General features: G+C 65.3%; 57 protein-coding genes and 1 tRNA gene (2 of these 58 cut by a window edge). 29 read left to right on the plus strand and 29 right to left on the minus strand.

Going from position 1 to position 56,247, the window contains the following annotated elements; genetic code table 11:
- Positions 1–1,642, minus strand: the 5' portion of a protein-coding gene (gene shc, locus ACQY4T_RS23350; RefSeq protein ID WP_428535553.1) for a squalene--hopene cyclase. Its footprint begins 269 nt before the window's first position; 1,642 of the gene's 1,911 nt are visible here — the first part of the coding sequence; the start codon lies at positions 1,640–1,642; the stop codon falls past the left edge of the window.
- Positions 1,643–1,695: 53 nt separating this feature from the next.
- Positions 1,696–2,961, minus strand: a complete 1,266-nt coding sequence (hpnE, locus tag ACQY4T_RS23355) for a hydroxysqualene dehydroxylase HpnE (RefSeq protein ID WP_428535555.1) — start codon at positions 2,959–2,961, stop codon at positions 1,696–1,698.
- Between the two features lie 253 nt (positions 2,962–3,214).
- Between hpnE and ACQY4T_RS23360 the strand changes: the two genes are divergently transcribed.
- Positions 3,215–3,598, plus strand: a complete 384-nt coding sequence (locus ACQY4T_RS23360) for a DUF2934 domain-containing protein (protein WP_428535557.1) — start codon at positions 3,215–3,217, stop codon at positions 3,596–3,598.
- 31 nt (positions 3,599–3,629) lie between these two features.
- Here ACQY4T_RS23360 and ACQY4T_RS23365 read toward each other — a convergent pair whose 3' ends face one another.
- Positions 3,630–4,052, minus strand: coding sequence for a DUF1489 family protein (locus ACQY4T_RS23365; protein ID WP_428535559.1), 423 nt, complete (start codon positions 4,050–4,052; stop codon positions 3,630–3,632).
- 272 nt (positions 4,053–4,324) lie between these two features.
- Between ACQY4T_RS23365 and ACQY4T_RS23370 the strand changes: the two genes are divergently transcribed.
- The 7 genes from ACQY4T_RS23370 (at position 4,325) to ACQY4T_RS23400 (ending at position 14,707) form a co-directional block, all read left to right on the plus strand.
- Positions 4,325–5,704 carry an MFS transporter gene (locus tag ACQY4T_RS23370; protein ID WP_428535561.1) on the plus strand — a complete coding sequence of 460 codons (1,380 nt, stop codon included), beginning with the start codon at positions 4,325–4,327 and terminating at the stop codon, positions 5,702–5,704.
- Positions 5,705–5,762: 58 nt separating this feature from the next.
- Positions 5,763–6,395: a hypothetical protein gene (locus tag ACQY4T_RS23375; protein ID WP_428535563.1), complete on the plus strand. Its 633-nt coding sequence runs from the start codon at positions 5,763–5,765 to the stop codon at positions 6,393–6,395.
- A 363-nt stretch (positions 6,396–6,758) separates the two neighbouring features.
- Entirely contained in the window at positions 6,759–7,511 is a 753-nt protein-coding gene (locus ACQY4T_RS23380; protein ID WP_428535565.1) for an ImuA family protein, read from the plus strand.
- A 202-nt stretch (positions 7,512–7,713) separates the two neighbouring features.
- Complete coding sequence (locus tag ACQY4T_RS23385; protein WP_428535567.1) at positions 7,714–9,111, plus strand: Y-family DNA polymerase; 1,398 nt, start codon at positions 7,714–7,716, stop codon at positions 9,109–9,111.
- Between the two features lie 5 nt (positions 9,112–9,116).
- The gene (locus ACQY4T_RS23390) at positions 9,117–12,392 is read left to right on the plus strand and encodes an error-prone DNA polymerase (RefSeq protein WP_428535569.1); all 3,276 of its coding nucleotides are present in this window, start codon (positions 9,117–9,119) and stop codon (positions 12,390–12,392) included.
- A gap of 377 nt (positions 12,393–12,769) precedes the next feature.
- Complete coding sequence (locus ACQY4T_RS23395) at positions 12,770–13,153, plus strand: hypothetical protein (RefSeq protein WP_428535571.1); 384 nt, start codon at positions 12,770–12,772, stop codon at positions 13,151–13,153.
- 153 nt (positions 13,154–13,306) lie between these two features.
- On the plus strand, positions 13,307–14,707 hold the full coding sequence (locus ACQY4T_RS23400) for a trypsin-like peptidase domain-containing protein (protein WP_428535573.1): 1,401 nt from the start codon (positions 13,307–13,309) through the stop codon (positions 14,705–14,707).
- Positions 14,708–14,730: 23 nt separating this feature from the next.
- Here ACQY4T_RS23400 and ACQY4T_RS23405 read toward each other — a convergent pair whose 3' ends face one another.
- Complete coding sequence (locus ACQY4T_RS23405) at positions 14,731–15,792, minus strand: aldose epimerase family protein (protein WP_428535575.1); 1,062 nt, start codon at positions 15,790–15,792, stop codon at positions 14,731–14,733.
- Between the two features lie 71 nt (positions 15,793–15,863).
- On the minus strand, positions 15,864–16,433 hold the full coding sequence (locus ACQY4T_RS23410; RefSeq protein WP_428535577.1) for a histidine phosphatase family protein: 570 nt from the start codon (positions 16,431–16,433) through the stop codon (positions 15,864–15,866).
- Positions 16,434–16,587: 154 nt separating this feature from the next.
- On the opposite strand from ACQY4T_RS23410, the gene ACQY4T_RS23415 reads away from it, so the two are divergent.
- Both ACQY4T_RS23415 and ACQY4T_RS23420 read left to right on the plus strand, forming a co-directional pair.
- Positions 16,588–17,640: an LLM class flavin-dependent oxidoreductase gene (locus ACQY4T_RS23415; RefSeq protein WP_428535579.1), complete on the plus strand. Its 1,053-nt coding sequence runs from the start codon at positions 16,588–16,590 to the stop codon at positions 17,638–17,640.
- Positions 17,641–17,760: 120 nt separating this feature from the next.
- Positions 17,761–18,579: a hypothetical protein gene (locus ACQY4T_RS23420; RefSeq protein ID WP_428535581.1), complete on the plus strand. Its 819-nt coding sequence runs from the start codon at positions 17,761–17,763 to the stop codon at positions 18,577–18,579.
- A gap of 86 nt (positions 18,580–18,665) precedes the next feature.
- Here ACQY4T_RS23420 and ACQY4T_RS23425 read toward each other — a convergent pair whose 3' ends face one another.
- From ACQY4T_RS23425 to ACQY4T_RS23475, 11 genes are all read right to left on the minus strand, one after another.
- On the minus strand, positions 18,666–19,157 hold the full coding sequence (locus ACQY4T_RS23425) for a flavodoxin family protein (RefSeq protein ID WP_428535583.1): 492 nt from the start codon (positions 19,155–19,157) through the stop codon (positions 18,666–18,668).
- A gap of 114 nt (positions 19,158–19,271) precedes the next feature.
- Positions 19,272–20,423 (minus strand): HD domain-containing phosphohydrolase, encoded by a 1,152-nt coding sequence (locus ACQY4T_RS23430; RefSeq protein ID WP_428535585.1) that lies wholly within the window; start codon positions 20,421–20,423, stop codon positions 19,272–19,274.
- Positions 20,424–20,755: 332 nt separating this feature from the next.
- A tRNA-Arg gene (locus ACQY4T_RS23435) sits at positions 20,756–20,832 on the minus strand.
- 82 nt (positions 20,833–20,914) lie between these two features.
- Entirely contained in the window at positions 20,915–22,027 is a 1,113-nt protein-coding gene (gene leuB / locus ACQY4T_RS23440) for a 3-isopropylmalate dehydrogenase (RefSeq protein ID WP_428535587.1), read from the minus strand.
- A 104-nt stretch (positions 22,028–22,131) separates the two neighbouring features.
- Positions 22,132–22,755 carry a 3-isopropylmalate dehydratase small subunit gene (gene leuD / locus ACQY4T_RS23445; protein ID WP_428535589.1) on the minus strand — a complete coding sequence of 208 codons (624 nt, stop codon included), beginning with the start codon at positions 22,753–22,755 and terminating at the stop codon, positions 22,132–22,134.
- 17 nt (positions 22,756–22,772) lie between these two features.
- Positions 22,773–24,191 carry a 3-isopropylmalate dehydratase large subunit gene (gene leuC, locus ACQY4T_RS23450; RefSeq protein WP_428535591.1) on the minus strand — a complete coding sequence of 473 codons (1,419 nt, stop codon included), beginning with the start codon at positions 24,189–24,191 and terminating at the stop codon, positions 22,773–22,775.
- Between the two features lie 75 nt (positions 24,192–24,266).
- Entirely contained in the window at positions 24,267–25,475 is a 1,209-nt protein-coding gene (locus tag ACQY4T_RS23455) for a TIGR03862 family flavoprotein (RefSeq protein WP_428543046.1), read from the minus strand.
- 83 nt (positions 25,476–25,558) lie between these two features.
- Positions 25,559–26,017, minus strand: a complete 459-nt coding sequence (locus ACQY4T_RS23460; RefSeq protein ID WP_428535593.1) for a winged helix-turn-helix transcriptional regulator — start codon at positions 26,015–26,017, stop codon at positions 25,559–25,561.
- 110 nt (positions 26,018–26,127) lie between these two features.
- Positions 26,128–26,673 carry a sugar O-acetyltransferase gene (locus tag ACQY4T_RS23465; protein WP_428535595.1) on the minus strand — a complete coding sequence of 182 codons (546 nt, stop codon included), beginning with the start codon at positions 26,671–26,673 and terminating at the stop codon, positions 26,128–26,130.
- A gap of 99 nt (positions 26,674–26,772) precedes the next feature.
- Positions 26,773–27,606, minus strand: coding sequence for an alpha/beta hydrolase (locus tag ACQY4T_RS23470; protein WP_428535597.1), 834 nt, complete (start codon positions 27,604–27,606; stop codon positions 26,773–26,775).
- Complete coding sequence (locus tag ACQY4T_RS23475) at positions 27,603–28,487, minus strand: polysaccharide deacetylase family protein (protein WP_428535599.1); 885 nt, start codon at positions 28,485–28,487, stop codon at positions 27,603–27,605. The genes ACQY4T_RS23470 and ACQY4T_RS23475 overlap by 4 nt, the downstream gene beginning before the upstream one ends.
- A 241-nt stretch (positions 28,488–28,728) precedes the next feature.
- Between ACQY4T_RS23475 and ACQY4T_RS23480 the strand changes: the two genes are divergently transcribed.
- Positions 28,729–29,232 (plus strand): VOC family protein, encoded by a 504-nt coding sequence (locus ACQY4T_RS23480; protein WP_428535601.1) that lies wholly within the window; start codon positions 28,729–28,731, stop codon positions 29,230–29,232.
- A 60-nt stretch (positions 29,233–29,292) separates the two neighbouring features.
- Here the strand turns inward: ACQY4T_RS23480 and ltnD are convergent, their stop codons facing one another.
- From ltnD to pip, 3 genes are all read right to left on the minus strand, one after another.
- A complete protein-coding gene (ltnD, locus tag ACQY4T_RS23485) occupies positions 29,293–30,186 on the minus strand; it encodes an L-threonate dehydrogenase (protein ID WP_428535603.1) in 894 nt (297 codons plus the stop codon).
- An 86-nt stretch (positions 30,187–30,272) separates the two neighbouring features.
- A complete protein-coding gene (locus tag ACQY4T_RS23490) occupies positions 30,273–31,481 on the minus strand; it encodes an acyl-CoA dehydrogenase family protein (protein WP_428535605.1) in 1,209 nt (402 codons plus the stop codon).
- A 140-nt stretch (positions 31,482–31,621) separates the two neighbouring features.
- A complete protein-coding gene (gene pip / locus ACQY4T_RS23495; RefSeq protein WP_428535607.1) occupies positions 31,622–32,572 on the minus strand; it encodes a prolyl aminopeptidase in 951 nt (316 codons plus the stop codon).
- 299 nt (positions 32,573–32,871) lie between these two features.
- On the opposite strand from pip, the gene ACQY4T_RS23500 reads away from it, so the two are divergent.
- The 8 genes from ACQY4T_RS23500 to ACQY4T_RS23535 all read left to right on the plus strand — a co-directional run bounded on the left by ACQY4T_RS23500 (position 32,872) and on the right by ACQY4T_RS23535 (position 38,102).
- On the plus strand, positions 32,872–34,428 hold the full coding sequence (locus ACQY4T_RS23500; protein ID WP_428535609.1) for a 4-hydroxyphenylacetate 3-hydroxylase family protein: 1,557 nt from the start codon (positions 32,872–32,874) through the stop codon (positions 34,426–34,428).
- Between the two features lie 70 nt (positions 34,429–34,498).
- Positions 34,499–34,873 (plus strand): nucleotidyltransferase family protein, encoded by a 375-nt coding sequence (locus ACQY4T_RS23505; protein ID WP_428535611.1) that lies wholly within the window; start codon positions 34,499–34,501, stop codon positions 34,871–34,873.
- Positions 34,870–35,103, plus strand: coding sequence for a HEPN domain-containing protein (locus tag ACQY4T_RS23510; protein WP_428535613.1), 234 nt, complete (start codon positions 34,870–34,872; stop codon positions 35,101–35,103). The genes ACQY4T_RS23505 and ACQY4T_RS23510 overlap by 4 nt, the downstream gene beginning before the upstream one ends.
- A 31-nt stretch (positions 35,104–35,134) precedes the next feature.
- Positions 35,135–35,275 (plus strand): hypothetical protein, encoded by a 141-nt coding sequence (locus tag ACQY4T_RS23515; protein WP_428535615.1) that lies wholly within the window; start codon positions 35,135–35,137, stop codon positions 35,273–35,275.
- 89 nt (positions 35,276–35,364) lie between these two features.
- The gene (locus tag ACQY4T_RS23520) at positions 35,365–35,721 is read left to right on the plus strand and encodes a DUF423 domain-containing protein (RefSeq protein WP_428535617.1); all 357 of its coding nucleotides are present in this window, start codon (positions 35,365–35,367) and stop codon (positions 35,719–35,721) included.
- Positions 35,718–36,617 carry an SAM-dependent methyltransferase gene (locus ACQY4T_RS23525; protein ID WP_428535619.1) on the plus strand — a complete coding sequence of 300 codons (900 nt, stop codon included), beginning with the start codon at positions 35,718–35,720 and terminating at the stop codon, positions 36,615–36,617. Before ACQY4T_RS23520 ends, ACQY4T_RS23525 begins: the two co-directional genes overlap by 4 nt.
- 50 nt (positions 36,618–36,667) lie before the next feature.
- Complete coding sequence (locus ACQY4T_RS23530) at positions 36,668–37,375, plus strand: CoA transferase subunit A (RefSeq protein ID WP_428535621.1); 708 nt, start codon at positions 36,668–36,670, stop codon at positions 37,373–37,375.
- A 64-nt stretch (positions 37,376–37,439) separates the two neighbouring features.
- Entirely contained in the window at positions 37,440–38,102 is a 663-nt protein-coding gene (locus tag ACQY4T_RS23535) for a CoA transferase subunit B (RefSeq protein ID WP_428535623.1), read from the plus strand.
- Positions 38,103–38,113: 11 nt separating this feature from the next.
- Here ACQY4T_RS23535 and ACQY4T_RS23540 read toward each other — a convergent pair whose 3' ends face one another.
- The 4 genes from ACQY4T_RS23540 to aroA all read right to left on the minus strand — a co-directional run bounded on the left by ACQY4T_RS23540 (position 38,114) and on the right by aroA (position 43,870).
- Positions 38,114–39,271, minus strand: coding sequence for a hypothetical protein (locus tag ACQY4T_RS23540; protein WP_428535625.1), 1,158 nt, complete (start codon positions 39,269–39,271; stop codon positions 38,114–38,116).
- A gap of 254 nt (positions 39,272–39,525) precedes the next feature.
- On the minus strand, positions 39,526–41,694 hold the full coding sequence (locus ACQY4T_RS23545) for a BTAD domain-containing putative transcriptional regulator (RefSeq protein ID WP_428535627.1): 2,169 nt from the start codon (positions 41,692–41,694) through the stop codon (positions 39,526–39,528).
- A 191-nt stretch (positions 41,695–41,885) separates the two neighbouring features.
- Entirely contained in the window at positions 41,886–42,524 is a 639-nt protein-coding gene (gene cmk, locus ACQY4T_RS23550; RefSeq protein WP_428535629.1) for a (d)CMP kinase, read from the minus strand.
- Positions 42,521–43,870 carry a 3-phosphoshikimate 1-carboxyvinyltransferase gene (gene aroA, locus ACQY4T_RS23555; RefSeq protein WP_428535631.1) on the minus strand — a complete coding sequence of 450 codons (1,350 nt, stop codon included), beginning with the start codon at positions 43,868–43,870 and terminating at the stop codon, positions 42,521–42,523. Before aroA ends, cmk begins: the two co-directional genes overlap by 4 nt.
- Positions 43,871–44,080: 210 nt before the next feature.
- Here aroA and ACQY4T_RS23560 point away from each other — a divergent pair, with 210 nt between their 5' ends.
- The gene (locus ACQY4T_RS23560) at positions 44,081–44,413 is read left to right on the plus strand and encodes a TIGR02300 family protein (protein ID WP_428535633.1); all 333 of its coding nucleotides are present in this window, start codon (positions 44,081–44,083) and stop codon (positions 44,411–44,413) included.
- Between the two features lie 11 nt (positions 44,414–44,424).
- Here the strand turns inward: ACQY4T_RS23560 and ACQY4T_RS23565 are convergent, their stop codons facing one another.
- Entirely contained in the window at positions 44,425–44,958 is a 534-nt protein-coding gene (locus ACQY4T_RS23565) for a YdcF family protein (protein WP_428535635.1), read from the minus strand.
- A 56-nt stretch (positions 44,959–45,014) separates the two neighbouring features.
- On the opposite strand from ACQY4T_RS23565, the gene ACQY4T_RS23570 reads away from it, so the two are divergent.
- The 6 genes from ACQY4T_RS23570 to ACQY4T_RS23595 all read left to right on the plus strand — a co-directional run bounded on the left by ACQY4T_RS23570 (position 45,015) and on the right by ACQY4T_RS23595 (position 49,957).
- Positions 45,015–45,842, plus strand: coding sequence for a phytanoyl-CoA dioxygenase family protein (locus ACQY4T_RS23570; RefSeq protein WP_428535637.1), 828 nt, complete (start codon positions 45,015–45,017; stop codon positions 45,840–45,842).
- A gap of 44 nt (positions 45,843–45,886) precedes the next feature.
- Positions 45,887–46,951: a ketopantoate reductase family protein gene (locus tag ACQY4T_RS23575; RefSeq protein WP_428535639.1), complete on the plus strand. Its 1,065-nt coding sequence runs from the start codon at positions 45,887–45,889 to the stop codon at positions 46,949–46,951.
- A gap of 251 nt (positions 46,952–47,202) precedes the next feature.
- Positions 47,203–47,511: a type II toxin-antitoxin system RelE/ParE family toxin gene (locus ACQY4T_RS23580; protein ID WP_428535641.1), complete on the plus strand. Its 309-nt coding sequence runs from the start codon at positions 47,203–47,205 to the stop codon at positions 47,509–47,511.
- A complete protein-coding gene (locus tag ACQY4T_RS23585; protein ID WP_428535643.1) occupies positions 47,489–47,824 on the plus strand; it encodes a helix-turn-helix domain-containing protein in 336 nt (111 codons plus the stop codon). The genes ACQY4T_RS23580 and ACQY4T_RS23585 overlap by 23 nt, the downstream gene beginning before the upstream one ends.
- 109 nt (positions 47,825–47,933) lie before the next feature.
- The gene (locus ACQY4T_RS23590; RefSeq protein ID WP_428535645.1) at positions 47,934–48,779 is read left to right on the plus strand and encodes an AAA family ATPase; all 846 of its coding nucleotides are present in this window, start codon (positions 47,934–47,936) and stop codon (positions 48,777–48,779) included.
- Complete coding sequence (locus ACQY4T_RS23595; protein WP_428535647.1) at positions 48,779–49,957, plus strand: vWA domain-containing protein; 1,179 nt, start codon at positions 48,779–48,781, stop codon at positions 49,955–49,957. Before ACQY4T_RS23590 ends, ACQY4T_RS23595 begins: the two co-directional genes overlap by 1 nt.
- Here ACQY4T_RS23595 and ACQY4T_RS23600 read toward each other — a convergent pair.
- The 4 genes from ACQY4T_RS23600 to ACQY4T_RS23615 all read right to left on the minus strand — a co-directional run bounded on the left by ACQY4T_RS23600 (position 49,947) and on the right by ACQY4T_RS23615 (position 54,103).
- Positions 49,947–50,789 carry an ABC transporter permease gene (locus tag ACQY4T_RS23600; protein WP_428535649.1) on the minus strand — a complete coding sequence of 281 codons (843 nt, stop codon included), beginning with the start codon at positions 50,787–50,789 and terminating at the stop codon, positions 49,947–49,949. The genes ACQY4T_RS23595 and ACQY4T_RS23600 overlap by 11 nt on opposite strands.
- Complete coding sequence (locus ACQY4T_RS23605; protein ID WP_428535651.1) at positions 50,786–51,841, minus strand: ABC transporter ATP-binding protein; 1,056 nt, start codon at positions 51,839–51,841, stop codon at positions 50,786–50,788. The genes ACQY4T_RS23600 and ACQY4T_RS23605 overlap by 4 nt, the downstream gene beginning before the upstream one ends.
- Positions 51,842–51,865: 24 nt before the next feature.
- Complete coding sequence (locus ACQY4T_RS23610; protein ID WP_428535653.1) at positions 51,866–52,978, minus strand: extracellular solute-binding protein; 1,113 nt, start codon at positions 52,976–52,978, stop codon at positions 51,866–51,868.
- A 63-nt stretch (positions 52,979–53,041) separates the two neighbouring features.
- Positions 53,042–54,103 (minus strand): molybdopterin-dependent oxidoreductase, encoded by a 1,062-nt coding sequence (locus ACQY4T_RS23615; RefSeq protein WP_428535655.1) that lies wholly within the window; start codon positions 54,101–54,103, stop codon positions 53,042–53,044.
- A 163-nt stretch (positions 54,104–54,266) separates the two neighbouring features.
- Between ACQY4T_RS23615 and ACQY4T_RS23620 the strand changes: the two genes are divergently transcribed.
- Positions 54,267–54,464 (plus strand): hypothetical protein, encoded by a 198-nt coding sequence (locus tag ACQY4T_RS23620; RefSeq protein ID WP_428535657.1) that lies wholly within the window; start codon positions 54,267–54,269, stop codon positions 54,462–54,464.
- Here ACQY4T_RS23620 and gluQRS read toward each other — a convergent pair whose 3' ends face one another.
- On the minus strand, positions 54,465–55,307 hold the full coding sequence (gene gluQRS / locus ACQY4T_RS23625) for a tRNA glutamyl-Q(34) synthetase GluQRS (RefSeq protein WP_428535659.1): 843 nt from the start codon (positions 55,305–55,307) through the stop codon (positions 54,465–54,467).
- Positions 55,308–55,351: 44 nt separating this feature from the next.
- On the opposite strand from gluQRS, the gene ACQY4T_RS23630 reads away from it, so the two are divergent.
- Together ACQY4T_RS23630 and ACQY4T_RS23635 are read left to right on the plus strand one after the other, a co-directional pair.
- On the plus strand, positions 55,352–55,999 hold the full coding sequence (locus ACQY4T_RS23630; protein ID WP_428535661.1) for an alpha/beta hydrolase: 648 nt from the start codon (positions 55,352–55,354) through the stop codon (positions 55,997–55,999).
- A gap of 239 nt (positions 56,000–56,238) precedes the next feature.
- Positions 56,239–56,247 carry the start of an HNH endonuclease gene (locus tag ACQY4T_RS23635; protein WP_428535663.1) on the plus strand. 549 nt of this gene lie beyond the right edge of the window, so 9 of the gene's 558 nt are visible here — the first part of the coding sequence; it begins with the start codon at positions 56,239–56,241; the stop codon falls past the right edge of the window.

Below are 56,247 nucleotides of genomic sequence, written 5' to 3' on the forward strand. Positions count from 1 at the left end.
TGGTCTTGTAGCGGCCGTGCGGCGCGTCGCCATAACTCTCTTCGTCTTCACCCCAGCCACCGTCGTCGCGCTGCACCGAGACCAGCCACTCGACCGCCTGGGTAATCGTCGGATCGCTGTGCGCCAGGCCGGCGGCGTTCAGTGCGCAGAGCACCGACCATGTGCCGTAGATGTAGTTGGTGCCCCAGCGGCCGAACCAACTGCCATCCGCTTCCTGCTCGCGCCGAAGGTAGGACACCGCGCGGTGCATCACCGGGTCGTCGGCCGCCATGCCGATCTGCGCAAGAAACGACACGCAGCGCGCGCTGACGTCCGCGGTCGGCGGGTCAAGTAGCGCGCCATGATCAGCGAACGGGATGTGATTCAGGTAATGGTGGGTGTTTTCCGGCTCGAACGCGCCCCAGCCGCCGTCGGAGGACTGCATGCCGATAATCCATTCGCGGGCACGCTCGATCGCCCCGATATGGGCGGGGTGGCCGTTGCGGTGCAGCAGCAGGCCGACCACGGCGGTGTCATCGACGTCCGGATAGTGCGGATTATTGTATTGGAACGCCCAGCCGCCAGGCCGCAGGTCGGGCCGGCGCACCGCCCAATCGCCCACCACGTCGGTGATCTGCAGCGGACGCAGCCAGTCGCAGGCGGCGTCGGTGGCGACACCCGCCTCGGCCAGGGCGTGGCCGGCGAGGCTGGTGTCCCACACCGGCGACAGGCAGGGCTGGCAGTAGGCGCGATCGGGCTCGATCACCAGCAGCCTGCGCACCGATTGCCAGGCGATCGCGGCGTCGGGGTGATCGGCGGGATAGCCCAGCGTGTCGAACATCATCACGGTGTTGGCCATCGCCGGGTAAATCGCGCCCAGCCCGTCCTCGCCGTTCAACCGTTCCGTTACGAAGGCGACCGCCTTGTCGATCGCGGCGCGGCTGGACGCCTTTGGAAACAGCGGTTCGGCCGCGCGCAGGGCCGCATCCACACCCTTGAAGAAGCGGCCCCACGCCGATCGATAGGGACCCCGGATCCAGTCAGTCACCTGATCCGGGGGCGTGCGAAACAACTCGGGAATGCCGATCCCGCGTGGATTGCGCGCCTTCGGCCGCAGCGCCATCAGCACCAGCAGCGGCACCATCACGGTGCGCGACCAGTAGGATACTTTTGACAGGTGAAATGGAAACCACAGCGGTAGATGCATGATCTCCAGTGGCATTACCGGCACCGCCCGCCACGGCACCGCCTGGAACAACGCAAGTTGGGCGCGGGTGAACACGTTGGTCCGCTCCGCGCCACCGGCGGCCAGGATAGCGTTGCGCGCGCGGCGCATATGCGGGGCGTCCGGATCGTCGCCGATCGCCTTCAGCGCGAAATAGGCCTTCACGCTGGCCGACACGTTGAACCCGCCGTCATGGAACAGTGGCCAACCGCCATGCTCGCCCTGGATACCGCGCAGATAGACCCCGATGCGCGCCTCCAGCTCCGCATCGATGCGATCCAGAAAGTGCTCCAGCAGCACGTACTCGGCCGGGATCGTCGCATCCGCCTCCAGCTCGAAGACGAAATGCCCGTCCGGCCTCTGATGCCGCATCAGCGCATCCGTCGCCCGGGAGATGGCATCGAGCAACGCGGGGTCGTCGACAACCGGGGCGGTCATCGTATCGAGGTCCATGGCTTCCCCGTGTGACTTTCCTGTGGGCTTCCTTGCAATCAGAGCGTGCGCAGAGCTTCCGCGGCGGAGCGGCCGGACCTTATGGCGCCCTCGATGGTGGCGGGCAAGCCGGTGTCTGTCCAGTCACCCGCCAGCGCGAGGTTGCGGGCCAGTGCGGTTCGCGGCTTCGGCCGCCTGACCTCTTGCGCGGCGGTGGCGGCGAAGGTGGCGCGCTTTTCCTTGACCACGCGATAGCGCGGCAGCGTCCGTTTCATGTCTTGGGGCAGTCCAAGCGCGTCCACTACATTGGGCCAGACCAGGGCCGCGATCGCGCTGGCCGGGTGATCGACCATGCGGTTGGCGGCACTGATGGTGACCGAGACGTGCCCGGGCTTGATGAACAGCCACTCCGCGGTTCCCGATGTCAGGCCGATGAAGCCGGCCTCGGCTAGCGGCCCGGATGGGTCGGCCGCGTGCAGGAAATGGATGTTCAAGATTGCCTCGAACGCGTCGGGGCCGACCAGTCCCGGCACCAGTTCCACCGCGACCCAGGGCGGCACGGCGAGCACGACCGCATCGTCGACACCTAGAACGATTGGGCCGGCGGGGCCGCGCAGCGCGGTAATCGTGCGGTTCTCGATGGTCAGGCCGGCGATCCGGCGGTTGAACCCGATCTCGGCGCCGCGTGCCCGCAAGGTGGCGGTGGCCGGATCGACCAGCGCCTCGGACAACCCGGCCCTGGGCAGCATCGCCCGGCACGCGGCCCCGCCGCGCAGCAGCGTTTCGCGCATCACTGCGGCGAGCAGGCGTGCCAGCCCCTCGCGCGGGGGGGTGTTAAGGGCGGCGATGGCGATCGGTTCCAGGAGTTGCCGGTACAGCCGGCCGGGACGCATGCTTTCGGCGACCGAGGCGTCGTCACGGATGCGGGCGATACGGGCCATTTGCATATAGTCCGACGCGCGGGTTGCCGGGACGCGGCGGCTGGCAGTGAAGATCCACCAGGGGATCCGACCCTGGTTGGGACGCACCGACCAGCGTTCGCTGGTTGCCAGATCCATGAACGGAAAGCTTGCTTCGCCTGCGACGCTGAACGCACCCGTCGCGGCGATCTCGGCGATGTAGCTGTTGGCCGCCGAATTGCCCGACAGCAGCAGATGATTGCCGTTGTCGATACGCAGGCCGAGTTCCTTGTCAAAGTAGGATCGGCAGCGCCCGCCGGCGGCCGGGCCAGCCTCGTGAACGGTTACCGAGCGACCAAGGGCGGTCAGTGCCAACGCTGCGGAGAGGCCGGCGAGCCCAGCCCCGATCACGTGAACGTGCGTCATTCTGTTGGTCTTTGCGCCTCCGCCTGGGGCTCCGCAACCCAGCAGCTACAGTTCTCTGACGATGGCTGTCGCGGGTGGACGAGCAGCGCCAGCACCAGCACCGCCATGATCCGCGCATCCGCCTGGTCGTGCAAAATGAGCGAGCTTGTTTCAATGGGTTTCGTCGCCCAGGATTTAGCTTGCAAACAAGCAACGTTGTGGTTCAAGAGACTCATATTAACTGGGCGTCGTAACGACAAGAGAGATTTGACCGATGCAAGAGCGTCTCGTGGATATTCTGAATGACAAGAACAACGTATTGCACGTTTTTCCGGTGCAGATCGAAGCGGACGTCACAGCTCTAAGAGAGGCCGATTTCGAACAGAAGGCTTTGGAGGCTGCCGCCGCGGCAGAGATAGTTCCGCATCACGAAGAGGAAAAACTGAAAGCCAGACTACACGTCAGTCGGGGCGGGCCATTGATGCCTTATGGTGATTCCCTTCAAACGAAAACCGAACATAAGATCAGGCTCGAGGAGCAGATCCGCGAGCGCGCCTACTTCCTGTGGCGGGAAGCCGGATGTCCCGACAACCAGGCAGATGGGATTTGGCAGCACGCGTGCGAAATCCAATGTGCGTCCACGGATCAGACGGATTAGGTCTTGCCCGGACGCGACCTGCGGGCTTGGGTCAGAGCAGGCACAGCGCGCGCAGTTCATGGCGCAGCGCCGCCGGCAGGCTGTCGAGGCCGAGGATCGCGCCGATCGCCGGCAGATCGAGCGGCGCGCCATCGGGATCGAGATAGCGCCAGCCCTGAAACGGCCGGGTTGGGCGCCCGGCCAGCGCAACGATTTCGGGATCAAGGATAAAACTGGCGCAGGCGGTCTGGTCGTCGCGTTGGTCCTCGATGATGTCCAGTATCCGCTGGCGAGCCAGCATGGTGCCGGCGATGACCCAATACATCGAGCCGCCGTCGATCACCTCGGACCGCCGCCTGGGGAAGTTGCGCGTGCGGTGACGCAACGGCGGATGATCCCGCATCCTCGTGGCCTGCATTCGGCGCAGATGGTCGGTGTCACGCACTCCGACGGCCAGTTTGGTCACGTGCAACATGGTTGGCGACTCGGTTCCAGCGATTTCGACATGCCAGTGTAGGCGCAAAAATCGGAACGCATCACCGGGTTGAGAAGCCGTCGCGCGGCCCCGGTCGATGCCACTGCCGAGATTACCCGGTTCTTCTGGCTGGAACAGGATCGCACGCGGCGGAACCTCCATCCCGGGTCTGGCTTCCACCCGCGAATTTCAGCCACATAGTAGTCAGGGTCTGGACTGATCCGAATTCCGCGGGCCTACTGCCCGGCAGGGAGACACGGAGCACCAAGATCATGAGTGCCGTCGCAGGCGCCGAAATCCTCACGCCCGAGGCTGGTTCGCTTGAAGAACGATATCGCGAGTCCGCCGCATTCCGTGCCGCCTCGGAGCAGACCAGGATCACGCCCACGCATATCCATATCGCGGTCGCCAACGGCCTGGGCTGGGGATTCGACGGCATGGACGGGGTGATCTTCGCGCTCGCCTCGCCATTGCTGATCAAGGATTTCGCACTTACCATCCCCGAGTATCGTTCGGGGTTGCAGATCGCGCTGCTGGTCGGCATCGCCGGCATGTTCGTCTGGCCGTGGCTGGCGGATCGCTACGGACGCCGGTCGCTGCTGGCGATCAACATCGCGCTGTTCTCGCTGATGATGCCGGTGCTGGCGATCTGCACCACCTGGACCGCGTTCGTCGCGGTCCGCTGCGTGGTGAATTTCGCACTGAACGGCGAGTGGTCGCTGGGATCGATGCTGGTGGCGGAGACCTGGCCGGCGCGGCTGCGCGGGCGGGTCATCGGCATCAGCCGAGGCACCTGGTGCTTCGGCGCCGCCCTGGCGGGCGCGATCGCCACCTACATCATCGCTGATTTCGGCTGGCGCTTCGCATTCGCGGTGCCCGCGGTGGTGGCACTGATCGCGGTCTATGTGCGGGCGAAGTGTCCGGAGTCGCCATACTGGGTGCGTATGCAGGATCGCAAGGCCCGCATTGCCCGAGCCGAGGCGCGCGGCGCGCCGCTGTCGGCCGACGACCGGGAGTGGGTCAGCAAGGCAAAACGAATCCCCTTGCGGCAACTGTTCCTGCCGGACATGCGGCGCAACACCGGGGTGGCAACCTTCATCGCCTGCTGCTCGACCACGATCTATGGCACGGTCGGGGGCTGGATGCCGCTGTATCTGGCGCAAGAGCGGCACTGGTCCACCGCGATGTATGGGCAGTTCTACATCTGGTGGGGGCTGGTGGGATTCCTCGGCCTGCTCGCCTCGGGCTGGATTTCCGACCGTTTCGGGCGGCGCCCCGCGTTCTACGTGATGCTGGCGGAGGGGGCAGTGTTCATCACGCTTTGGGTATTTGCCAAGACCGACACCGAATTGTGGATCTACGGGCTGCTGTGGAGCATCGGCTTCCTGGGTTTCTGGGGACCCAGCATGATCCTGACCGCGGAGGTCTATCCGACCCGCATCCGTGGCATCGGCAATGGGTTTTCCTGGTCGGTCGCCTGGCTGTTCGGCTTCGTGCTGTGGCCATTCCTGGCGGTCGGGCTGCAGCAGCGCACCGGGTCGTTCGCCGCGGCGTTCCTGCTGATCCCGGCGGCGATGGCCTGCATGGCTCTGGGGGTCTGGTGGTTCACGCCGGATCATGCCGGACGGGAACTGGATCAGATCGCGACCTGAGCACGATCGCGCCGGGCTCTGGCGCGGCGAGCGTCCAACCAACTGAGGAGGCGTAGCGATGGCCAAGGGTATCCTTCTGGTGGCGTTCGATTTCAGCAACGCGCATCAGGATGAGTTTCACGACTGGTACGACCTGGAGCACCTGCCGGAACGTCAGCGCGTGCCCGGATTTGGGCTGTGCGAGCGCTGGATCGGCGTCGCCAATCCGAAACAGGCGGTCGCCGGCTACAACCTTGAAAGCCTGGCGGTGCTGTCGAGCGGGCCGTACTTGAACATCGCCCACGACAACCTGTCGCCGTGGTCGAAACGGGTCGGCCCGATGTGTACTCGGCTGATCCGCTTCGACGGCGAGCAGACCTTGCCCGGTGAGGCCGACAGTCCGGCCGGGGCTGGCGGTCTGCTGGTGAATGCGATGAACGTGGTCGCCGAACACGAGGCCGAGTTCAACGAATGGTATGACCACGAGCACATCCCTGCCCTGGCCGCCGTCCCTGGCGTGCTGTCGGCGCGGCGATTTCGCGACCCGAAGGGCACCCATCGCTATCTGGCGCTGTATCACCTGGCCTCGCCCGAGGTGAGCACCGGCGCGGACTGGAAGAACGCGGCCGCAACGCCCTGGACGGAACGGCTGCGGCCGCATTTCCGCGATCATTTGCGGATCCTGTCGCGGCGTTATGTTCGCGGCGGTTAGTCTCGCGGTCGGTTGGATGACCGGGTTGGGCCCGATCGCCGGCGGCTTGTTCGAATAACCGGGAATGAACCGCTCTTGGGACACAAGTTGGGGGCGCTGTGGCGCGTCCGGCGGCCTTAATTTTCGCTCAGCCAAGCGGTAGGCGCGGCTCGCCTTGCAACGGGTCAATCGTATGAGGGCCGACTGGCAATAAGATGCGACTCGACTCGCGCTGGGTCGGCGCGTTATGTTCTTTCTATGTTCTCAAACTTCGCTATCCCCGCCAGACCAAACCGACCAACTGAATCAACCGCCAAAACGCAGGCTGTTGCCGGAGTTTCGTCTGCCGGAGTTTCGTCTGCCGGAGTTTCGTCTGCCGGGGTTTTGCCGTCGCGTCCGCCGTCACCGGCGATCAGCCTGCTGCGGCAGCGGATCGCTCGGATCGAACGTCGTCACGTCCGCGGGCTAGCGGAACGGTCGCTTCCCTTGGGCATCGAGGCGATCGATCAAGTGTTGCCCACCGGCGGCATTCGCCTGGGCGCGCTGCATGACGCCGCCTCGGCCGGACCCGATACCGAACATGCCGCCGCCGCCAGCCTGTTCACCGCTGGCATCCTGGCGCGGCTCGATGGTCCCATCCTGTGGGTGCTGCGACAGGCCGACCTGTTCGCCCCTGGCCTTGCCGGTGCCGGGCTGCAGCCGGACCGGGTGGTATTCGCCGAAGCCGGCAAGGCCGTGCTGGCGGTGATGGAAGAAGGCCTGCGCCATCGCGGTCTCGCCGCCGTGGTGGCCGAACACACCGGGCGGCTGACCCTGGTCGCCTCGCGCCGGCTGCAACTGGCGGCGGAGCAGGCCGGCATCCTGGCGATCCTGATCCGCCGCAGCCCAAGCTTCGACGATCCGGTGCTGAACCAACCCAGCGCCGCTGTCACAAGCTGGCGGATCACCGCGTTGGCCTCGCCACCCGCCCTGCCGCACGCCCCGGATACGCCGGGCCTGGGACGCGCCCGCTGGCGGCTGGATCTGACCCGATGCCGCGGCGGTGAGCCGGGGTCCTGGATAGTGGAGGCTTGCGATGCGACGGGTCGTCTCGGTCTGGTTTCCGAGCTTTCCGACCGATCGTCTCGGGCGGCTTGAGGGAAGGCAAGGCCAGGGCGCTGCCCTGGACCCGCAAAGGGGGCGTGCCCCCTTTGATCCCGATCATTTAAGGGGGGATGAGAGGGGGGCAACACGGACAGGGCTACCGTCTCGGTCGCCCCCCTCTCATCTCCCCTTAAGTCATGGTTCCAAGGGCCACGGCCCTTGGCGGGGTTCGGGGCAGCGCCCCGACCTTCTTCCTGTGATCACCGCCATCGGCCGGATAGTGACGGCAGTGGATGCCTCGGCGGCGAAGCTAGGGCTGCGGGTGGGAATAAAGCTGGCCCAAGCGCAGGCCTTGGTTCCGGGGCTTTTGGTGCATGACGCCGACCCGGCAGGCGATGCAGCGGAATTGCAGCGACTGGCGGCGGAGTGCCTGCGCTATGCACCGCTGACCGCGGCCGATCCACCCGACGGGCTGTGGATCGACGTCACCGGCAGCGCGCATCTGCATGGCGGGGAAACCTGGCTACTGCGTGATCTGTTGCACCGGTTCCGCGACCAAGGCTGGACCGCCCATGCCGCCGTCGCCGATACCCCCGCCGTTGCGCACGCCGTCGCTCGATTTGGCGGCGGCGGCGTGGTGCCCCCGGATGCGGATGTCATGGCAAAGCTGCCGATCGAGGCCTTGCGATTGCCGCCCGATGTGCTGGCCGATCTGCGGCTGATGGGGTTCGAGCGGGTTGGCGCCTTGGCCGCCGCCGCCCGAGCACCTCTGGTCCGACGCTTCGGGACGATAGTGGCATCGAGGCTGGACCAGGCGGCGGGGCGGTTGTTCGAACCGATCGTGCCGGTCGTGCCACCAGCGTTGATCCAGGCCAGGCTGGGGTTTGTCGAGCCGCTGCTAACGGCGGAAGCCTTCCGTTGCGTCATCGCTCGGCTGCTCGACATGGTCTGTGGCGATCTGGAACGCGCCGGGCTGGGTGCGCGCCGGTTGGACCTGCTGTTCGAACGCCTGGATGGATCGATGCAGGCCATCCGCATCGGCCTGGCTCGTCCCGGCCGCGATGCGGGTCATCTCGGGCGCATGCTGAATGAACGGCTGGAACAAATCGATCCCGGATTGGGGGTGGAGGCGATGCGGCTGGTGGTCGCCAATGCCGATGCTCTGGGGTTTGTGCAGACCGCATCGTCCCTGGTCGCGGAACCGACCCCTGACCTCGCGCCGCTGCTGGACCGGCTGACCAACCGCTTGGGAGAGGCCAAGGTCTACCGCGTCGCCGCGGTGCAAAGCGACGTGCCGGAACGATCGGTGCGCCGGGTGCCGGCGTTGTCGCGCCTCAACGGCGGCTGGCCGGCGGACCTGCCCCGGCCGGTGCGGCTGTTGCACCCGCCACAGCCGGTGGAGGCAATGGCGCTGCTGCCGGATCACCCGCCGGTCGCGTTCACCTGGCGGCGGGTGCGCCATCGCGTGCGTCACGCCGATGGCCCGGAACGGATTGCCGGGGAATGGTGGAAGCGCGACCGCGAATGGGCCTCGGTGCGCGACTATTTCCGGGTCGAGGACGAGGACGGCCGCCGCTTCTGGCTGTTCCGGCGCGGCAATGGCAGCGATCCCGACAGCGGCGATATGCGCTGGTTCCTGCACGGGGTTTTTTGAACCCGATGTATACCGAACTCCAGGTCACCACGAACTATAGCTTTCTGCGTGGTGCCTCGCATATCGAGGAACTGATCGCCAGAGCGGCTGTGCTTGGCATGAAGTCGCTCGCCGTCACCGACCGCAACTCGCTCGCCGGCATCGTGCGGGCGCATCAGCGGGCGCGCGAGGCCGGGATCAGGCTGATCGTCGGATGCCGGCTGGATCTGGCCGATGGACCCTCGGTGCTGGTGTATCCGACCGATCGGGCGGCGTATTCCCGGCTGACCCGGCTGCTGTCGGTCGGCAAGGGACGCGCCGGCAAGGGCAAATGCGAACTATACTGGCCTGATCTGGCGGCAGCCGCCGAGGGGCTGGTCGCGATCCTCTGCACCGATCCGACCGAGGCCAACATCCGCCGCCTGAAGGCCGACTTCGGCGACCGGGGATATGTGGCGCTGACCTTGATGCACCGGCCCAACGACGCGGTGCGGCTGCGTAGCATCGCCGATCAGGCGGGGTCGCTGGGCGTGCCCACCGTCGCCACCAACGACGTGCTATATCATGCCGCCGGCCGACGCATCCTGCAGGACGTGCTGAGCTGTATCCGCGAGGGCTGCGGCATCGATGAGCTGGGGCACCGCCGGGAATGGTCGGCGGTGCGGCAGCTTCAGTCGCCGGAAGAAATGGTTCGACTGTTTACTCGCCATCCCGACGCCATCGCCCACACCCAGCAGATTGCGCAACGCTGCCGTTTCAGCCTCGATGAGCTGCGTTACCAGTATCCGCACGAAGTCCACATCGCCGGCCTGACGGCGCAGCAGACCCTGGAGCAGCGCACCTGGGAAGGCGCCGCGGCGCGATATCCGGACGGGCTGCCCGACAAGGTCCGCAAGCAGCTTCGTCATGAACTCGACCTGATCGACGGGCTGCAATACGCACCGTATTTCCTCACCGTGGACAGCATCGTGCGGTTCGCGCGGTCACAGGACATCCTGTGCCAGGGGCGCGGATCGGCGGCCAATTCGGCGGTGTGTTTCGTGCTGGGCATCACCTCGATCGACCCGACCCGCAGTGACCTGCTGTTCGAGCGTTTCGTCAGTGCCGAACGCCGCGAGCCGCCCGATATCGACGTGGATTTCGAGCATGAGCGGCGTGAGGAAGTGATCCAGTGGATCTACGAAACCTACGGCCGCCACCGTTCGGCGTTGTGCGCGACGATCATCCGCTATCGCGGCCGCGGCGCGGTGCGCGATGTCGGCAAGGCGCTGGGGCTGACCGAGGACGTGACCGGCGCACTGGCGTCCCAGGTGTGGAGCTGGAGCGAGGAAGGCGTCGCCGAGGAACACGCCGCGGCACTGAATTTCAACTTGGCCGACCGCCGGCTGCGCCTGACCCTTGACCTGGCTCGGGAGCTGATCGGTTTTCCCCGGCACATGTCGCAGCATCCTGGCGGTTTTGTTCTGACAGAAGATCGTCTGGACGACCTAGTGCCCATCGAGCCGGCCAGCATGGTCAACCGCCAGGTGATCGAGTGGGACAAGGACGATATCGACGTTCTGCGCTTCATGAAGGTCGACGTGCTGGGCCTGGGCATGCTGGGTTGCATGCGCCGTGCATTCGATCTTCTAGCGGAACATAAACGCCAACGGCTGAACCTGGCGACGATCCCGGCGGAAGATCCCGCGACCTACGCCATGATCCGCAAGGCCGACACGCTGGGTACCTTCCAGATCGAATCCCGGGCGCAGATGTCGATGCTGCCGAGGCTGAAGCCGAGCACGTTCTATGATATCGTCATTCAAGTGGCGATCGTGCGCCCGGGGCCGATCCAGGGCGACATGGTGCATCCGTATCTGCGCCGCCGCGATGGGCTAGAGCAGGTGGTTTATCCGACCCCGGAACTGCGCCGGGTGCTGGAAAAAACCCTGGGCGTGCCGCTGTTCCAGGAACAGGCGATGCAGGTGGCGATCGTCTGTGCCGGCTTCACGCCCACCGAAGCCGATGCACTGCGGCGCAGCATGGCGACGTTCAAGTTCACCGGCGGCGTCTCGCATTTCAAACAGAAGCTGATCGCCGGCATGGTCGAGCGTGGCTACTCCGCGGACTTCGCCGACCGGACGTTCTCCCAGATCGAGGGTTTCGGCAGTTACGGCTTTCCGGAAAGCCACGCCGCGAGTTTCGCGTTGATCGCCTACGCCTCGGCCTGGATGAAATGCCACCACCCGGATGTGTTCTGCTGCGCGCTGCTGAATGCGCAGCCGATGGGGTTCTATGCCACCGCGCAGATCGTGCGCGATGCGCGACTGCATGGTGTGGAGGTGCGGCCGGTCTCGGTGAACCAATCAGTGTGGGACTGCACGTTGGAAAGCCGCCGCAAGTCGGGGGAAGTCCGTCATCGGGCTGGCAACGGCCACTCCGCCGAAGCAATCGAGCAACAGTATGCCGTGCGTCTCGGCTTGCGCATGGTGAAGGGCCTTGCCGCGGCTCAGGCTGACGAAATGATCAGCCATCGGGGGGCCGGGTACCGCTCGATCGAGGATATGTGGCGTCGGCTGAGAGTACCGGTCGCGGCGCTCGAGCGGATGGCGGAGGCCGACGCATTCCAGACCCTGGGGCGCGATCGACGCCAGGCGCTGTGGACGATCCGCGGGCTTTCGGACACGCGGCTGCCATTGTTCGACGGCATACCGGCGGAACCAGACGCCGAACCGGCGGTGACGCTGGCGGCGATGACGGCCGGGCGCCAGGTGGTGGAGGATTATCGCAGCACCGGCCTGAGTCTGCGCCGCCATCCGGTGAGTTTTTTGCGCGCCGATCTGGCGGCGCGGCGCATCGTCCGCTGTGCCGATCTGGCGACGATCCGCGACGGCAAGCGGGTGGAGGTTGCCGGCATCATCCTGGTCCGGCAGCGCCCAGGCAGCGCGCGAGGCGTGCTGTTCGTCACCATCGAGGACGAGACCGGCCACGCCAACCTGATCCTCTGGCCGTCGGTTTTCGAGGCGCAACGCCGTCTGGTGCTGTCGGCCAGCATGCTCGCCTGCCGCGGCAAGCTGCAGCGCGAAGGCGAGGTCATTCACGTGATCGCTGAGCACTTGACCGATCTGTCAGGACTGCTGCGCGGGGTGGGCGAACGCGATGAGGCGTTTCCGCTGCCGGCTGGTCGCGGCGACGAAGCCCGGCGCGATAGCACGCCGGATCCACGCGGCAGAAAAATCGTCGGCAGCCGAGATATCTACGTGCCGGACTTACGGATTGCCGCAGGCAACGGCATCAAGGTGCCGACGCGAGACTTTCGATAATGCATACCCCTGAAGACACGGCAAACCTGTCAAGACCAGTGATGTAAAATTAAAGTCAATTTATCCAGAGCGCAGTCATCGTCGTTATACGCGGCCCGTTACAGGCTCTGCGCAAACGAAACGTGATGCCGGGATTATGTGGCCTTATCAACTGCGTATCAAGGCGAACTCAACTCACCTCCGGGGTCTTCGTCGCGCCGCGGCAAGTCGAAGCGCACGCATCCCCTGGCCGCATGCCGTCCATCCGAAAATCACATGACGCACGTCTGATTGATAAATGCCCGAAAATGTATATGTTGGCGGCAGATGCGCAGGAAATGGCATCCTGATACGATTTACCTTGCCTCGCAATTCCCTTGCATCCTCAGGAGCATGTTATGAAAACACTCAGTCTTTCCGCGATGGCTATTGGCGCCGGCTTGCTGATTGCCGCCCCGGCCTTCGCCCAAGCGACCAAACAGAAGACTCAGGACGGCAACAGCCCGACCACGGTCGGACCCGCCAGTGGCGCCTACAAGCAGAAGACCCAGGACGGCAACAGCCCGACCACGGTCGGACCCGCCAGTGGCGCCTACAAGCAGAAGACCCAGGACGGCAACAGCCCGACCATGGTCGGACCCGCCAGCGGCGCCTACAAGCAGAAGACCCAGGACGGCAACAGCCCGACCATGGTCGGACCCGCCAGCGGCGCCTACAAGCAGCAGACTCAGAGCACCTTGTCGCACGGCCAGTCCCCAATGGGCGTGGCAAAGCAACAGTAGCATTGTCGTTCTTTCAGTCCGGGTCCAAATCAAGGACCCGGGCTGATCGGCACTGTTCATGACTTGCGCAGTCGATCACTGCGTAATCAACAACCGAGTGAAGGCGGATGTTTCCGGTGGCGCCGCGTGGTGCCTGACATGGAATTCTCAATCATGAGACCGACCCGCCGCTCGCTTGCAACTTTCATCCTTTTGATCGCGATCGTGTTCAGCCCGGGGATCTCGCTCGCGGACTCGGCTGGCATCATCGCCGCGGTAGCGGCTAACGCAGGCAGTGATCCGATCGCCGCCGTAGTGGCCAAGGTGTCTCCGGCCGTGGTTCGGATCATCACCGTTCGTATCGCGAAACCCGAGGAAGCCAAGTCTGGATCTCAGGTGGCCAAGGCTACGAGCACGGATCAGACAGCCTCGGATCAGATCACAGCCACCGGTTCGGGGTTCATCATCGAACCGACCGGCTTCATCGCCACCAACAGGCACGTGGTCGAGGATGCAGCCGCGCTGTTCGTCGAGACCTCAGACGGGGAACGTTACAAAGCCTCGGTCGTCGGCATGCCCGGGAAGGCAGACATGGCCTTGATCCGGATTAAGGCTCCACACAGTCTGCCGTATGTACCTTTCGGCGATAGCGACAAGGTGCGGGTCGGCGACACGGTGATAGCTATCGGCAGTCCGTTCGGATTCGACAACAGTGTCACCGCTGGCATCATCAGTGCGGTCAACCGCGACATCATGGAAAGCCCGTTCGACGACTATCTGCAGACTGACGCGGCGATCAATCATGGCAACTCGGGTGGCCCGCTGTTCAACACCGCGGGCGAGGTCATCGGCATGAACAGCGTGATCTTCGCGCCGGGCACCGGATCGGTCGGACTGGGTTTCGCGATTCCGTCGAACGATCTGCATTTCGTGTTCGAGCGTCTGATGCGGACCGGTGAAATCAGCGCAGGGATGCTGCCGATCTATACGCAGCAGGTGAGCTGGATGCTGAAGCAGGCGCTGAATGCCCCTGACCTGCAAGGCGCGCTGGTGTCCTCGGTTCACGATGACGACGGCAAGATGATGCATGATAAGATCAAGCCCGGCGACATCATCCTTTCGTTCAATGGGGAAAAGGTCTCTGACCCTCGGGACCTGGCTCGGAAGGCGGCGAAGGCTCCGATCGGCAGCGACGTCGCCCTGGAGATCTGTCAAGATGGCATCCACGAAACCGTGCATGTGAAGATCCACGAATGGCCGCAATCCAAGCCGGTGGTTCTGCACGATCCGGCCAACCGCAAACTGGGGCTGCAACTCGCCTCGGCTCCTGGTGACAAAGGCACATCGCTGGTGACAGTCGCCGCGATCGACCCGATGGGAACCGCCGCGAATAGCGGCATCCAGAAAGGCGACGTAATCCTCGAAGTGCAGCAGACGCCGGTCTCCAAACCCGAGCAGGCGATGCGGCTGTTCGAAGATCAATCCGAGACACGGCACCATTACGCGGCCGTCCTGGTGCGGCATGACAAAAAATTGTCCTGGATGCCGCTCGAGGTCCCCTATCAGCCTGAATAGCGCGGCGCACCGCGGGATCATCGTTATCCGACGGTGAACCGATAACGGATGATCCGACGGTAGGTGTCGTTCGGTTCAAGGCTGGTGGACGGAAAGTTCGGGTGGTGCGGCGCGTCGGGGAAGTCCTGGGCCTCCAACGCCAAGCCCGCTGACTGGCGATAGACCACTCCGCCATGTCCGGCAAACGCACCGGTGAGTTTGTTGCCCGTATAGACTTGTAGGCCAACCTGATCAGTGTCGATCTCCAGCACCCGACCGGTCACCGGATCTCGTAGCCGCGCCGCTCGTTTCAACGTGCGTGCACCATGGGTGTTCAAAGCGAAGCAATGATCGTAGCCCAGGCCATGAAATAGCTGCGGGTCGGGATGTCTGATCCGACTGCCTAACTGCGCCGGATGGCGGAAGTCGAACGGCGTGCCGGCGACCGGGTGGATTTCCCCGGTCGGGATTTGTGCCGCGTCGGTCGGCAGGAAGGCGTCGGCGGCAATGCTCAGTTCGTGGCCAAGCACGTCACCGACGGAGGGGCTGGCCAAATTGAAATACGGATGCGCGCTAAGGTTGATGACGGTCGGCTTCGTCGTCCGTGCCTCAAGGGTCAGCGCCAGTGTATCCGCTTCGAGTTCATAGGTCGCCCGCGCGGTTACCTCACCGGGAAAGCCCTGATCGCCGTCCGGGCTGACATGGGTCAGCACCAGCTTGGGGACCGGTTCGGCTTGCGCTGTCAGCACCGACCAAACCACCCGGTTGAAGCCGATCGCCCCGCCATGCAGCATGTCGGCGCCGCTATTGTTGGATAGGTCGTAGGTCTTGCCATCCAAGCTGATCACTGCACCGGCAATGCGGTTGGCATAACGCCCGAGCAGGGTGCCGAATGAGCCGCCGTATTGGAGATAGGCGGCGACGTTGTCGAACCCCAGCAGGACATGGCCGCGCCGTCCGTCGCGGTCGGGCGCCTCGATGCTGACCATGCGGCCGCCGTAGTCGGTGATCCGTACGCGCAAAACGGCGCTTTCAAGGGTGAATAGCGTGGCCGCACCACGGTCGGGCAGTTGGCCGAACGGTTCGGAGGCCAGAGGTGTCGTCATCGGTGCATCTGTCCTGCGGCTTGGTTGATTCAGGTCATTCTATCACACCTTGGGCGCATCCCGCGCCGGCGCTATTTCGTCGATCGGTTGCCAGCCATGACCCGGCGATCGGGTCGATGCATCGAACGTGAAATAGTTTCCGCCCCTTCCCCTGGCTGGTCGTCCGCTCGGTTGATAGGGCACGTCTTGAGTTTGCACAGAAACAGCGTGCCGACGCCCCCGTGCGATACCAGAGCGATGTCCCGATCCTCGGCCGATTGTTTGGTTACCGCGCTGACCGCGGCGACGATCCGGGCCTGGGCATAGGCGGCTGTCTCCCAACCCCGGACACTTGGGTTCGGGGTGACGAAAAAAGCGTCGGCGGTCGCTGCGAATTCGGCTTTGGGCAGGTAGCCGGTGGATGCTCGGTCGTTCTCGCCCAGGTCGGGCAACTGGCGGGGCGGGATGCCGATCGCATCGCCAGTCATCCCGGCCGCCTCGATCGCCTTGCGTTCGTCGCTGCGCCCGATGTTCCGCATCCAGGGCTGACCCAGCAGATTATGCATCCGCGCTCGTCCATACAGTGACAGGTTCCACTGAGTAACCGGAACAGCGGGGTCGATCATGACCTCCGGATGGGTGATGAAATAGACCCAGGTCATTGCAAGTGCGCGATCAACATGTTGGTCCAGGTTCTGCCGTGCCATTTAGCCTAGAAACGCGGCAAACGTCCGGGCAAGCGGGCAACGCCGCTTCGCCTCTTGCAGGATGCATCGAACCAGCCGACGCTGGTTCCGAACAGGGAGATCACGAGCCATGGAATTCGGCATGTTTCACGAATTTCAGCGTCGCCCCGGGCAGTCCGAAACCGACGCCTTCACCGAGGCATTCCAGCAGGTCGATGAAGCCGAGGCCGCCGGGTTGGACGTCATGTGGCTCGCCGAACTGCACAATGCGCCGGAACGGTCCGTGCTGGCCGCCCCACTCAACATCGCCAGCGCCATCGCCATGCGCACCAAACGCATGCAGATCGGCATTGCGGTGCAGGTCTTGCCGTTGTGTCACCCGCTGCGCATCGCCGAAGAAGCCACCACGGTCGACCACATCAGCCACGGCAGGCTGATTTTCGGGATCGGCCGAAGCGGCTTTCCGCGCACCTATCAGGCCTATGGAATCTCCTACGCCGAAAGCCGCGAACGTTTTGCCGAGGTGCTGGAAATCCTGCGGCGCGCGTGGACGCAGGAGACGTTCTCGTTTCATGGTCAGTTCTATCATTTCGACGACATCTGCCTGGTGCCGAAGCCATACCGGGCGCCATATCCGGAACTGCGGATCGCGGTTAACAGCCCGGACACCTTTCAGCAGAGCGGTGAGGCCGGCATGCCGATCTTCGTCGCCACGCGGCTCGGCGACCTAGACGAGCTGGTGCCCAACCTGCTTGTCTATCGCGAGGCGTGGTCGGCCGCCGGCCATCCGGGCGACGGGAAAGTCTATCTCCGCGTTCCGGTCTATATCGCCCCGACCGAGCGCCAAGCGCGTGAAGAACCGCATGAAAGCATCATGTTCTTTTACAAATACCTCGGCGAAAGGATTGAAGCCTCGGCCACTCAGGAAGGCGCGCGAGCGATCGAAAACCGCGCCGAACGTGGTCAGCGGCTGATGACCATCGATTACGAGGAAGCGCTCAGAAGCAAGATCGTGGTCGGCACGCCGGCCATGGTCACCGATCGGCTGGCGACGTTGAAGCAGACACTTGGCCTGTCGGGCATCCTGGCGGAGATGAACTGCGGCATGAGGATCCCAAACGACCAGGTGGTAACTTCGCTGCGCCTGATGTGCAGCGAGGTGATGCCACATCTACGTGATTGAGCATCAAAACCTTGCCTCTCCCCGGTTTGTCAACTGTATTCAACAGCGTAATCGTTATCATCTCGTGCTAATACCGGTGCGCCTCCACACTGGTCCGCCTCCGGGGAGACCCCGCCGCCAATGTTGTCACTGCCTGCTCAGCCGGCGTCGGACATCCGCGCCCTCCGACACTGGAAGACCGCCCAGCCGGCGGACGCGGCCGGCTCGATCCGCGCCGGTGCCACCATCGCGGTCGGCTGGCTCAGCGATAGTCTGGCAGCGGCACTGGCTGGGTCGTTCGCGGCAAGCGGCCAACCAAGCGGGCTCACCTTGGTGTATGCGGCGCCTAAACGGGACGGCCGCACCCATGGCCTGAACATTCTGGCCCATGCCGGTCTGGTGCGCCGCGTGGTTGGTGGCCAATGGCATCCGGTGCCCGGTCTGCAGGCGTTGGCGGCGGCCAACCGGATCGAGGCCTATAGCCTGCCGGTCGGCGTCATCAACCGGCTATTTCGCGACATCGCCGCCGGCCTGCCCGGCCACCTCAGCCGCAGCGGTCTGGGCACCTTTACCGATCCGCGCAACGGCGGCGGGCGGCTCAATCCGCGCACGCGGGAACAACTGGTGCGCCTGGTCCGCCCCGCCGGCGACGAGGCGCTGCTGTATCAGGCCTTCCCGATCGACGTCGCGGTGATCGGCGTGGCGTTCATGGAAGGCACCGCCGCGATCGCGATGACCCGGGATTCCATGACCCTGGCGCGGGCGGCGCAAAAAAGCGGCGGCATCGTCATCGCCCAGATGGACCGGATTGGAACGCTGGACAAATTGCCACCCGGCCAAGTCGAAGTGCCGGACAAATTGGTCGATATCCTGATTGCGACCGACCCGCGCGAGCGCGGCTGGGAGACATTCTCCTGCGCCACGGTTCGACCGGTTGGTCAGCGGCGGCTGTCGCACTAAACCCGACGCCAAAGCAGCGATCGGGGCGCCGGCCTCATGGGCTGATCGGCCCACACCGCCGCTACGGATCACCCGCTGGGCGCGGGTCAGAAGATGCCGGCCGCCAGACCACCGGCCAGCGCGGCGCCCAGGTCTCGGCAGCGCTGCAGCTCGGCAGGGGGAATAGTCTTCGCCGCCAGGATGGTCTCAGCGGTCTGCGCGTTGATACGAACGATCAGAGTGTCCGCGACCTGGCGCAGGCGCCAGCCGGTGGCGATCCGAGCGATCTGGCGGCCGGCGTTCTCGCCGTCGCTGCCGGCGCAGATCAGTGCGGCGTAAGGCCGGCCATTGATGCGGTCGATGACCGGATAGTAGGTGCGATCGAAGAAGTCTTTCATCCGGCCGGCCATGGCGGCCAGATTCTCCGGCGTCGCAAAAATGAAGCCGTCAGCGGCCAGGACGTCGACTGGCTGTGCCTCGGTCGCAGTCAGCAGACGCACGTTGATCTCGGTTTCGTCCGCCGCGCTCGCCGCCGCTGCTTCAGCCATCTGCCGGGTTCCCCCGGTCAGCGAATGAAACACAACCAGCAGAGTCTTCATGCGACCATCCCGAACCGGCCGCACAAGGATAGGCTCAGGCGGCAGTACAGGTGAAGATCGCTGGTCGGCGGCCAATGGGGCGGTGCGTCTCGGCGCCGCTCGCCCTCGGTGCGTTCAGGCGGAACGCTCCATCTGTCGGTGGATGTCGCCCGAAGCGTCGAGCAGCATCTGACGAAACAGGCCGAGCAACTTTGCGTCGAGTTGCGAGTCCATTTCGTCGACCATGAACTTGAGCGCGGCCTCGGCCTCGATTGGCGGTTTGTAAACGCGTCGATCGGTCAGCGCGGTAAATACGTCGACGATGCAGGCGATGCGCGCCAGCCGGTTCAGTTTGCTGCCTGCAAGGCCTCGCGGATAGCCGGTTCCATCGACCTTTTCGTGATGTTGCGCGGCGATGGTGATGATGCCCTTGGGCAGATCCTGGCAATGCTCCAGGTAGGCGACCGAGGCGGTAACATGTCCCTCCATAACCGCGCGTTCGGCTTCGTTCAGCCGGCCCGGCTTGTTCAGCACCTGGTGCGGGATCGACATCTTGCCAATGTCGTGCAGCAGTCCGCCGCTGGCCAACAAGATCTGCTCTTCCTTCGGCAGACGCAGGTTGCAGCCGAACAGGGAGAGGTAGGTCGCCACCCGCATCGAATGCGCAAAGGAGTAGTTGTCGTGGTCCTTCACGCCGTCCAGCATCTCCTTGAAGTCGTCGTTGGCGACAGCTTCGACAAGCGGCTGGCAGGCGTCGCTGACGCCCTGGTACGGGATCGGTTTGCCTTCGCTGATGACATTCGAGATTCCGTTGAACAGCAACAAGGTGTCGGACAATGCCTGGCGCTGCAGCGGGCGCAGGGTTTTCCACTTGCGCTCCACGCCACGATTGAGCAGGCCCGATACGGCCGTGACCAGCGCACTGCGGGAGAATGGCTCTACCAGCAGACTGTCGGCGCCGCATTGCAGCGCACCATCGCGGGTCACCTTGTCGTCCTTGCCGGCCAGCACCACGATGGGGATGGATGCCAGGCCGGGATCTAGACGGAACCTGCGAACCAGATCGAACCCGCCGCCCGGCGGCAACTGCTCACTGACCAAAGCCAGCAGCGGCACATGCGTTCGGCAGCCGGCAACCGCCTGCGCGACATCGGGATACTCCGCGAATTGATAGAACGACGTCAGGCAACGGGCTAATATCGATCGCTGCCTCGCGTTGCCCGCGACGATGGCGATGTATGGTTTGCCCCGCCCGGGGTCGGGAACATCCACCGTATTCACCTGCACACTGTCCCCACTGGGACAGGGCCCCGCTTCGGCCCGCGTCGCCAGTCATCGCAAAGCCGCGCAAGGGCGGGGAAGCGATCCACCGAAGGCCGCCGGTTCGCCGCGACGTTGGGGTGCTGCTGTTGCACGGCTTTCCTGATCCCGAGCGGCATGAAGATCCACGTCTGGATCGCGAGGACGCAACTTGGGGCAAGGGCGCTAACAAATCGTTAACAGCGGCCAGACTGCACAGCGGCAGCGCCTTGGCCGATGATCCGAGGGCCGATCACGCCCGCTGGCGCCCCGATCAGCCGTATGTCATGGAAATCGCGCCACCTTTCCGCCACTTGGTGTGGCGCGCCCGGAAGGACTCGAACCTCCAACCCCCAGATTCGTAGTCTGGTGCTCTATCCAATTGAGCTACGGGCGCAAGCAGGCGGCGCGGTGTAGCCGAACCTCCGCATCCTATCAACCCCTGGAACACGGCCACGGCGTCGGCGGAAGCTTCCCCGCTAGGCGGCCAACTTATCCAGTTCGCGCAGGATCGACTCGCCCATCACCCCGGTGCCGACCCGAGCGCTGCCCGGAGCCATGATATCGGCGGTACGAAGACCATTCTTCAGCACGTTGACGCACGCCTTTTCGATCAGCCCGGCGTCTTCCTCCATGCCAAACGAATAGCGCAGCAACATGGCGAAGCTAAGCAACTGGCCCAGCGGGTTGGCAACGCCCTTGCCGGCGATGTCGGGGGCACTGCCGTGGATCGGCTCATACAGGGCATACCGCTTGCCGGACGGCTGCACGACGCCCAGCGTGGCGGACGGCAGCATACCGAGGCTTCCGGTCAGCATCGAGGCCAGGTCCGACAGCAGGTCACCGAACAGGTTGGAGGTGACGATCACGTCGAACTGGCGCGGGTTTCGCACCAACTGCATGGCGCAGTTGTCGGCATACATGTGCGTTAGTTCGACGTCGGCAAACTCCCGCTCGCGCAGCTCGGTCACCGTTTGGCGCCAGAACATGCCGGATTGCATGACATTAGCCTTCTCCACGCTGCACACCCGGCTGTGCCGCCTGCGGGCGAGCTCGAAACCGACGCGGCAGACCCGCTCGATTTCCCCGGTGGTGTAGCTTTCGGTGTCGAAGCCGCGTTTCTGTCCGTCGGGCAACGTCTCGATACCGCGCGGTTCGCCGAAATACACGCCCCCGGTGCTCTCGCGCACGATCATCAGATCCAGACCGCGCACCACGTCGGCCTTGAGAGTGGACGCCTCGACCAGCGGGTCCAGCACAATGGCCGGCCGCAGATTGGCGAACAGGTCCAGCTCCTTGCGCAGGCGCAGGATCGCCAGTTCGGGACGCAGATCGAACCCCAGCCGGTCCCATTTTGGGCCGCCAACCGATCCGAACAGAATAGCATCGGCGGCTTTGGCCTTCTCCATCGTCGCATCGGTGATCGGCGCGCCATAGGTATCGATGGCCGACCCGCCGACATGATCGTCGGATACGTCGAAGCTCACCATGCGGCGGCGACCCATCCAGTCGATGACCCGTCGGACTTCGCGCATGACCTCGGGGCCGATGCCGTCGCCGGGTAGAATGAGCAGTTTCTTGTTGGCGGTCATCCGGCGGTCCTTCGGTTGCAGCGGTTGCTCAAGCGGCGCACCGGAGCACAGCGCGCAATCGATGCCGCCCGGTCACACACCCCCAGCCGCGGCCAGAAGGCCACCTAGGCGGCCGTGGTCGAGGGCAACCAGGGCTGGCTCTGCCGCCGCCTGGTTTCGAAGTCGTCGATCCGCGCGCCGTGCTGCAAGGTCTGGCCAATATCGTCCAGGCCGTTCAGCAGCGAATGCTTGCGAAACGGGTCGATCTCGAAACCGATCTCCTCGCCGTTCGGGCGGATCACCACCTGGCGGGCAAGATCGATGCTCACCCGGGCATTGCCGCCCATCCTGGTATCGTCGATCAACTGGTCGCACACCGCGCGCGGCAGCCGGATCGGCAGGATGCCGTTCTTGAAGCTGTTGTTGTAGAAGATGTCTGCGAAATCGGGCGCGATGATGCAGCGGATGCCGAAATCCAGCAGCGCCCACGGCGCGTGCTCGCGCGACGATCCGCAGCCGAAGTTCTCATGCGCGATGATCACCTGGGCGTGGCGGAACGGCTCCTGGTTCAGCACGAACTCGGGCTTCTCCTTGCCGTCCTTGTCGAAACGCAGCGGGTCGAACAGATGCACCCCAAGCCCGGAGCGCTTGATGGTCTTCAGAAAGCGCGCCGGAATGATCTTGTCGGTATCGATGTTCTGCATCGGCATCGGCGCCGCGACGGCGCTGAGCGTGGTGAATGGTTCCATGACTGCGCTCCTGCCGCCTAGACCAATTGCCGCACGTCGGTCAGCCGCCCGGTGACCGCCGCCGCCGCCGCCATCGCCGGCGACAGCAGGTGGGTGCGCCCGCTGGGTCCCTGGCGACCCTCGAAGTTGCGGTTCGACGTGCTGGCGCACCGCTGACCCGGCGTCAGCTTGTCGGGGTTCATGCCCAGGCACATCGAGCAACAAGGGTCCCGCCACTCGAACCCGGCTTCCAGCAACACCCGGTCCAGGCCTTCCTGCTCGGCCTGTCGCTTCACCAGGCCGGAGCCGGGCACCACCAGCGCCTGCACCCCATCGGCCACCTTGCGGCCCTTGGCGATCGTCGCGGCGGCACGGATGTCCTCGATCCGCCCGTTGGTGCAGGACCCGATGAACACCACATCGATCGGCAGGTCCTGCATCGCCTGGCCCGGCGTCAGCGCCATGTATTCCAGCATCCGTCGCAACTGCGACCGCTTGCCCTCATCGGCTTCGTCGGACGGGTTGGGCACCACACCGGTCACCGGGACCACAGCACCAGGGGTGGTGCCCCAGGTGACCATCGGCGCGATCTCCGCCGTGGTCAGCTTCACCACGGTGTCGAAGTGCGCGCCGGGATCGCTGGGCAGCGTCTTCCAGTACGCGACCGCCTGGTCGAACGCCTCGCCCTTGGGCGCGAAATCGCGGTCCTTGACGTACTCGAACGTGGTCTGGTCCGGAGCGATCAGGCCGGCCCGCGCACCCGCCTCGATCGACATGTTGCTGACCGTGCAGCGCCCGGCCATGTCCAGCGCGCGAATCGCGTCACCGGTGTATTCGATGACATGGCCATTGCCGCCGGCGGTGGTGATCTTGCCGATGATCGCCAGCACGATGTCCTTGGCCGAACAACCGAAGCCCAGCGTGCCGGAGACGTCGATCCGCATGTTCTTGGCCGGGTTCTGCAGCAGCGTCTGCGTCGCCATCACATGCTCGACCTCGGACGTGCCGATGCCGAACGCCAGAGCGCCGAGCGCACCATGCGTCGAGGTATGGCTGTCGCCGCAGACGATCGTCGTGCCGGGCAGCGACAGCCCGAGTTCCGGTCCGATGATGTGCACGATGCCCTGGCGCACATCCAGGATCGGGATGTAGGGCACGTCAAATTCAGCGACGTTCTCCTCCAACGTCTGCACCTGGATCCGGCTGTCGGCTTCCTTGATGTCGGTCGGAATGCGCGACCCGACGGTCGGGATATTGTGGTCGGCGACCGCGATGGTCAGGTCCGGCCGACGCAGCTTGCGGCCGGCCTGGCGCAGACCCTCGAAGGCCTGGGGACTGGTGACCTCGTGCAAGAGATGCCGATCGATATAAAGGATGCAGGTCCCGTCAGGGAGTTTCTCGACGACGTGGCTGTCCCAGATCTTGTCGAACAGGGTGCGAGGCCGGCTGGCGGACATATTTACTCCCGATTGTCGCGCGTTTCAGAGGGAAGATTTGGACGAACGCCTGGTTTTGTGCAACCCGTCCGAGCTTCAGCCCTGGCGGTGCAGCCATGCAAGCGCGCCGTCGGCAGCCGCCACCGCGGTGCTGCAGCAGGCCTGCAGCAGGTAACCACCGGTGGGCGCTTCCCAATCCAGCATCTCGCCGGCGGCGAACACGCCGGGGCGCTGGCGCAGCATCAGCGATTCGTCCAGAGCGTCCGCCCGCAGCCCGCCAGCGCAGGAGATCGCCCGCTCGATCGCAAACGGCGCCAGCAACCGGATCGGCAGCGCCTTGATCAGCACGGCAAGGCTTTGATCCGTCGCGCCATGGTGCAGCGCCTCTTGCACCAGTCCGATGGCTTCCGGGGCCAGCCCGGCCTGCTTGCGCAGCGTGTTGGCCAGAGACTGGCCACGGCGCGGACCTTGGAGGCGCCCACCCAGCTCGGTCAGGGTCAAATCGGGCCGCAAATCGAGTTCGATCGTCGCGCGACCTTGCGCCAGGATCGCATCGCGCAACCGCGCCGACAGCGCATAGATGACGCCGCCTTCCAGTCCGCTTGCGGCGATCATTGCCTCGCCGCGGACGGTATCGGAGCCAAAGCGCAGTGCCAGCCGCTTCAGCGGCCGACCGGCGAAACGGCTGCGGAAATGCTGCGTCCAGTCCACCTGGAAGCCGCAATTGGTCGGTCTGAAAGCGGTCACCGAGTCCGCAAGATACGCCACCCAGCCAGCGTCGGACCCCAGGCGCGGCCAGGAGGCCCCGCCGGTCGCCAGGACGGTGACGATTGGGGTGACGCGGATCTCGCCGTTCGCGGTGCGAAAGCGCAGGCTGCCGTTGGGGTCCCAGCCGGCCCAGCGGTGGCGGGTGCGCATCTCCACGCCCTGGTCGCCGAGCCGTCGAAGCCAGGCCCGCAACAGCGGCGAGGCCTTCATCGCGCGCGGGAAAATCCGGGCACTGGACCCGGTAAAGGTCGGCTGGCCGAGGTCGTTGCACCACGCGATCAAGGCCTCGGGCGGATAGGCCGAGACGATCGGTTCAAGCCAGGGCCGGGCTGGCCCGTAGCGCGCGATCAAGCGCGGCAGCGGTTCGGCATGGGTCAGGTTGAGGCCGCCCTGGCCGGCCATCAGCAACTTGCGGCCGACCGCTGGCATCTGGTCATACACGGTGACCCGGACCGCTGCCCGCGACAGCACCTCGGCCGCCATCAGGCCGGCCGGACCGCCGCCAATGACGGCTGCCGTCGGGATCCAAGCGTTCAGGCCGGCGGACCCGACATCACGCGGGGATGGCGCGGGCGGCCGAGGTCGGTTTTGGGTCGGCCCGGGTGATCACCACCGGCGGATCACGCGGCGGCGTCTTGTGTCATCGTGGTGACGACCTGGTAACCCGGACCATCGACCCGGCGGCCGGTGGACGGATCGACCAGCAGCGGGTCCACCGGCTGCCCGGTTTCGGTGTTGACGATCCGCACGGTCCGGTCGTCGGGGGGAAAATGCTTGTTACCGAACGCCAGCATGGCCAGCAGCACCGGGCGGAAATCCTTGCCGCGCGGCGTCAGCAGGTATTCGTCGCGCGGCGGCCGGTCGTTGTAACGCCGGCGCGCGAGCAGACCGGCCTCGACCAGGGCATTCAGCCGCCGGGTCAGCATGTTCGGCGCGATGCCGAGGTTTTCGCTGAACTCGTCGAAGCGGGTGATGCCGCGAAACGCATCGCGCAGGATAAGGATGCTCCACCACTCGCCGACATGTTCCAGGCCGCGGGCGATCGGGCACGGCATGGTGCTGAAACTCTTGCGCTGCATGGTGTCCGCACCCGCTGTGAAACTACGATGTTGATAGTTGGTCGGTAACGAGAACCACGTCAATGCCAAATCGGCCCTGCTCCGCCGCCGGGCCTTGGATAACGTTCGTGTCAGCGGCGCGGGCGTGCCGGATTGCCCAACACTGTGACCCCGGCCGGGACATCGCGGGTGACCACACCGCCGGCGCCGATCACTGCGTCATCACCGACCGATACGCCCGGCAGGATGATTGCCCCGCCGCCGATCCAGACGTTGCGCCCGATCCGGATCGGGCGGCCGAATTCGAGCCCGGAGGCACGCCCCGCCGCATCGCGCGGATGGTCGGCGGTCAGGATCTGCACCCCTGGCCCGATCTGCGTCCGATCGCCGATCACCACTGGCACAACATCGAGGATCACGCAGTTGAAATTCACGAACACGCCGGCGCCGAGGCTGATGTTGAAGCCATAATCACAATGAAACGGCGAGCGGACCACGGCGTCCCTGCCGACCACGGCAAACCGTTCCACCAGCAGTCGGTGCCGCTCCGCCGCGTCGAGCGCGGCGTTGTAGCGCGCCATCCATTGCTGTGCCGCGGCCAGGTCCGCCTGGAGGTCCGGCGCGGTGGCGTCATAAAGCTCCCCGGCGAGCATTTTGTCTTTCTCGGAACGCGCCATGTCGTCTTCTTCCCCAGCTCCCCGCCTGGATCACCCCCCGCCTGGATCACCCCGCCTGGATCAAACGATGATCGCGCCGGGGACAATCCGCCGCCCGGGCTAAGTCTCCGTCAGCAGTAACGGCAAATGCCGCGTCAGCAAGCCATCCGCATCGCGCAATTCGTGTACGATGGTAAAATGGTTGGCTCGGGGCACCGGGATCAATGCACCGGGGAGATGTGCCGCCGACCGCAGCGCATGCAAATCCCGGCTGCCCGACACCAGCGGCGGCAGTTCAGCGGTGCCATATGCCAACGCCAGCGGCTTGTTCACCGGTTGCAATCGCATCGGCGACAGCGTGGCGATCTCCTGCTCGGTCAGCCGCAGTTTTTCGTTCAGGTAGGTATCCCGCAGCGGTCCCAGCTCGAAGATGCCGGAGATCGCCAGGCCCGCCTTGACCAGCGGATGGCCCAGGCAGGCCGCCGTCAGATGACCGCCGGCCGACCAGCCGGACAGCACGATCGGGCCATTGATCCCGTGCGCCGGTCCGTGCGCCGCCAGCCAATCCAGCGCCGCGTTTATCTCGCCCACGATCTCTGTCAGTGACGCATCCGGCGCCAGCGTGTATCCTGGCAGCGCCGCCGCCCAGCCTCGGGCGTGCGGGCCGGCGATCAGGTTGGCGAACTGGTCCTTGCTGTTGCGCTGCCAGTAGCCGCCGTGGATGAACACGATGCACGGCGCGTCCGGATCGGCCAGCGGAAACAGGTCCCATGTGTTGCGTTCCCGCGGGCCGTAGCGCAGATCCAGGTGCAGCGAGTTGGTGGTGCGAAACACCGTCGAGGCCACCTCCCGAGCGGCGTTCAGCACTGGACTGTCGGTGACTGCGGCCGGGTTGTTGTAGGCCGCGTCTCGTTCGGCCTGGGTCAGCTCGCCCCATCTCGCCAGCGGGTTCACGCGGTGGCTCGCTGATACCAGTCCATGATCTGGCGGCCCTGCCAGAACAGCGCGCCTGGGCGGCTGGCGATGTGGGTCAAAGCGCGTTCGAACCAGCCGATGCGGTGCGGCACGCCGCTGATAAAGGGATGCACCGCCAGCCCCATCACCTTGGCCCCCTGGTCGCCGGCTTCCTCATACAGGCGCTCGAACTGGGCGACGGTGCGGTCGTAGAGTTCCTCGGCGCGATGATGCTGGATCATCATGATCGGGATGTCGTTCAGTTCGACGCTGTACGGCATGGTCAGCATCGGGCCGTGCGCGGTGCGCAGCGTGGCCGGCAGATCGTCCACCACCCAATCGGCGCAGTACTTGATCCCGGCCTCGGCCAGCAGATCCGGGGTATCCAGCGTCTGGGTCAGGCCGGGCGCGAGCCAGCCCACAGGGTCGTGGCCGCCGGCCTGTCGCAGCGTGGCGATGGCGTCGCGGATCATCGCCCGCTGGTCGGCCACCAGGTGGGTGGCGATCTGGTGGTAGCCGTGCACCATGAACTCCCACCCCGCATCGCGGCAGGCTTGGGTGACCCGTGGGTAGGCGGACGGCACCGCGCCGTTGATCGCCAGCGTGGGCGCGATGCCGTGCAGGTCGAGCGCTGCCTTCAGCCGCCAGAACCCGACCCGCATGCCGTACTCGTGCCATGCCCAGTTCGGCAGGTCGGGGATTACCGAGGCACCCTGTGGCGCGCTGAGCACCTGGCGCGGCATGGCGCGGTCAATGTCCCAGCGCTCTATGTTGACCACCAGGAACACGGCGACGCGTTTGCCGCTGGGCAGCGCCAGCTTCGGGCGGTCGATGGCGGCCTGGTAATCCAGGCGTTGATGGGGTTTTTGCGGGTCGGTCATGGCGGGGATGATGACCGGTCCGTGAGGCCGGTTCAAGGCGGCGCGTGGCCGCTGTCAATTCGCTTAGGCCGGCGCCATGGACTCTGATCGTTGGCTTGGTCTGCCTTGACTTACTTTGTCTTTGACCACTAAATCTAAACAACTTACCCGCGCGACGACACTGCTTCCGCGACTCAGGTTCGACAGGCCATCGGCAGCCGAACAGCCGGCGACGCGTGAAATCCAAAACAAGGAGGCAACAATGCTCAAGAAACTTCATCACGTCGCCTATCGCTGCAAGGACGCAACCCAGACAGTCGATTTCTATACCAACGTGCTCGGGCTGAAATTCTCCCACGCCATCGCCCAGGATCGCGTTCCCTCCACCCAGGCATGGAATCCGCATCTGCACGTGTTCTTCGAGATGGAGGACGCATCGAGCATCGCATTCTTTGAATTGCCGGAACTACCCGCCATGCAGCCCGATCCCAACACACCCAACTGGGTGCAACATCTCGCGCTGGAGGTGAAGGATATCGCGACCATGCAGGAAGGCGTCCGACGCCTGCGCGACCGCGGCGTGGAAGTGATCGGCCCAATCGACCATCACTTCTGCCAGTCGGTTTACTTCTTCTATCCGAGTGGACACCGCCTGGAAATGACCGTGCGGACCGAGACCAAGGATGACGCGGATCGTTTCGCCAAGCAGGCCCAAGTGACGCTGGCCGACTGGCAGGCGCGCAAGGCAGCCGCCGCGGCCGGATAACGCCGCGACCAGGCCGGTTACTCGACGACCTGCGGCGCTGGCCTGGTCATCAATCAACCCCTACTTCTTCCCCGGCAACTCGATCCCGGCCAACTGCTGCCACACCCGGATGACGAACGAATCATCCTTCAACCCCTGCCCGTTCGCCGCCGCCGCCAGGAACAACTGATGTGCCGCCGCCGCCATCGGCAGCGGGAACGTCAGCGCCCTGGCCTGATCCAACACAATACCCAAATCCTTGACGAAGATGTTCACCGCTGACGACGGCGTGTCGTCCCCCGCAAGGATATGTGGCACCCGGTTCTGCCACATCCAGGAACTGCCGGCGGATTCCGAGATCACCTTGAACAACGTCTCCGGGTCGGCTCCTGCTCGAATACCCAGGGCCAGCGCCTCGGCCGCGGTGGCGATGTGCACCCCGGCCAGCAACTGGTTGACCATCTTGACCGTGCTGCCGACACCGATCGCCTCGCCCAGCCGCCACACCTTGGTCGACATCGCCTCCAGCACCGGGCCGGCCTTGGCGAACGCGGCACCCGACCCCGACCCCATCACCGTCATGGTCCCCGCCCTGGCCCCGGCCGACCCGCCGGAGACCGGGCTGTCCAGCATCAGGAAGCCGGCGTCCTCGATCCGCTTGCCCAGCGCCATCGCCGCCTCGGGCGCCACCGTGGCGCAACACAGGATCACGCCCCCGCGCGGCAGCCGCGCCAGGCAGCCCTTCTCGCCGAACAGCACCTGCTCGGTTTGCGCCGCGTTGATGACAAACACCACCACCGCTTCCACATCGGCCGGCAAGGCGTCGGCCGAGACCACCACCTTGCCGCCCTCGGCGGCAAACGCCGCGCGGGCCTCCTCGCGCGGTTCGCACCCGGTGACATCATGTCCCTTGCGCAGCAAGTTCAGCGCGGCGCCCATGCCCATATTGCCCAGCCCAATGACGCCTACTTTCATGATTGTCGGTTCCCGCGCATCGAATATGAAGAATTGCCAGGCATCACCCACAGCGGTCGCGGGGCGGCGTCGGGCGCCGCATCCGCTCAGACGTGACGAACCGCCGGATCCAGCCCGAGAAAATACTGGCCGCAGGTTTCGATGTGGCCGGTCCGCGCCTGCACCTGCTGGGCCGAGGCGTGGATATCGCGCATTTTCCGCTCGAACGTGTTGCTGGTGAAGATCGCCGTCGCGCCGGCCTCGTGGTAGGCGAACTCGGCCACCTCCTTGGCGCGCCGGATCGTGGTGGTGGTCGCCAGCCGCATCATCACCCGGTTTTCCAAATCCAGCGCCCCGGTGCGCCGAATGCAGTCCTCGCCGTCGCGGATCGTCTCCAGCACGAAGGCCCGAGCCGAACGCAGCTTGGCCTCGTTTTCGGCGACCAGGTGGTGCATCACCGGGCTGTCGCGCAGGGTGCGCGAGGCGTGCGACGGTTTCTTGGTCCGCGCCAGGCTTCGCAACTCGTCCAGCATGCCGCGGGCGATGCCGATGGAGACCGCCGCGAAGCCGCAAGCATAGGCGCTGGTGGTGGTGAATCGGAAAAACGGCTGATCGATCCGGCGTTCCGCGTCGATGTCGCGCCGCACGCTGTAGGCTTCCGGCACGAACACGTCGTCCAGAGTGTAGCTGTCGCTGCCGGTGCCGCGCAGCCCGACCACGTCCCAGTTGCTGATCCAGTTCAACTGATCCTGCCGCAGCAGCATGGTGCGCTCGATCGGATTGCCGCCGGGGTCGCGCAGCAGCGACCCGTCCGGCAGTTCGACGTGGCAGTGCGCGCCCATCCAGCTTGCGTGGTGGCCACCGCTGCCAAAACCCCACTTGCCGGTTACCCTGTAGCCACCCGGCACGACCTTGGCGCGGGCTTCCATCTGGAAGCCCCAGGCCAGCACGCCGCGCGGATCGTCGCCCCAGATTTTGCGCGCCACCGCGGGTTCGACATAGGCCGCCGCCATCGAACAACCGCTGGCCTGACCGACGCACCAGGCAGTGGAGGCATCCGCCGCGGCCAGGATCTCCATCACCTTGACGAAGCCCTCCAGCCCGAGACCATGGCCGTTCAAAGACCGCGGCAGCAGCGTGCGGTAAAGCCCGTGCGCATGCAGCGCGTCCACCACCACATCGGTCAGCCGGCGCAACGCCTCGATCCCGGGTCCCTCGGCGCGCGGCAAAGGCGCGATGTCACGCGCCTGAACAACCGGATCCGGCGGCAAGTTGAAGGCCTCCGCGCTGGTGTTCAGGTCGACCGCAACATCCATCATCGTTCTCCGTAACCGTTTGCCCCCGACGGCAATCGTCGCTCCGCCGACGCATCACCCTGGTCAGGGCGGCTGTCAATCATCCGCCTCGCTGGCCCACAACAGCATACCAGGAATCCGCTGCCAACGCGCCGGCCGGGTTACCGCCCGCCACGAAAGCGCTCGACCGCGGCCACCAGGGCGCGGCGTATCCCGGGTTCCAGCGCCGAGTGCCCGGCATCCGGCACGATGGTCATTCGCGCATTCCGCCAGGCGCCGGCAAGATCGAAGGCGGTGACCGCCGGGCAGATCATGTCGTAGCGGCCCTGCACGATCTCGGCCGGAATATGGCTGATCCGGCCCATGTGTCCCAGCAGCCCCTCGGGCGGCAGGAACAAACCGTTCGCGAAGTAGAACGCCTCGATCCGGGCCAGCCCCAGCGCCGTGCGATCCTGTGAGAATCCGCTGACCGTCTCGGGGCTAGGCAGCAAGGTGCTGCAAGTGCCTTCGTAGATCGACCAGGCGCGGGCTGCCGGCAGGTGGACCTGGGCGTCGGGGTCGGTCAACCGGCGCAGGTAGGCCGCCAGCAGATTGGGTCGTTCAGCATCGGGCAGGAACCCGGCGAAAGCGGCATGGGCCTCGGGAAACACCGAACGCATGCCGTGCAGGAACCAGGCAACCTCCTCGGGCCGCCCCAGGAATACGCCGCGCAGCACGGCGGCCGAGACCCGCTGTGGGTGAGCCTGGGCGTACGCCAGCGCCAGCGTCGAGCCCCAGGACCCGCCGAACAGCAGGAAGCGATCCACCGCCAAGTGGCGGCGCAGGATTTCGATGTCGGCGACCAGGTCGGGTGTGGTGTTGTGATCCAATCCGCCCAGCGGCCGCGAACGACCGGCGCCGCGCTGGTCGAAGATGACGATGCGCCAATAGTGCGGGTCGAAGAAGCGGCGATGCACTGCGCCGGCCCCGGCGCCCGGGCCGCCGTGCAGGAACAGCACCGGGCGCCCGTTCGGGTTGCCCGCCTGCTCCCAATACATCACGTGACCGCCGGACAGCGGCAGGTAGCCGCTCTCGTACGGGCCGATATCGGGGAACAGGTCGCCGCGTGGCATGACCACACGATGCTATAGGCACCTGGGCCTGCAGGAAACACGAGATTTGCCGACCGCGCCGGTGTCGTTCGGATCGCCGGCCCCGCTCACCCCGCGCGGTCAGCGACGGTGCCGATCCCGCCCTTGGGGGCGCCCCCATCGGCTTCCTTGATCTCTGCTTTGTCATCTCGGGGTCCGCCCCAGCGGTTGGTTGCGAAGCCCACCGCATCTGCCCGATAGTGCCCGCCAAGCCATAACGGAGGATCGCACCATGTCGCCCGGGACGACGCAAACGGACGCGGCGCGCACCCAGGACAGAGATGGCCGATACACCGATGACGGGCGCCGAGTATCTCGCCTCCCTGGACGATGGGCGCGAGGTCTACGTTTACGGCGAGCGGGTCGCCAAGGTCACCGAACATCCGGCGTTCCGCAACACCGCGCGGATGATCGCCCGTCTGTATGACGCGATGCACGACGACGCACGCCGGCCGCGGCTGATGGTGCCGACCGACACCGGCAACGGCGGCCTGACGCACGCCTTCTTCAAAGCGCCAGAAACCGCCCAGGACCTGATTGCCGGGCGCGACGCCATCGCCGAGTGGGCTCGGATCACCTACGGCTGGGTCGGCCGATCGCCGGACTACAAGGCGGCGTTCCTCGCCACGCTGGGTGCCAACGCGGAGTTTTACCACCCGTATCAGGACAACGCCCGACGCTGGTACAAATTCAGCCAGGAGCGGGTGCCGTTCATCAACCACGCCATCATCCATCCCCCGGTCGACCGCGACCGCGCGCCCGACCAGGCGAGCCCGGATCAGGCCGCCAGCGTATGCTGCCACGTGGTGCGGGAAACCGATGCCGGCATCGTGGTGTCGGGTGCCAAGGTGGTCGCCACCGGATCGGTGCTGACCAACTATACCTTCGTCGCCCATCACGGACTGATCCCGCTGCAGGACAAATCCTATGCCGCGGTGTTCATTGTCCCGACCAACGCACCCGGCATCAAGTTCATCTGCCGAGCATCGTACGAGATGACCGCGACCGTCATGGGAAGCCCGTTCGACTATCCGCTGTCCAGCCGGATGGACGAGAACGACGCCATCTTCATCATGGACGAGGTCCTGGTGCCGTGGGAGAACGTGTTCGTTTACGGCGACGTCGAAAAAGCCAACAACTTCTTTCCCCGCACCGGGTTCCTGCCGCGCTTCGGCGTGCATGGCTGCACCCGATTGGCGGTGAAACTTGATTTCATCTCCGGCCTGCTTTTGAAGGCGGTCGAGGCGTCGGGCACCAAGGACTATCGCGGCGTCCAGGCCAACGTCGGCGAAGTGATCGCCTGGCGCAATCTGTTTTGGGGCCTGTCGGACGCCATGGTGCACGATCCGAAACCCTGGGTTGGCGACTACGTGCAGCCCAACATGGACCGGGTCAACGCCTATATGGTTGTCGCCACGATCGCCTATACAAAAATCAAATATGTAATCGAACAGACCGTGGCATCCGGGCTAATATACCTGAACAGCCACGCGCGCGATTTCCAAAGTCCGGAGATCCGACCTTATCTCGACAAGTACCTGCGCGGGTCGAACGGCTACAGCGCGGAGCAGCGGGTGAAATTGATGAAGCTGCTATGGGACAGCATCGCCTCCGAATTCGGCGGCCGCCACGAACTGTATGAGATCAATTACGCCGGCTCGACCGAGGAAATCCGCCGCTATGCCCTGTTCGGGGCGGAGGCGTCGGGCAATGCGGCGGCGTTCAAGGGCCTGGCCGAACAATGCATGGCGGAATACGACCTGAACGGCTGGACGCTGCCGGACCTGAGCGACCCGGGCGAGCTGAGCTTCCATGCGACCAAGGGGCTGCAGGGCTAGTGGGACATGATTCCGCCCTCCAAGGAATTGACCTCGGCGACACGCCTCGAATGGCATGCTAAAAAGTCGCATGATCCACTCAACATACAAGTGGGCGATGAAGACGTCGGACAATATCCTGCCCGCCAACGCGGCTTCGCGTCTCGCCGACTATAAGCGCGCTGTGATGCACGCGCTACCCGGCGTGGAGAAGCTGATCCTGTTCGGTTCCCGAGCTCGCGGCGAAGCGCTCCCAGACAGTGACTATGACGTCGCCGTCCTGGTCCATGATCTTTGGGATAGCCCCCATATCAGGCGGGTCCTGTCCGACCTGGCCTACGACGACATCCTAAGTGGCTTCGTGATTCGGCCGATCCCGCTGCCGGCCGACTATCTGACGCCGCCAGCGCGACGGACCACGGAATTGGCGGATGACATCATCCGCGACGGCGTCGAACTGACGTGATCGCCGACCCTGACAGAGCAGCGGTTTCATGGCAAAAGGCTGAGGCCCATCTGGGGGAGGCGATCGCGCAGGATGTGGACACCTCGCCCATGGCGGTAATCCACTCCAGCTACTATGCGATGTTTCATGCGGCCCGCGCGGTCCTCTTCGAGGCGACCGGAAGCGCGGCGAAGCGGCATGACGCGGTGATTCAAACAATTCGGTCTCCTGGCGCGGACCCTCGACGATAGATTTCGGGCGGCCGGTAAAGCACTCAACGGGTTGAAGGATGAGCGCACCGCCGTCGACTACGACGAGACGATCGTGCCGTCTCCGGAACAGGCGCGCGAGGCCTTGCACGTGGCGGTCGGGTTCGTGGCTATCTGCGGTCAGCATTTCGGGTTCCGGCCGTCGTTGCCATGACCCTTCGGCACCCGCGGCGATCTTTTTGCCATTGCCCCGCCGTGTAGAGGTCGCCGTGTCGCCACCCCCAAAGCGAGCTTGAGCCAAACTTGCAACGTCTCTGCATCATCATAGGCTCGCTTGCCGGCTTCGGCGCGGTGGCGATGGCAGCCTTCGCGGCGCACGGCATCGGCGATCCCGCCGCCCTGCGCATCGTCGAAAGCGGCGTGCGCATGCAAGGCTGGCACGCGCTCGCGCTACTTGGGGTCGCGCTTTGGCTGCCTCGGGGCGGCCGCCTGGCGCAAGCCGCCGGCGCCGCCTTCACCGCCGGCATCGTGCTGTTCTGCGGCGCGGTCTACTCTCTAGCGCTGGCCGGAATCTCTTGGGGTGTTCTGGCACCAACCGGCGGCATCCTGCTGATGCTCGGCTGGCTGCTGCTGGCAGCCTCCGCCTGGCGCGCCCGATGATCGCCGCCGCCTACCTGGCGGCCGAGGGTTTTGAAACCATCCTGGCCGAGGAACTGAGCCGGCGCGGCGTCGCTATCAGCCTTTGGCACGGCCGACTGGCGCTGTCGCCGGATCCGCCGGTGCAGGCTGCGTGGGCGCTCGACACCTGGGCCGAACCACGAGAGATCGAAGCGCCAACCGTGAAGTCCGCCGCCGATGCGCTGCGGGCGATGCAGCGCAACTGGGCGGCATACGGCGCCGGCCATCACCGCCGCATGGCGCTGATCGGCGAACGGCTGCCGCCGGTGAAAGCGCCGCCGCTGACCTTCCCCTGCGCCGCCCCCAGCTCGCATCTGGGCGGATGGACGCTGCTGGCGCCCGACCGGCTGCTGGCCAGCCCGGTCAAGTCCAGCCCGTTCGTCAACGGCGAATGCCAGTTCGTCCAGGATCATACCCGGCCGCCAAGCCGAGCATACTTGAAGCTGTGGGAGGCATTGGTGCGGTTCGGTCGCTGGCCGCTGGCGGGCGAGCGATGCATCGACCTCGGCGCCGCGCCGGGCGGATGGACCTGGGTCCTGGCGGCGCTAGGGGCCAACGTCACCGCGGTGGACAAGGCACAACTGGATCCAAGGGTGGCGGCGATGCCCGGCATTAGGCAGCATCTGAACAGCGCCTTCGCCGTGACGCCCGAACCGGTGGACTGGCTGTTCAGCGACGTGATCGCCTATCCGGATCGGCTGCTCGTCCTGGTGCAACGCTGGATCGCCGCGGCCGCCCGCCATGTCGTCTGCACAATCAAGTTCCAGGGGCCCACCGACCACGACGCGGCCGACGCCTTCGCCGCCATTCCGGGTGGGCGGATCGTGCACCTGTTCCACAACAGGCACGAACTGACCTTCCTATGGCAAGCTTGCTGACCCGTCGTCGCTTCGGCTAGATGCGGGCAACGGTGAACCCGGGGGCGTGTATGGCGGTAAACAAGGTCTTTCCTGATGCAAAAGCGGCCCTTGACGGCCTGCTGCACGACGGCATGACCATCATGTCGGGCGGGTTCGGGCTGTGCGGCATCCCCTCGGCGCTGATCGAGGCGATCCGCGACAGCGGCGTCAAGGACCTGACCATCATCTCCAACAACGCCGGGATCGACGATGTCGGCCTCGGTCTGTTGCTGCAAACCCGGCAGGTCAAGAAGATGATCAGTTCCTACGTCGGGGAAAACGCCACCTTCGCCAAGCAATTCCTCGCTGGGGAGCTGCAGATCGAGTTCAATCCGCAAGGCACCCTGGCCGAACGCATCCGCGCCGGGGGCGCCGGCATCCCGGCGTTCTTCACCGCCACCGGCGCCGGCACGCAGATCGCCGAGGGTAAGCCGCAGCAGGAATTCGACGGACGGATGTATGTGCAGGAGCGCGGATTGCGTGCCGATCTGTCCATCATCCATGCCGCGACCGCCGATACCGAAGGCAATCTGGTCTACCGAAAGACCGCGCGGAATTTCAACCCGATCATGGCCACCGCCGGTGAAGCGGTGGTGGTGCAGGTCGAGCATCTTGTCGAGCCCGGCGAGATCGACCCTGATCACATCATTACCCCCGGCATCTTCGTCAATCGCATCGTCAAACTGGATACGATCAACAAACGGATCGAGCAGCGCACCGTGCGCAAGCGCGCCTAGAACATCCCGCGAAAGCGCGTCTAGATTATCCCGCGCAAGCTCATCTAGACCAGAGGAAGCAAGCATGCCCTGGACCCGTGATCAGATGGCCGCCCAAGCAGCCAAGCAACTTGAGGATGGTTTCTACGTAAACCTGGGGATCGGCATTCCGACCCTGGTCGCCAACCACATTCCCGACGGGATGTCGATCCAGTTGCACTCGGAAAACGGCATGCTGGGAATGGGTGCCTTCCCGTTCGAGGGCGAGGAGGACCCCGACCTGATCAACGCCGGCAAGCAGACCGTGACTGAACTGCCGACCACCAGCTTCTTCGACAGCGCCGCCAGCTTCGCGATGGTGCGCGGCGGGCACATCGATATCTCGATCCTGGGCGCCTTGCAGGTGGCGGAGAACGGCGACCTCGCGAACTGGATGATCCCGGGCAAGATGGTCAAGGGGATGGGCGGCGCGATGGACCTGGTCGCCGGCGTGCGCCGGGTCGTGGTGCTGATGGAGCACACCGCCGGCGGCAAGCCCAAGCTGCTGAAGCGCTGCGACCTGCCGCTGACCGGGGCAGCGGTGGTCGATCTGGTCATCACCGATCTAGGGGTGTTCCAGGTAACCGCGAAGGGTCTCGACGACGGGCTGGTCCTCGTCGACATCGCACCGGGCGTGACCCTGGCCGAACTGCACGAAAAGACCGAGGCCCCCTTCACCCTGGCCGAACACTTGAAAGCCAACGTCTGAAACCGGGCGGCCTAGGCAATCAGGCTGGCGATATTCTTCTCGGTCTCGGCCGAGCGCTGAGCCAGCGCGGCGATCGCCGCGGCGGTGGCACGCGCCCCGATCTCGCCGAGGAACAGGAAATGCGTGCCGGCAACCTGGATGGTCAACCGCTGCACCGCGCCGTTGAAGATCGCCTGCAAAGCATCCCACCGTTGGGCGGCAAGCGCCGGGATGCGATCACGATGCGGATAGACCTGACGGCGGTACAGACCCTGGCCCAGACACAGCGCCCAATTGCCGCGGCACAGCAGAACGTTCGGATAATCCGCGGCACCATTACTGACGATCAGTGCGATCGGTGGATATTGGCCATAATCCGTGCCGCCACCGTCCTGCATTGCCGCCGCCACGTCCTGGACGATACGGCCGTCGCGGTATCGGGCCGCTTCGCCTTGCAGGTCGAGCGGCGGGTTGCCGGTGAAAAGCTGGCGCAGATCGGCCGCCGACATGATCGGATGACCGTTGATCCTGCCCTGTAACTCAACCATCGAGTCGAACCACGGCAGCAGCGACGTCGACTGGTCCACCAGTCCGTTCGGTGCAAGCTTGAATTGTTCAGCGTTGCCGGGAAACAGATTAAGGCCCGGCGGCAGTGCATCCAGGGCAACGAACAGCGTCAGATCGAGCCCCGCGGTGCGCGCGGCTTGCGCCACTTTCTCCACGATCTTGCCGCCCATGCTCCAACCGACGACGATGATCTTGTTGCCCAGCCGGTTCGCATCGATCGTGCGACGCGCCGCCCCGGCCACCTGCTGCGCCCAATCGGTAATGGTGAACGCCGGATACCTCACCGCATAGACCGGGTTGTCCAGCGGGTAAGAGGTGCCGAGGAACGGGAACCCCGCCTCGACCAGCCAATGGCTGAGGAAATCGGTGCTTCGACCACCCGGATAGCCATAGGCAATGCGGGCCAGGAAGGAGGTTCCCGGGACGAACACCACCAGCGGACCGACCCCGGAGGATGGCTGGAAGCGGATCAGCGAGGGATACCCGTTCACATGTATGACTTCCTCACCGGGAAACAGGTGCGCGGTTTTGTTCGTCGCGGTGTCGCTGGTGGCGGCGATTGCCGCCGGGATCGAAGTGACAGAGGCAGCAAGACCGATCGCGCCCCGTCGCGTCATCGGCATCGGCTCAACCTTCCCTGGATGCAACCAGGCGCCGGAACGCGCTGGCCGACCCCGAATTCACTTCCGGGCATGGCCCCGTACGCCGCATCCGGCTGACGTTTGTCGGGCGGCGGGGCGTTACAGACGGCCGGGCGGAAGCTCAAGCCACACCCTGCATTGCGTTGCCACCCACCAGCGGTGGCAGCATGGTGGCGCTCTCTGTTTGTCCGGTCGGATTATGCATGCGCCGCGGATATCGGCGGGGCCAACATGCCTCAACTCAATCCCGGCCGAAGAATGATGGGCGCGTTGGCGACCGGCGGGTCGCGTTCGCGGATACCACCCAGCCGCAGGCCCTCCGCGTAGTGCATCTTGTCGCTCTCGCTTTCCATCGGATTGGTTTGCAGGAACCGCTCGATGGTGAAGTCGGGCTCCAGGGTCAGCAGCCGGCGGCGGACGGTGGCAGCCTCCTGATCGCGACGCAGGTGGCCCAGCGCCGCGAGATACGGCTTGTAGGTGGCGGTGAACGACGGATTGAGCTGACTGACCGTCCTGCCGGCTTCCACCGCCGCCTCGTAATCGCGCTTCATCATGTGGATCAGCACGAAGAATGCGTCGAAGAAGAACGCATGCGGGTCCAGCGGTGACAGCCTCTTGTAGCGGTTGTTGCGGCGCTCCGCCTCTTCCGGATCGCCGGCATAGGCGTGGGTGACCGCCGACAGCGCCCAGGCCATCGCCAGGTTCGGATTCAGCGACAGCGCCCGCTCGTGCAACACCATCGCCTCGCGCAGCCGCCGGTGCAGGAACGCCCGGACATGGCCGCTGATCGCCAGGCCACGGGCGTCGAACGGGTCCAGCACGATGGCGCGTTCGGCCAGTTCCCCGGCCTTCTCCATCATCGCCATCGGATGGTCCGCCCAGTCCTGCCCGACCAGGAAGATGTGCCAGTAGGCGTACCAGGCGTAGGCGGCGGCATAATCCGGTTCCAGCGCGATTGCGTCGATCAGATGCTGCCCGGCCTGCATGAACGGCTCGTGCTCCATCCGGCCCATCAGCGCAATCGAGCGCAGCATCAGATCATACGCGGTGGCATCGATCTGACTGCGGCCCTTGCTGCGTTTGGCCTCGATCAGCAGGATTTCCGGATCGATCTGGGCGACGACCTCGGCGGCGACCTCGTCTTGCAGCGACAGCAGGTCGCTGGCCTCGCGATCGAACCGTCGCGCCCAGACGATCTGGTTGTTCGCCCGCAGATCCAGCAAGCGCAAGCTGATGCGGATCTTGTTGCCGGCGCGCTGCACCGACCCGTCGAGCAGGAAATCCAACCCGAATTCCCGCCGGATCGCCGCTTCATCGCGATTTTCGGCAGCGAAACGGCCCAAAGAATTCGATGACACGATGAACATCCAGCGGAACCGCGACAGCGCATTGGTAATTTCATCCGCCAGGCCCGGCGCCAGATGTGCGTCCTCGTCCGGAATGCCGACCAGACGGAACGGCATCACGCCGATATGGGCACCACCCCGAGCCGCCGCCGGTTCCCGCTTGCGGGCGCTCGGCTGGGCCTCGGCGAAGGTCGGCGCCGACGCGGTGGCCATACCTGCGTCGGTTTCGTCCGCTGCTTGTGTCGGCGGCGCGGCCGGTTCCACCGGCTGCGGCGGGCGCAACGGCAGGCGACTGTGTGACGGGCCGCGGATTTCGTTCAACAGCTTTTGGGTCTCGACCGAGGGGGCGGCGTCCAGCATGTCCGCCAACACCGCCCGACAACGGTCGTAGGCCTGCACCGCCAGGCCGCGTTCGCCCCGTTGCGCGTGCGCTTTCATCAGCGACCGCCAGGCGCCCTCGTGCGAGCGGTCGATCGTCAGCAATCGTTGCGCCGCTCCAATGGCGGCGTCGGGCTCGAGGTCGTCGGTCAGCATCGTCTCGGCAACGCCGCGGGCACGGTCGCGCAGGCGTTCGCGTTCCGTAATCAGCCAGGCGTCAAAATTAGGGTCGATCCCGTCCAGATCCTCCAGCAGGTCGCCGTCGAGCAGTGCCAGCGGCGCCGGCTCGGCCGTCGTCGCTTTCATAACCTCCTCGACGTCGATCCAGACCGCGCCGGGTCGCAACGTGAGATGATCCCGGGTGATGATCAGAATGTCGGCCTCGGCCGGCGAAAGTGCATCGAGCAACCGATGGATTTCCTGCCGCAGCGACGCCCGAGCCTGCTCTTCCGGGCGGCGACTCCAGAGTTGTTCCGCGAGACGGCCGCGCAACACCGGCCGTGGCGCGGCCAACGCGACGCTGGCCAACAATGCCCGGGTCTTGCGCCCGGCGGGCAGCACGCTCTCGCTGCGCACCGTCCAGGCTTCCATCTGGCCGATCAGCCGCAGCCGCACGATGACGTGGTCGAGTGCGCCGGTCGCTGGCGACGTAGCGGAGAGCCTGCTGGTGGAGTCTGCCATCATTCCCTCGCGGACATCACGCAAATGTAACGCATACCTTCGTCGGACGCCATACCCATTACCTGATGTCATGCCTCCTGGATCCGCCACGCCGGGCGGTGGACGAACGGCTCAGCAGGCCGCTGAAACAAACTTTTGTCGCAACACCGCGAAGCGCTCGCGCGTAAGAACCCTCGACACTACAGCCCCAATCAGCGACGCCCGGCAAGGCGGCTCCGTACGAAGCTCAGCGCCGACTGGAATGCGGCCTCGGCATCCATTTCGCTGGTATCGAGCCGAAAGCAGTCGTCCGCCTCCCGCAACGGCGCGGCGGCACGCGCAGAATCGCCGTCGTCGCGCTGTTTCATGTCCGCCTCGACAGTGGCGATATCGGTATCCAGGCCTTGCGTCCCCAGTTCCAGCCAACGCCGGCGCGCACGCTCACGCAGACTGGCGGTCACAAAAAGTTTTGCGATGGCGTCAGGGAAAATCACCGTCCCGATATCGCGACCATCGAGCACGGCGCCGTCCCGACTGGCGAATTCCCGCTGGAACGCGAGCAAGCCGGTTCGGACCCCGGGAATCGCCGCGACCGCGGCCGCCGCGGCATCCGCAAGCGGGCCACGCAGATCGGAACGATCCAGGTCCGTTGGTCGTAACGATACCATCGCCGCCCCGGCCGCGAGCGGATCGGTCGGGTCACCGCCCGCATCCAGCACCAATCGCCCGACAGCGCGATACAGCAGGCCGGTGTCCAGATACGGCAGTCCAAGGCTCGCGGCCAGGCAGCGCGCCAGGGTGCCTTTGCCCGCCCCGGCGGGGCCGTCGATCGCGATGATGACGGGCGTCATGCCGCCGGCACCGTTCGGATCGAGCCGCCCAGACCGTTCATCAGTGCGACGAAACCGGGAAAGCTGGTGTCGATGAAGCCCGCATCGTCGGCGGTCACCGGGGAAGCCGCGACCAGGCCCAGCACCAGGGCGGACATGGCGATACGATGGTCCATATGGGTTTCGACCACCCCGCCGCCCGCCGGTGGAACGCCTGTGCCGTGAATGATCATGTCGTCTCCAACGACCTCGATCTTGGCGCCGTTGACGCTCAGCATCGCCGCGGTGGCGGTCAGCCGATCGCTCTCCTTGACCCGCAGTTCCTGCAATCCGCGCAACCGGGTGGTGCCGGCAGCGCAGGCGGCGGCCACCGCCAGGATCGGATATTCGTCGATCATGCTGGGCGCTCGTTCGGGCGGAATGTCGGCCGCCCGCAGCGTGCCGCCGGTGATATCGAGGTCGCCGACTGGCTCGCCGCCCTCGGTGCGACTGTTCCGCACCACGATGTCGGCGCCCATTTCCCGCAGACAGACCAGCAGGCCGGTGCGCAGCGGGTTCAGGCCGATCGCCGGGATGGTGACCTTGCTGCCGGCGACCAGCAGCGCGGCGACCAGCGGGAATGCCGCCGACGATGGATCGCCCGGCACCACCACATCGGCGGCCCGCAGTTCCGGTTGCCCTGCCAGTTCGATGACGCGGCCGGCGCCGGCCACCTCGACATTCACGTCCGCGCCGAAATGGCGCAGCATGTTCTCGCTATGATCACGCGTTGCCTGCGGTTCATCCACCCGAGTGATGCCGGGCGCGTTCAGCCCGGCAAGCAGCACCGCCGACTTGACCTGGGCCGAGGCCACCGGGACCCGGTAGTCCAGCGGCAGGGCATCCCGAGCGCCTTCGATCGCCAATGGCAGGCGGCCGCCTTCGCGGGCGCTGAAGCGGGCGCCGGTCGCGATCAGCGGATCGATCACCCGGCGCATCGGACGTCGCCGCAGGCTGGCGTCCCCGGTCATCACCGCGAACAGGGGATGGCTGGCCAGGATGCCGCAGAGCAGCCGTGCGGCAGTACCGGAATTGCCCATGTTGAGGATATCGGCCGGTTCGATCAGGCCGCCGATGCCACGCCCGGCAACTCGCCAGCCGCCGTCCGGATCGCGGCTGACCTCGGCGCCCAGGGCGCGCATCGCGGCGGCGGTGCGCAACACGTCCTCACCGGTGAGCAGGCCGGTGATGCGGGTCTCGCCAACCGCCAACGCGCCGAACATCAGGGCGCGATGACTGATCGACTTGTCGCCCGGGACGGCGATCCGGCCGTGCAACGGCCCGGAAGGCCTGCCGGAGATCAGCGGGCGGGGAGCGGCTTCATCCATCACTCGGGTCCAGTTACTGGTTGGGCGGTGGGACAGGGCGGTGGCTGTCGTGTCGAGGCGGCTTGATATCGGCTTTCGAGCGCAGCGGATACCGCATCTGCCGCCGACAAGGCATTTGACACGCCGCCGCCGTGATGGCATGGGCGCCCGCTCTTGTTCGTTGGCCCATGAAGCGGGCAACAACGCTGTCATGAAGGGCCCTAGATACTTATGGTCAAGCCCGAACTCGGCACCAAACGGGTCTGCGTCGCCTGTAGCACGCGGTTCTACGATCTGAGCAAGTCCCCCGCCGTTTGTCCCAAGTGCGGCACCGAACAGCCGGTCGACCAGCCGCGCCCGCGCCGCACCGGCGGCAACGTCGTCGAGGACAAGCGCCCGAAGAAGCCCGCTCCCGCGCCCGAGGACGTGGATGTGGAAGTCGAGGGCGTCGAGGACGTCGAAGAAGAAGACGTGCTGGAAACCGCCGACGACCTTGAGGACGACGCCGACGTCATCAGCGGCGACATCGAGGTGGAAAACGACGCCGACGAGAACGAGCGGTAGTATGGCACCCGCTAAAGCTTCCCCGTGACGCGCAGCCAGAGCATCAGCAGCACGTCATAAGGCAGCGCCGGGGTTTCGCGCAGGCGCCAATACCAGCGCAGCCAGCGGCTTGTCGCCGCCGGCACCGGCGGCGGCGGACAGCCACGCGCCCGCACCCCGGCAAGGCGCAGCAGCAGCAGGCATCGCGGCAGATGATAGGCGCTGGTGCAGGCAAAGACCGGCGTGTTTCCACGCACCATGGCGGCAACGGCGCGAACCGACGACAGAGTGTCGGTGCCGGTGAGTTCCACGCGGATATCCGCCGCCTGATACCCGGCATCGGTCAGCACCCGTCGCATTACCACCGCTTCGGCGTCGCCGTGGCGGCCCTTGGCCCCGGTCGGAATGAACAATGGCCGGGCGAACCGCACCCCGAAGCGGGCGGCGGCCTCGACCCGGTGCAGCAACGTCTGGCTCGGACGCCCGTCCGGTCGCACCGCCGCGCCGAAGATGATGATGATCGCGTCGGGCGCAGCGTGCTCGGGTTCGGGCGGGTTGACTTTCATCGCATCCGTTTCTCATGCTCGCGGCAACCGCCAGCGCGGGGCCGGGAGGGTCGATTGTGAAGACGTTAACCGAGGCGGCGATCCGCCAATACCAGGAACAAGGCTATTATGCCCCGATCCGGATCATGCCGCGCACCGAGGCCGACGCCCTGCGCGCCAAGCTGGAGGCCTTCGAGGCAGGCGCCGGCACCCTGGCAGGCCCGCTGCGCCACAAGTCGCATCTGCTGTTCACCTGGCTGAACGACCTAGTGCGTCATCCCGCTATCCTGGACGCGGTCGAGGACGTGATCGGTCCGAATATCCTGTGCTGGGGCGGCTCGTTCTTCATCAAGGAACCGCGCCACCCCGGGTTCGTGTCGTGGCACCAGGATTCGACCTACTGGGGCCTCGATCCCGCCGACGTGGTGACCGCCTGGGTGGCGCTGTCCGACAGCACGCCAGCCAACGGGGCGATGCGTGTCATTCCCGGCACCCACAAACTGGACCAGGTGCCGCATCAGGATACCTTCCGGCCTGAAAACCTGCTCAGCCGCGGGCAAGAGGTCATGGTCGAAGTCGACGAGCGCGAGGCGGCGATGCTGCCGCTGGCTGCCGGTGAGATGTCATTACACCACGTCCGGCTGATCCACGGATCGGACCCCAATCCGTCCGCTCTGCGCCGCATCGGCTTCGCCATCCGTTACATCCCGACGACGGTGCGCCAGGTCGCCGGATCGCACGACCACGCCACCTTGGTGCGCGGTGAGGATCGCCATGGCCATTTCGAGCCCGAACAGCGACCCGATGCCGACATGTCGCCCAGCGCCGTGGCCTATCATCAGATGGTAACCGGCGCCCACGCGGCGATCCTGATGCGGGAGACCGGCAAGCAGATGCGCGCCTGACGGTTGTGGTCGGGTTGTAACGAGGTCAAAGGAAACACCAGGACATGTCCAAGCGTATCGCGGTGATTGGCGCCGGAGCAGTCGGCGGCTATGTCGGCGCTCACATGACTGCGGCGGGCCATGACGTGACGCTGATCGATCCATGGCCGGACCATGTCGAGCAGATGCAGGCGCATGGCCTGGAAATCTACGGCATGACGCCGGCCGAACGGATGACCGTCAAGGTCAACGCCATGCACCTGACCGAGGTGCAGAACCTCGCCAAGCAGAAGCCGATCGACATCGCCTTCGTGTCCGTCAAGTCATACGACACGGTATGGGCGACGACGATGTTCCGGCAGTATCTGTCGGCTTCGGGCTGCGTGGTTTCGATGCAAAATTGCATCAATGAGGAACGTGTCGCCGGCGTCATCGGCTGGGGCCGCACGCTGGGTTGCATCGTCACCGGCGGCGTCGGCGTCGATCTCTACCAGCCCGGCCACATTCGGCGCGGATACGCCAAACGTGCCGATATCACGTCGTTTTATATTGGCGAACCCAGCGGCAAGATCACCCATCGCTCGCAAGCCATCGCCGAGATCATGTCGAGCGTCGATGCCGCGAAGGCGACCGACAACCTATGGGGGGAGCGCTGGACCAAATTGTGCGTCAACGGCATGCGCAATGGCGTCTCTGCCGCGACCGGAATGGGCGGCAATGCCCGCGACAATCACCCCGCGGTCCGCCGCGTCTGCATCCAACTGGCCGGCGAGTCGGTCCTGGTGGGGCAAAAGCTGGGCTACCGGCTAGGCAAGGTCGGGGCGCTGCCGGTCGAAATGCTGGCCAAGGCGACCCAGGGCGACTCCGCCGCATACGCTGAAATCGAGCGCCTAATGACCGAAGGCGGCGCCGGCCAGGCCGAACGCAGCGATTACCAGCGCCCGTCGATGGCGCAGGACATGGAAAAGGGGCGCCGCACCGAAATCGAGTTCATGAATGGCTTCATCGCCAGCGAAGCCGCCAGGGTCGGGATGCAGGCCCCGACCCACGAGATGCTGACCCGCCAGGTGCTGCGCGTCGAACGCGGCGAAATCCCGCCCCGGCCGGAGAATGTACTGTTGAACACGTAATGAGCCGCGGTTGGCAATGACCCGCGGTTGGCAATGCGCCAAGCCTAAGTAAGGTCTGCTCGGCGAGACACCCGAGGCCTGTGGATCATACAACAAACAAGCCGCCAAAGCAGACACCCGGCAGCACCAACTGCTATCACCCTATGCGCCTATGTGCTATAGTCCTGTGGCATATGGTGTACAGTGCTAGTCTACTAAACCAAATGGCTGGGACGTTTCGCGCGACGGGAGCAGATCAAGGATCCGAAGCGGTGGGGCGTGCCGAAAGAGGCCTGATCGACGCCGATCTCGGCGGCGGAATCATCAAGCAGCGCGTGGCCCGCGCCGGCCAGGGTCGCTCGGGCGGCTATCGCATGTTGCTGGCTTACCGCAGTGGTGATCGGGCGGTGTTTCTCTACGGCTTCGCCAAAAGCGAGCGGGAAAACATTGGCGCCGATGAGTTGCAGACCCTGCGAGAGATCGGCACGGCGTGGTTGGAGGCAGATACGCAGCGGATAGCAAAGGCCATCAGGGAGACCACTTTGCAGAAGGTGACCTATGACCAAGAGGACGCATCCTAGCCGCCTGGCAAAGGCGCTGCTGGAAACCGCAAACGACATGCGCCGCGCCGGTATCATCGACCAGGCAGCGCATGAAAAGACCACATTGCGCCACTTGGGCAACCGAGCGGATACTGGGGCCGAACCACTCACAGGCGATGAAATCCGATCACTGCGCGAGCGCGCGCATCTCAGCCAGGCCGTGTTTGCCCACTATCTCAACCTGACGGCGGGATACGTCTCACAACTGGAGCGCGGCACCAAGCGGCCGACAGGCGCCGCCTTGGTGCTGCTCAACGTCATCCGCCGCAAAGGTATTGACGCGATCCGGTAGCCGACCGACGCGCGGCCCGAACCCGCCATGGCGGCCGGCACTCTATGCTCCGCTTGCCCAACGCCACCATTCCCCCGACAATCCCGGAAACCGCTATAGGAAACTGCTCGTGGCCGGGTTCAAAAGCACCGATCGATACATCGCGACGCGCGATTTGGAAGTGGCGGTCAACGCCGCCGTCACCCTGCAACGGCCGCTGCTCGTGAAGGGTGAACCCGGCACCGGCAAGACCGTCCTCGCCCATGAAGTCGCCGAAGCGCTCGGACATCCGCTGATCGAGTGGCACATCAAGTCCACCACCAAGGCACAGCAGGGCCTCTACGAATATGACGCCGTGTCCCGCCTGCGCGATGGCCAGCTTGGCGATCCCCGGGTGCATGACATCGGCAACTACATCGTGCGCGGCAAATTGTGGGACGCGTTCGACGCCGACCGCCAGACCGTCGTGCTGATCGACGAGGTGGACAAAGCCGACATCGAATTCCCCAACGACCTGCTACTTGAACTCGATCGGATGCAGTTCTTCGTCTACGAGACCCGCAAGACCGTGGTGGCAAGGCACCGCCCGGTGGTGATCATCACCTCGAACAACGAAAAGGAACTGCCCGACGCCTTCCTGCGCCGCTGCTTCTTCCACTACATCCGCTTTCCCGACCGCGAGACGATGGAACGGATCGTGCAAGCCCATTACCCCGACATCCGCAAGGATCTGACCCGCGAGGCTCTCAACGTATTCTTCCAGGTGCGCGACGTGCCCGGACTGAAGAAAAAGCCTGCCACCTCGGAACTGCTCGACTGGCTGAAGCTGCTGATGGTCGAAGACCTGCCACCCGAGGCGCTGCGCAGCAAGGAGAAGCAGTTGGTCATTCCCCCGCTATACGGCGCCCTGCTGAAGAACGAGCAGGACGTGCACCTGTTCGAGCGCCTGGCCTTCCTGGCGCGCCGGGGCGGATAATGTTCTCGCATCTGGTCCTCGCCCTGCGCTCCGCTGGATTGCCGGCCTCGATCACCGAGTATCTGACCCTGATGGCGGCGATGAAGGCGGGCGTGGCGGATTACAGCGTCGAGGATTTCTACTTCCTGGCGCGCGCCACGCTGGTGAAGGACGAGCGTCACCTGGACCGGTTCGACCGGGTGTTCGCCCACTGCTTCAAGGGCCTTGAACCGCCGGAAGGCATAGCGGTCCAGGACCTGCCCGAGGAATGGCTGCGCAAGCTGGCCGAGAAACTGCTGTCGCCGGAGGAAATGGCGAAGATCCAGGCGCTCGGCGGCTTCGAAGCGATCATGCAACGGCTGAAGGAGTTGCTGGCGGAACAGAAGGGCCGGCACCAGGGCGGCTCGAAATGGATCGGCACCGCCGGAACTTCGCCGTTCGGCGCCTACGGCTACAACCCCGAGGGCGTACGCATCGGCCAGGACGAATCACGCCACCGCCGAGCGGTCAAGGTGTGGGACAGGCGTGACTACAAGGATCTGGACGATAGCGTCGAACTTGGCACCCGCGGCATGAAGATCGCGCTCCGCCGGCTGCGGCGTTTCGCCCGGCAAGGCGCTGCCACCGAACTGGACATTCCCGATACGATCCGATCCACCGCCAACAACGCTGGCACGCTGGATCTCAAGATGGTGCCCGAGCGGCACAACACCGTGAAGGTACTGCTGTTCCTCGACATCGGCGGTTCGATGGACGATCATGTGCGCCTGACCGAGGAACTGTTCTCCGCCGCCAGGACCGAGTTCAAGCACCTGGAATACTATTACTTCCATAACTTCCCGTACGAGAAAGTCTGGAAGAACAACCGCCGCCGCTTCGAACAGGTGATCCCCACCTGGGAGGTGCTGCGCACCTACGGCCCGGACTACAAGCTGATCATCGTCGGCGACGGCGCAATGAGCCCCTACGAGATCACCATGCAAGGCGGTTCCGTTGAGCACTACAACGAAGAAGCCGGAACCGTCTGGCTGGATCGGCTGTCCTCGCACTATCGCCACGCTGCCTGGCTGAACCCGACGCCCCGACAAAGCTGGGGACACGTCCGCTCGATCAGCATGGTCAACGACCTGATGCAGGGCCGGATGTACCCGCTGACGGTGAACGGCATCGACGAGATGACCCGCGAACTCAGCCGCTGACGCGCCGCCGCGCCCAGCCAAAAATTCGCAGCGTGATGCCGGGAACCACAACGAGCACCACCAGCAAGGCCACCGCCACCGCTGAAGCCGTCGGCCAGTCGCGGTTGGCGAAGAATTCCTGCCACAACACCATCCCGACCAGTTGCGCCTGAGGCCCGCCCAGCAGTGCCGGGATCACGTATTCCCCGATCGCCGGAACGAACACCAGGGCCGCCCCCGCCGCGATGCCCGGCAGCGACAGCGGCAGGATCACCCGCAGCAGCACCCGCCACGGCCCGGCACCCAGATCCGCCGCCGCCTCCATCAGCGTCGGGTCCAGCCGCGACAACCGCGCGTACACCGGCAGCACCATGAACGGCAGATATGTATAGACGATGCCGATATACATCGCGGCATCGGTATACAGCAGATGCGAAACCCCCAGCAGGCGCACGATCCAGCCATCATCGGCCAGCAGCCCGATCCAGGCATTGATCCGCATCAGAAAGCCGGTCCAGAACGGCAGCATCACCGCCAGCAACAGCGCATTCTGCCGCCGCGGCGCGGCCCGAGCGATGGCCAGCGCCATGGGAAATCCGATCACCAGGCAGATCGCGGTGGAAATACCGGCGACGCGCACGCTGCGTGCCAAGGCATCGCGATACATCGGATCGCTCGCCACCAGCCGCAGATTGTCCAGGCTGAAACCCAGGCTGTAAGGCGGCACACCATCCGCCGGCACCGCGAAGGCGATCAGCAGAACGATCCCCAGCGGAGCGCCAAGCAGCACAATCAACCAAGCCACCGGCAGCGCCAGCACCCAGGCACGCCCCCGCGCCAGCGACCCGGTCATTCCGGCAGCAGCATGCAGGCCTCGGGCTGCCAACCCACCCGCACCCTCGCACCCGGTTGCACCACAGCCGCTCCCAGACCATCGGTCAGCGACCGGGTTACCCGCAGCACCGATCCATCCGCCAGGCGGACCAGAACCGCGAGCGCATCGCCGGCATAGGCGCTCTCGGTCACCACGCCATCAACCTGATTGACCAGCCCATGCTCCCCGATCCGCAGCCTTTCGGCTCGCAGTGCCAGCAACCCCGCCCCCGCCGCGCCCGGCCGAGCCGAGCGCACTGTGACGCCCAGTGATCGCAAGGCGATCGAACAACCATCCACCACGCAGTGCAGGATGTTCGCCGCCCCCAGAAACCCCGCGACAAAACGATCCGCTGGCGACTCATAAAGCTCCGCCGGGGTGCCGACCTGAGCCATGTGGCCGTCACGCATAACCCCGATGCGGTCCGCCACGCCCAAAGCCTCATCCTGGTCGTGCGTTACCAGAACGAAACTGATCCCCAGCGAACGCCGCAGCCGTACCAGTTCCGCCCTGGTGTCCCGACGCAGCGCCTGATCGAGCGCCGACAGCGGTTCATCCAGCAGCAGTAGCCGCGGACTCGGTGCAAGGCTGCGAGCCAGAGCCACGCGCTGCTGCTGGCCGCCGGACAACGCATCCGGCCGGCGATCGCCGAAGCCCTCCAGGCGAACCAGTGCCAGCATCGCCTCGACCCGGCGGCTGGTGTCCGCGCGGGACACACCGCGCTGACGCAGGCCAAATCCGATATTCGCGGCGACCGTCATATGCGGGAACAGCGCGTATGACTGGAACATCATGTTCACCGGCCGCCGATGCGGCGGCAACCCCGACAGATCGGCGTCATCCAGCAGAATGCGTCCCGACGCCGGCCGGACGAACCCGGCAATGGCGCGCAGCAGGGTCGTCTTGCCCGACCCGGACCCGCCCAGCAAAACGAACAACTCGTCGCGCGCCACGCTCAGGGTCAACCGGTCCAGTGCCAGCGCGGTCCCATAGCGAATTGTCAGCCCCGAGACGCTCAGCAGGTCGGTCATGCCGGCGGTGAACCGACCAAGCCTCTAGCTGCCGGCCTTGAAGCGCGCCCACAGCCTGGTGCGGGCCCGATCCGCCTTCGGCGCCGACGGCCCGATGGTGAAAAACCGCTTCTGCACCGCCTCCGTTGGGAACACGTTCGGATCGACCAGCAACGCCGGCCGCACCAAGGCCCGCGTCGCCGGTATCGCATTCGGATACCGCGTCGCGTCAGTGATCCGCGCCATGATGTCGGGCTGCAGCACGAAGTTGATGAACGCCAGCGCCGCGTCCGGGTGCGGCGCATCGGCCGGGATCGCCAGCATGTCGAAACCGATCTCCGACCCCTCTTTCGGAGCCACATACTCGACGTCGACACCATTGCCGGCCTGTTTTGCCCGCGCCGCCGCCTGATCGACATCACCCGAGTAATCCAGCACCAGGCACGCCTGTCCGGTGGCCAGCGCCTCCAGCGCGCCGCCGCTGGCGAACTCACGTATATACGGACGTATCGCCATCAGCAGCTTCAGCACGGCAGCCAGATCGTCCGGTGACGAACCGTCCGGGCTACGTCCAAGGTAATGCAGTACTGAAGGGATCACATCGATCGCCGAATCCATCATGATGATTCCGCACGGAGCCAGCCGTTTGGCCCACGCCGGATCCAGCAGCAGCGACCACGAATCCACAGGCGCGTCCGGCGCCAGTGCGCGGATTCGATCCGGATTGATCCCCAGCCCGATCGATCCCCAAAGGTAGATCGCGCCGTGCCGATTGCCCGGGTCGGACGACTCGACGCGCCGCATCAGCGCCGGGTCCAAATTCTTCCAGTTCGGAACCTTATCCCGGTCGATCGTCGCCAACGCCCCAGCCCGGATCAACCTGGAAAAGCTCGGCTCATTGCTCGGCAGCACAATATCGTATCCGGAATGACCGGCAAACAACTTCGCCTCCAACGTCTCCAGGCTATCGAACACGTCGTAGCGGGTCTTGATCCCGGTTTTTGCGGTGAACTCAGCCAGCACCGACGGATCGATGTAGTCGGTCCAGTTGTAGATGTTGACGACACGGTCCTGCGCCCAGGCCGGAAACGCCCAGCCTGGAAATGCCAGGACCAAGACGATCGGTAGCCACCGAAGCATCAGCGCCGTCGGGCTCATCCCCGGCCACCTCCGAATTGCATCCGGCCATGCTACAATGCAAGCCGGCCAACCCGGAAGCGCTCAGCCGGCCCGGACCCGCACCCGGTGCCACGCCGCGCACAAATATCCCTTGAAGTTCCACGCATCCTCCGCCGCAGCCGGCTGCGTCTGCCCAGCCGAATCCCAAGCTCGCACCACGAGTTCATGCTCTCCCGCCGGCAGATCCATCGTCGCCGCCCAGAACGTCCAGCTCCATGGCGCCTCGGGCTGGCGCTGCAGCCCCGCCTGGATCCAGCTTCGGCCGCCATCGGCGGAGACATCGACCCGCTCGATCCCGCGCCCGCTGGCCATCGCATAGCCGCGCACCGACACCGGCCCGGGGCTCACCTCGGCCCCGTCCGCCGGCGTACAAATGGCGGAATTCAGCGGCATTTCGTTGATCGTGATACCCTTTGCCCAATCCACCGTGTCGCGCGTCATCGCCGGCGGCAGCAGCTTGTAGTCGGTCTGCTGCATGGCATTGTCCGAGGCGACATCCTGAACCGTGATCGCGGCGAGCCATTTCGGGCTGCGCACGCCGGCGAACCCGGGCACCACAACCCGCAACGGAAACCCATGCTCCGGCGCCAGCGCCTCGTCATTCATCGCGAAGGCCAGTACCACGTCGGGACAGAGCGCCTTGGCCATCGGGATCGAAACACCAAAGCGGCCACCTTCCGCAACGCTGTCGCAGGCATCGAAGGCAACATGCAGCCGCGCATCGGTCTCAGCGCCCGCGGAACGCAGCACATCGGCCAGCGAAACCCCACCCCAGACCGCGTTACCGATCGCTCCGGCTGACCACTGGTCGCCCATCACCGGTCGCACGTCGTGCAACTCGGCGCGTCGATTGCCCGCACACTGCATGACCGCCATCACCGCCCGCCGGGGAAATCCGGAGCGCAGTTGATCCATCGATAGATCCAGCGGCCGGGCGACCCGGCCCCGCACCGCCAGGCGGTAGGTTTCCTCGCTCAGAACCGGCACCGAGCCATGGCTGCGAACGTAGAAGTCGCGCTGCTGCGTGGTGAAGGCGGCGAGCAACCGCTGAAGCGGCGTTTCGGCGTTGAACGGCGTTTCAGAGCGGACGATCAGACTCGACATAACGGCCCTCCGGCCGATCAACGAGCCCTGATCAGGACAGTTGCCCGTTCATGCGAACCTGTCACGGATGTAATCCCTTGTCCCAATGGTGCCCAGATATTGTCTTGGTTATGTCCGAATCCGATACTAGATTCACGACTGCTGAAGATAAGGAGTCGTCTCAATGCGTAGAATGCTGCTCGCGGCCGTGGCCCTCGGCGGCCTGACCGCCCTGACCGCGGCCGGTGCCTCGGCCGCCCCCACGGTGACCGAAATCCACCTCGCATCCTCCCATCCCGCCGTCACCCAGGTGGATTATTACTGGAACCATCATCACTATCATCATCGCCATTGGGAACATAACCATTGGCGCTACTGGTAATCATTCGAACTGCTCGATGATCGCGCGCGCCGAAACCCCTTCGGCGCGCAGCGCATCCAGCGTCACCGCCTTGTCTCGCTTTGCCAGCCGCCTGCCCGCCGTATCGGTGAGCAGGCGGTGGTGCGCATAGCGCGGCGGCGGCCAGCCCATAAGGTCCTGCAACAGCCGGTGCAGATCGGTTGCCGGCTTCAGGTCGGCGCCCCGGGATACCAGCGTCACGCCCTGCACCGCGTCATCATGCGTGACGCACAGATGGTAACTGGCCGGCGCGTCCTTGCGCGCCAGCACCACGTCACCGAACCGTTCGGGGCGACAAGCGATGCACCCTTCGCCTTCCTCGTCATACGACAGCGCCCGATACGACGGCGCCGACCGCAGCGCTGCCTGCATATCGAGTCGCAAGGCAAACCGCGCGCCGGCGGCAATTCGCTCCGCCCGTTCCGAGGATGCCAGAGACCGACAAGTGCCCGGATACAGCGCCGCCCCATCTGGCCCATGCGGCGCCCCCGCTGACGCCGCGATCTCGCGTGCGATATCGGCTCGGGTGCAGAAGCACGAATACACTAGTCCGCGTTCCGCCAGCCCGTCCAACACCGTTTGGTATTCCTTCAGGTGCTGGGACTGCACCCGGATCGGCTCGTCCCAGTTCAGTCCCAGCCAGTCCAGGTCCCGCTGGATCGCGGCACCGTACTCGGGGCGGAAGCGGCCCGGATCGATGTCCTCCAGCCGCAGCAGAAACCGCCCGCCTGCCGCCCGCGCCCGCCGCCATGCATTGAACGCCGAAAACGCGTGGCCCAGATGCAGATAGCCCGTCGGGCTGGGCGCGAAGCGTGTGACAATCATCCAGGACAAGCTACCTCTATTGCCATGAACCGGGAGACAGCATCATGCCCACGCTCGAAGCGATCCACTGGGGACCCGCCTCCAAGGCCAAACCGCGGCAGTTGGTCATCCTCTGCCACGGTCTCGGCGCCGATGCGTTCGACCTGATCGACCTGGCACCGGCCTGGCAACACGCCTGCCCGGATACCCTGTTCGCCTCGGTTCACGCGCCGTTCTCCCACGATTCCGGCTTCGGCCGCCAATGGTGGAGCGTTGCCGACCGCTCGCCCGATGTTGTCGAAGCCGGGGTTCGCACCGCCGCGCCTTATCTGCATGGCTTCATCGACGCCGAACTGGCCCGGCTTGACCTGCCGCCCGATGCCTACGCGATCATGGGCTTCAGCCAAGGGGCGATGATGTCGCTGTTCACCGGACTGCGCCGCCCAGCGGCGCCCCGAGCCATCCTCGGATTCTCCGGCGCGCTGGTCGCCCCGGACAGCCTGGCTACCGAGTTGGCGAACCGTGCGCCCGTCCTGCTGGTGCACGGCGAGGCCGATGAGGCCGTACCGGTATCGCGCTCGCAAGACGCCGAGGCCGCGCTGACGGCGGCGGCCGTGCCGGTTGACGCGCACTACATCCCGCGCCTCGGTCACGGCATCGACGACAACGGAATTTCGCTCGGTGCGCTTGCCCTGCAGAAAGAATTTTCATGACGAAACAATGAAGTCGGCCACATCGTTGGCATCTCGGGTTGCGGCGCGCTTGGCGCTCTGTCATAAAACCATTAGGTTTCCGGCGGCGCAGCATTCGATAGCTGAACCCACCTGTATTGCGCTCCGCCTGCAAGGGAGTCGCTATTGCCGTCTGGCGTACCGCAGTTTCCCGATCTGGTGCTGAACCCGGCGCCATTCCCTGGCCTGAAACACCGCATTTGCCGCGCCGGGGGGTTTTTGTGAGCCAC

It is taken from the genome of Rhodopila sp. (assembly GCF_965277825.1).
In the GTDB taxonomy this organism is placed as follows: Bacteria; Pseudomonadota; Alphaproteobacteria; order Acetobacterales; family Acetobacteraceae; genus Rhodopila.

Coding starts and splice junctions, on each gene's coding strand:
- hpnE (WP_428535555.1), bottom strand. CDS start 2,961: ATGACGCACGTTCACGTGATCGGGGCTGGGCTCGCCGGCCTCTCCGCA.
- ACQY4T_RS23360 (WP_428535557.1), top strand. CDS start 3,215: ATGCAAGAGCGTCTCGTGGATATTCTGAATGACAAGAACAACGTATTG.
- ACQY4T_RS23365 (WP_428535559.1), bottom strand. CDS start 4,052: ATGTTGCACGTGACCAAACTGGCCGTCGGAGTGCGTGACACCGACCAT.
- ACQY4T_RS23370 (WP_428535561.1), top strand. CDS start 4,325: ATGAGTGCCGTCGCAGGCGCCGAAATCCTCACGCCCGAGGCTGGTTCG.
- ACQY4T_RS23375 (WP_428535563.1), top strand. CDS start 5,763: ATGGCCAAGGGTATCCTTCTGGTGGCGTTCGATTTCAGCAACGCGCAT.
- ACQY4T_RS23390 (WP_428535569.1), top strand. CDS start 9,117: ATGTATACCGAACTCCAGGTCACCACGAACTATAGCTTTCTGCGTGGT.
- ACQY4T_RS23395 (WP_428535571.1), top strand. CDS start 12,770: ATGAAAACACTCAGTCTTTCCGCGATGGCTATTGGCGCCGGCTTGCTG.
- ACQY4T_RS23400 (WP_428535573.1), top strand. CDS start 13,307: ATGAGACCGACCCGCCGCTCGCTTGCAACTTTCATCCTTTTGATCGCG.
- ACQY4T_RS23405 (WP_428535575.1), bottom strand. CDS start 15,792: ATGACGACACCTCTGGCCTCCGAACCGTTCGGCCAACTGCCCGACCGT.
- ACQY4T_RS23410 (WP_428535577.1), bottom strand. CDS start 16,433: ATGACCTGGGTCTATTTCATCACCCATCCGGAGGTCATGATCGACCCC.
- ACQY4T_RS23415 (WP_428535579.1), top strand. CDS start 16,588: ATGGAATTCGGCATGTTTCACGAATTTCAGCGTCGCCCCGGGCAGTCC.
- ACQY4T_RS23420 (WP_428535581.1), top strand. CDS start 17,761: ATGTTGTCACTGCCTGCTCAGCCGGCGTCGGACATCCGCGCCCTCCGA.
- ACQY4T_RS23425 (WP_428535583.1), bottom strand. CDS start 19,157: ATGAAGACTCTGCTGGTTGTGTTTCATTCGCTGACCGGGGGAACCCGG.
- leuB (WP_428535587.1), bottom strand. CDS start 22,027: ATGACCGCCAACAAGAAACTGCTCATTCTACCCGGCGACGGCATCGGC.
- leuD (WP_428535589.1), bottom strand. CDS start 22,755: ATGGAACCATTCACCACGCTCAGCGCCGTCGCGGCGCCGATGCCGATG.
- leuC (WP_428535591.1), bottom strand. CDS start 24,191: ATGTCCGCCAGCCGGCCTCGCACCCTGTTCGACAAGATCTGGGACAGC.
- ACQY4T_RS23460 (WP_428535593.1), bottom strand. CDS start 26,017: ATGCAGCGCAAGAGTTTCAGCACCATGCCGTGCCCGATCGCCCGCGGC.
- ACQY4T_RS23465 (WP_428535595.1), bottom strand. CDS start 26,673: ATGGCGCGTTCCGAGAAAGACAAAATGCTCGCCGGGGAGCTTTATGAC.
- ACQY4T_RS23475 (WP_428535599.1), bottom strand. CDS start 28,487: ATGACCGACCCGCAAAAACCCCATCAACGCCTGGATTACCAGGCCGCC.
- ACQY4T_RS23480 (WP_428535601.1), top strand. CDS start 28,729: ATGCTCAAGAAACTTCATCACGTCGCCTATCGCTGCAAGGACGCAACC.
- ltnD (WP_428535603.1), bottom strand. CDS start 30,186: ATGAAAGTAGGCGTCATTGGGCTGGGCAATATGGGCATGGGCGCCGCG.
- ACQY4T_RS23490 (WP_428535605.1), bottom strand. CDS start 31,481: ATGGATGTTGCGGTCGACCTGAACACCAGCGCGGAGGCCTTCAACTTG.
- pip (WP_428535607.1), bottom strand. CDS start 32,572: ATGCCACGCGGCGACCTGTTCCCCGATATCGGCCCGTACGAGAGCGGC.
- ACQY4T_RS23500 (WP_428535609.1), top strand. CDS start 32,872: ATGGCCGATACACCGATGACGGGCGCCGAGTATCTCGCCTCCCTGGAC.
- ACQY4T_RS23505 (WP_428535611.1), top strand. CDS start 34,499: ATGATCCACTCAACATACAAGTGGGCGATGAAGACGTCGGACAATATC.
- ACQY4T_RS23525 (WP_428535619.1), top strand. CDS start 35,718: ATGATCGCCGCCGCCTACCTGGCGGCCGAGGGTTTTGAAACCATCCTG.
- ACQY4T_RS23530 (WP_428535621.1), top strand. CDS start 36,668: ATGGCGGTAAACAAGGTCTTTCCTGATGCAAAAGCGGCCCTTGACGGC.
- ACQY4T_RS23535 (WP_428535623.1), top strand. CDS start 37,440: ATGCCCTGGACCCGTGATCAGATGGCCGCCCAAGCAGCCAAGCAACTT.
- ACQY4T_RS23540 (WP_428535625.1), bottom strand. CDS start 39,271: ATGCCGATGACGCGACGGGGCGCGATCGGTCTTGCTGCCTCTGTCACT.
- ACQY4T_RS23545 (WP_428535627.1), bottom strand. CDS start 41,694: ATGGCAGACTCCACCAGCAGGCTCTCCGCTACGTCGCCAGCGACCGGC.
- cmk (WP_428535629.1), bottom strand. CDS start 42,524: ATGACGCCCGTCATCATCGCGATCGACGGCCCCGCCGGGGCGGGCAAA.
- aroA (WP_428535631.1), bottom strand. CDS start 43,870: ATGGATGAAGCCGCTCCCCGCCCGCTGATCTCCGGCAGGCCTTCCGGG.
- ACQY4T_RS23560 (WP_428535633.1), top strand. CDS start 44,081: ATGGTCAAGCCCGAACTCGGCACCAAACGGGTCTGCGTCGCCTGTAGC.
- ACQY4T_RS23565 (WP_428535635.1), bottom strand. CDS start 44,958: ATGAAAGTCAACCCGCCCGAACCCGAGCACGCTGCGCCCGACGCGATC.
- ACQY4T_RS23575 (WP_428535639.1), top strand. CDS start 45,887: ATGTCCAAGCGTATCGCGGTGATTGGCGCCGGAGCAGTCGGCGGCTAT.
- ACQY4T_RS23585 (WP_428535643.1), top strand. CDS start 47,489: ATGACCAAGAGGACGCATCCTAGCCGCCTGGCAAAGGCGCTGCTGGAA.
- ACQY4T_RS23595 (WP_428535647.1), top strand. CDS start 48,779: ATGTTCTCGCATCTGGTCCTCGCCCTGCGCTCCGCTGGATTGCCGGCC.
- ACQY4T_RS23600 (WP_428535649.1), bottom strand. CDS start 50,789: ATGACCGGGTCGCTGGCGCGGGGGCGTGCCTGGGTGCTGGCGCTGCCG.
- ACQY4T_RS23605 (WP_428535651.1), bottom strand. CDS start 51,841: ATGACCGACCTGCTGAGCGTCTCGGGGCTGACAATTCGCTATGGGACC.
- ACQY4T_RS23610 (WP_428535653.1), bottom strand. CDS start 52,978: ATGAGCCCGACGGCGCTGATGCTTCGGTGGCTACCGATCGTCTTGGTC.
- ACQY4T_RS23615 (WP_428535655.1), bottom strand. CDS start 54,103: ATGTCGAGTCTGATCGTCCGCTCTGAAACGCCGTTCAACGCCGAAACG.
- ACQY4T_RS23620 (WP_428535657.1), top strand. CDS start 54,267: ATGCGTAGAATGCTGCTCGCGGCCGTGGCCCTCGGCGGCCTGACCGCC.
- gluQRS (WP_428535659.1), bottom strand. CDS start 55,307: ATGATTGTCACACGCTTCGCGCCCAGCCCGACGGGCTATCTGCATCTG.
- ACQY4T_RS23630 (WP_428535661.1), top strand. CDS start 55,352: ATGCCCACGCTCGAAGCGATCCACTGGGGACCCGCCTCCAAGGCCAAA.